Below are 56,619 nucleotides of genomic sequence, written 5' to 3' on the forward strand. Positions count from 1 at the left end.
GCGGCGTGACGGTCCTGCTGCTGGAGCGCGGCACCCCTCCGCGCTGACGGCGGCTACTGAGCGTAAAGGCGGCGGGTACCCACCATTCATCAGGGAGCTATGCGACAAATGGTGTGTTGTGACCGGCAGGTGATTCCCCACCGCTAGCCTCCCGCGCATGAGTTCCAGAACCGGCAGAGTCCTCGCCGCGGGCGCCACAGTGGCCGCGGTCCTCGGACTCCTCGCACCCCTCTCGGCCTCCGCCTCGACCGGCCACCCGTCGGCGAAGACGGTCAAGGTGACCGTGATGGCCACCTCAGACATCCACGCAACGCCCTTAACTGGGACTACTTCAAGAACGCCGAGTACGACGACAGCGCGCACAACGACGTGGGCCTCGCCAAGGTCTCCACGCTGGTGAACAAGATCCGCGCCGACCGCGGCGCCGACCACACCCTGCTGTTCGACTCGGGCGACACCATCCAGGGGACCCCGCTCGACTACTACTTCGCCAAGATCGAGCCGATCACCGAGACCAAGAAGACGCACCCGATGGCCAAGGCCATGAACGCCATCGGGTACGACGCGGTGACGCTGGGCAACCACGAGTTCAACTACGGGCTCCCCCTGCTCGCCACCTGGGTCAAGCAGATGAAGGCCCCCGTGCTCGGCGCCAACGCGGTGTCGGCGAAGACCGGGCTGCCCGCCTACCGGCCGTTCGTCATCAAGTCGATGCCCGTCAAGGGCGGCAGGCCCGTCAGGGTGGGCGTCCTCGGCCTCACCAACCCGGGCAGCGCCATCTGGGACAAGGCCAACGTAGACGGCAAGCTGAAGTTCCTCGACCTGGTCGACACCGCCAAGACGTGGGTGCCGGTCATCCGGAAGCTCGGCGCCGACGTCGTCCTCATCACCGCCCACGCCGGCGACAACGGCATGTCGTCCTACGGCTCGGACCTGCCGGTCGAGAACGCCTCCGCGATGGTCGCCGAGCAGGTGCCCGGCATCGACGCGGTGCTGTTCGGCCACGCCCACAACGACGTGCCGCAGCGGTTCGTCACCAACAAGGCGACCGGCAAGCAGGTGCTGCTGACCGAGCCGGGCCGCTGGGGCAACCGGCTGTCGGTGGTGGACTTCACGCTGACCAAGGAGCGCGGCTCGTGGGCCGTCACCTCCAAGGCGTCCACGACGCTCAACACCAACACGGTGGCCGAGGACCCGAAGATCGTCGCCCTGATGAAGGAGCAGCACGACAAGACGGTCGGGTACGTGAACCAGGTCATCGCGCAGTCCAAGGAGCAGTTGTCGGCCGCCGAGTCCCCCTACAAGGACACCGCGATCCTCGACTACATCCAGAAGGTGCAGACCGACCTGGTCACCAAGGCGATCGCGGGCACGCCCGACGCGTCGCTGCCGGTGCTGTCCATCGCCGCGCCGTTCAGCCGTACCGCCGTCTTCCCGGCGGGCCCGGTGAGCGTGCGCGACATGGCCGGGCTGTACGTGTACGACAACACGCTGCTCGCGGTGAAGCTGACCGGCGCCCAGCTTAAGGACTACCTGGAGTACTCGGCGAAGTACTTCGCGCAGGTGGCGCCGGGCGCGCCGGTCGACCTGCGCGCGCTGACCAACGCGGGCGGCACGCCGGACTACAACTACGACCAGCTCTCCGGCGTGACCTACGACATCGACATCTCCAAGCCGGCCGGGCAGCGCATCGTGGGCCTCTCCTACCAGGGCAAGCCGGTCGCCGCCGGCCAGTCTTTCGTCGTGGCGATCAACAACTACCGGCAGTCGGGCGGCGGCGGCTTCCCGCACGTCGCGACCGCGCGGGTGGTCTACACCGCGCAGGTGGAGATCCGCCAGGCCCTGATCGAGTACGCCACGGCCGCGGGCACGATCGACGCCTCGACCTTCGCCGACCCCAACTGGAAGCTGGTGCGCGAGGGCGTGCCGGTCTTCTGACCTTCCATTCCCCGCGTTTCCCTCCGGAGCCGGGGCGCCTCCTGCCGCGTGGGCGGGGCGCCCCGGCTCCGGGCGTTCAGGAGGCGTCCGGATCGGGGCCCGCGTCAGTCGAGTGCGCGGTCGATCTCGGCGAGGACCTCGGCCTGCCGGGGCACCAGGTAGAAGTGGTCGCCGGGCAGGAAGCGCACCGTGACCTCGCCGGTCGTCACCTCGCGCCAGCGCTCGACGTCCTCGGGGGTCACCTGAGCGTCCTCGTCGCCGGCGAGCACGGTGACGGGACAGGCCAGCGGCGGGCCGTCGCGGTGGACGTAGGACTCGATCAGGTCGAAGTCGTTGCGCACGTACGGGAACGTCAGCTCGCGGATCTGCGGGTCGTCCAGCACGTCGGCGTCGGTGCCGCCGAGGGCGCGCAGGCTGCGCATGAACGTCTCGTCGTCGGCGTGCGCGACCGGCTCCTCGCGCAGGGGGATCTGCGGCGGCCGCCTGCCGGAGACGAACAGGTGGACGGGCGGCGTGCCGAGCTCCCGCAGCGCGCGGGCGGTCTCGTAGGCGAGGACGGCGCCCATGCTGTGGCCGAACAGCGCGACCGGACGGTCGAGCAGCGCGCCCATCGCCTCGGTGACCAGGCTCACCATGCGCGCGTCGTCGGAGATCAGCGGCTCGGACATGCGGTCGGCCCGGCCCGGGTACTGCACGGCGCGGACCTCGATCGCCGGGGACAACCCGAGGTGCCACTGGTGGTAGACGGCGGCGGACCCACCCGCGTGGGGGAAGCAGAACAGGCGGAGCCGGGCGAACGGCCGCGACTTGGCGGCCGGGAACCAGGTGGCCCAGGACGAGCGGCCGGTGCGTAACGGCGCGGTCCTCTTGATCGGGCCCGAGGCGCTCCCGGCGCCGGGCCGGCCTGCCTGACCGGACTCACTGGACGGTCCGGGCCGGCTGCTCTGGACTGACACGTCTCCCCCACTCTGCTCGCTCGATCGGCGGGCGGGCCGCGGCCGTGGGCGTGTCCAACTCACGCCCATGGCCGCCCGCGCTCGGACCCTACCGGACTACCGGCCCCCGAGGCGCGTGCGGAAGGGGCCGGTACGGGTGAGGTCGCGAACAGGGATAGAGGGGACTCACCTCACCGGTAGACCCCGAACTCCCAGAGTGAGTACCCCCACGGTGTCCCGCGCTGGGAGAGCTCGACGCGGACGTAGCGGGCCGTGACGTTCAGGTCGATGTCGTCGAAGCCGCCGTCGCCGGTCGTGGTGGAGTGGGGGACGGTCCAGGTGGTCCCGTCCGTGGACGTCCTGATCTGGTAGGACTTGCCGTAGGCGGCCTCCCAGCCGAGCTGCACGTGCTTGACCGGCACGCTGCTCCCGAGGTCGACCTGGATCCACTGCGCGTCGCTCCACTCGCTGGCCCACCGCGTGGTGAAGCTGCCGTCGGTGGCCTTGGCGGGCAGGAACGGCGCGCCGCCGTCCCCGGTGGCCTGGTAGGTCGAGGCGGTGGTGGGCTTGCCGATCGCCACGTTGGTGCCGGGCACGGGGGGCGGCACGACGCGGAAGGACCGCTGCTCGATGCCCACATTGCCCTGCCCGTCGTAGGCGTAGACGTACACCTTCCACACGCCCATCTGCTGCGGCGCGGTGGCGGTGAACCGGCCGGGCGCGGTCTCGGTGAAGCGGACGTGCTTCAGGCCGGTTGCGCCGGTGATGTGCTTGTCGCTGTACATCAGGTTGTAGCGGATCGCGTCGCCGTCGGGGTCGGAGGCGGTGACGTCCACGGTGAACTGCCCGCCCGCCGGGACGCTCGTCTGGGTTCCGACGTTCATGGCGGTGATCTCCGGCGGGGTGTTGCCGGTGGGCTGCCCGGTGTAGGCCTGCTTGAGGGCGTGGTAGCCGAGGCGCTGCCACCCGCCGGTGAAGGTGTTGAGCCACACGCCGCCGAAGTCGTTCTCCAGCCCGTAGTGGAACTCGGTGGCGCCGAGCGCGACGCCCGGGTGCGCCTTGATCGCGTTCCAGCTCGCCGTGTAGCCGGCGCGCTTCTGCAGGTCGGTGGGCTCGGTGGGCACGCCGTTGACGTCGCCCGGCACTTCCCACTCGCCGGCCGGGCCGCCCTCGGTGAGGATGTACGGCTTGGTGTAACCGCCGTCGATCCACGCCTGCTTGACGCCGCCGATCGCGCCGTAGGAGTTCACGGCCAGCAGGTCGAGCGCGGGGGCGTACTGCTTGTAGTACGGCCACGCGCCGGTCCAGGCGTCGGTGGAGGTGACGGGGTGGTTGGGGTCGGCGACGTGGATCGCCACGGCGACCTCGTCGACGAATCTGGCGTAGGCGACGCGGCGGGCCTCGACCTCGGCGGCGGGCAGTCCGTGGTCCTGCATGGTGAGGATGACCTCGTTGCCGACGTCCCACATGAGCACGCCCTGCTTGTTCTTCAGCGCGTTGACCCGGGCGACGATCTCGTTCTTGACGTTGTTCTTGTAGGTGGTGTCGTTGACGTAGTCCGCGCCCTGGTTCAGCCAGTGCCCGACGATCACCCTGATGCCGTGCGCGGCGGCCCGGTCGAGCAGGCCGGGGGTCTGCGCGTCGTCCACGCCCCAGGTGCGGATGGTGTTGACGCCCATGGAGGCGAGGTCGCGCACGTACCCGTCGGCGGCGCCCTGCGGCGGTCCGTAGGTGAGGCCCTTGACGATGTAGGGCAGGCCGTTGCAGGTGAGCTGCCAGTTGCCCTGGGTCCCGGTCACCCGGACGGTGCTGGGCCCGGCGGGGACGGGCGGGTCGGTCATGGCCGGGGCCGCGGTACCGGCGCTCCTCTCGACCGCGATCGACTCGACGCTGAGGACGCCGCCGGAGGTCGTCGCGGCGGTGGGGGTGGTGACCCCGGCGAGGGCATTGGGCAGCGAGCCGCCCATGGCGAGGTCCAGGCGCAGGTAGAAGCCATGGTGGACGGCGGCCTGCCAGGCGGCGACGCCGACCTGGCTCTCGCGCACGACCCAGGTCTGCTTTCCGTCGAGGTAGAAACGGATCTCCTCGTCGGTCTTGGTCCGGTCGATGATCTGGGTGTAGTCGTGGTAGCCGGTCTGGCAGCCGGTGCAGGACGCGAAGCCGCTGGTGCGGCCGTCGTACTCGTTGCAGACCCCGCCCGGCGCGGTGCCGCAGTGCAGGGTGTTGGAGAGCTGGTCGCGGCCGTTGACGTCGGTCATGATGTCGGTCTCGCCGACGCCGGGCCAGTTGTTGTAGTTGCCCCGGTAGGCGGCGCCGGTCGCGCGGAAGCCCGGCCAGTAGCCGAGGGCGTTCGGGACGTCGGGCTGCTTGAGCCGCGCGGTGAACTTGAGCCGCTCACCGGGCTGGGGGGCGAAGTCGGTGCGCTGGGTCTCGATCCGGCCGGAGGTCCAGTTGCCCGCGCCGTCCTTGATGGCCTTGATCGACAGACGCCCGGCGCCGTCGAGGGAGACGTTGGCGGTGGAGGCGCTCATGGTCTCGACCTCGCCGGTCCCCCAGTTGGCGGCGCCGCCCGGGTACTGGGTGCCGGTGCGCAGGATCCAGTTCGCCGCCGAGGGGGAGGTGCCCGCCGGGCCGTCGAAGTCGTCGCGCCAGACGGGGGTCCACGTGCCGGGCGGCTCGGTGGTGCCGGTGCTGCCGTAGACCTCAAACTCCCACAGCGAGTAGCCGTAGCCGGTGCCCCGGGCGGTGCCGTACATGCGCACGTACCGGCCGCTGCCGGACACCGCCAGCGTCTGCGTGCCGCCCGTGCCGGTGGTCGTGGAGTAGGCGTCGGTCCAGGAGGTGCCGTCGGCGGAGAGCTGGATCTTGAACGCCCTGCCGTACGCGGTCTCCCAGCGCAGGACGACCTGGCTCACGGTCGCGGTCGCGCCGAGGTCCACCTGGAGCCACTGCGGGTCGCTGAAGACGCTCGCCCAGCGGGTGTCGAGGTCGCCGTCGACCGCCGCGGACGCGGCCCACGCGGCGCCCTCGGTGGAGGACGCGGTGGCGGGCCTGCCCTGGGAGAGCAGCGTGTCGGCGGCCGAGGCGGGAGCGGCCGCCGACACCAGGGCGGGGGCGAGCAGGGCGAGCGTGGTGAGCACAGCGATCAAGGCGAAGACGACTGTGCCCGGGCGGCGGTGGCCCGGACCTCGGGATGGATGCACGGTCTCTCCTGGGGGAAGGGGGTGGCGCCGCGAAGGGCGGGACAAGCTAGGGAGAGCGCTCTCCAAGGAGAGTGCACCTGCGCGCCGCCCCCGTCAAGACTCCCCCGCAATCCGGACGAAACGTCTTGCCCACCTCGGTGATAAGGGGCGGCCGCCGAAACGGACGCACCGTCGCCATTGACATCCCCGCGCGGCATGGTGAGTCTAGGCGGTGGAGGGAGAGCGCTCTCCAGACCTCGAGAGGATCAACAGAGTGACCGACGACCAGCTCGCCGACCTCGACGGCCGTGCCCGGCTCGACGCCCGCCCCGACGCCGACCTCGACGGCGTCGACGGCGCGGTGCGGACGCTGAGCCTGGAGCAGAAGGTGAGGTTGCTCACCGGGGCCACCGCGTGGCGCACCTACGATGAGCCGGCCATCGGCCTGCGCTCCATCGTGGTCTCCGACGGGCCGATCGGCGTGCGCGGCCAGGGGTGGGACGAGCGGAGCACTTCGCTGACCCTGCCCTCTCCCTCCGCGCTGGCCGCCACCTGGGACGAGGGCCTGGTCACCAGGCTCGGCGAGCTGCTCGCGGCCGAGGCGCGGCGCAAGGGCGTCGACGTGCTGCTGGCGCCGACGATCAACCTGCACCGCTCGGCCCTCGGCGGGCGCCACTTCGAGTGCTACGCCGAGGACCCGCTGCTCACGGCGAGGATCGGCGCGGCGTACATCAGGGGCGTACAGTCGCGCGGCGTCGCCGCCACCGCCAAGCACTACGTGGCCAACGACTCGGAGACCGAGCGGCTCACGCTGGACGCGCGCGTCGACGAGCGCACGCTGCGCGAGGTGTACATGCCGCCGTTCGAGGCCGCGGTCCGGGCCGGGGTGTGGGTGGTCATGTCCGCCTACAACGGCGTGAACGGCGCCACGATGAGCGAGAACCCGCTGCTGGACGAGCCGCTGAAGGGCGAGTGGGGCTTCGACGGCATGGTGGTGTCCGACTGGGGCGCGGTGCGCAGCACGGTGCCCGCCGGGCGCGCCGCGCAGGACCTCGCCATGCCCGGCCCGGACGGCCCGTGGGGCGACGCCCTGCTGGCGGCGGTCCGCGCGGGCGAGGTTCCCGAGGAGGCGATCGACGCGAAGGTCGGGCGGCTGCTGCGCCTGGCGGCCCGCGTCGGCGCGCTCGGCACGGGAGAGGCCCCGCCGCCCGGCCCCTTGGCCCCGGCCAACGACGCCCCCACCCGGGCGCTGCTGCGCGAGACCGTCGTGGCGAGCACCGTCCTGGCGCGCAACGAGCGGGCGCTGCTCCCCCTCGACCCCGCGCGGCTGCGCAGGGTCGCGCTGATCGGCCCGAGCGCCGCCGCGCCGCGCATCCAGGGCGGCGGCAGCGCGGGCGTCTACCCCGTGTCGTCGGTCTCCCCGCTGGAGGGCCTGAGCGACGCGCTCGCGGGCCGCGCCGAGGTCGTCCACGCCGCGGGCATCCACATCCCGGGACGTCCCACCCCGCTCGGCGTGGACGCCGCCCGCGACCCGCTGACCGGCGAGCCGGGGCTGCGCGTCCGGCTGCTGTCGGCCGCGGGCGAGGAGCTGCACAGCGAGCGGCGCTACACGGGCAACGTGCTGGAGACCGCGATCGTCGAGGGCGCGCACACCGTGGAGATCAGCGCGCGGCTGCGCCCCCCGGTCGGCGGCGTGTGGGACCTGGCCGTCGCGGGCTGGGGCCACCTCCGGCTGGACGCGGACGGCATGACGCTGATCGACGACGAGGTGGGCCGCGACACCGACGACCCGGCGACGGTCCACCTGCACCCGCCCTACCGGCACGCGGCGCTGGAGCTCACCGAGTGCCGCGAGGTCGAGCTGGTCGCCTGGCGGCGCCTCGACCCCGGCAGCGGGCTGGCCTCGGTGCTGGCCGCCGACCCGCCCGTGCGCGACGCCGGCGAGCTGCTCGCCGAGGCGGTGGAGCTCGCACGGGCCTCCGACGTCGCGATCCTGGTCGTCGGCACGACCGAGGAGACCGAGAGCGAGGGGTACGACCGCGTGGACCTGCGTCTGCCCGGCGGCCAGGACGAGCTGGTGCGCGCGGTGGCGGCGGCCAACCCCGACACCGTCGTGGTGGTCAACGCGGGCGGCCCGGTCGCCATGCCGTGGCGCGAGGAGGTGCCCGCCGTCCTGATTAGCTGGTTCCCCGGCCAGGAGTACGGGCACGGCCTGGCGGAGGTGCTGCTCGGCGCGGCCGAGCCCGGCGGCCGACTGCCCACCACGTGGGCGGACGAGGCGCTGGTCGGCACGACCCCCGTCGACGGCGTGCTGGAGTACGCCGAGGGGCTGCACATCGGCCACCGGGGGCGGCTGCGCGGGGGCGAGGCGCCTTCCTACTGGTTCGGGCACGGGCTGGGGTACACCACGTGGGCGTACGAGAGCGTCGTCGCGCCCGAGCGTGTGGAGCCGGGCCGGTCGTTCACCGTGCGGGTGCGGCTGCGCAACACCGGCGGGCGGGCGGGCGCGGAGCTCGTGCAGGTCTACCTGTCCCGGCCGGAGAGCGAGGTCGAACGTCCGGTACGCTGGCTCGCGGGCTTCGCGCGGGCACAGGCCGCGCCGGGCGCGAGCGTGGAGGTCGCGGTGGAGGTCCAGGCGCGCGCGCTGGAGCACTGGTCGCCCGCGCGCGGCGCGTGGGAGGCCGAGCCGGGGACGTTCACCGTGCACGCGGGCGCTAGCGCGGACGATCTTCCACTGGCCACCAAGACGTGGAGCGGCGACGGCCCGTCGGCGTGACGACGGCCGTCTGCGCGGCCGGATTGTGGAGAGCGCTCTCCCGTCATGCTATAAAAGCCACATGAGCGAAGGTCGCCCGCCCGTGACGGCAGCCCCCACCCTGGAGGACGTCGCTCGAGCGGCGGGCGTCTCGCGAGCGACGGTCTCCCGGGTGATCAACGGTATCCGCAACGTCGACCCGGCGATCCAGGAGACGGTCCGGCGGGCGATCGCCGACACCGGGTACGTCCCGAACCGGGCGGCCCGGTCCCTGGTCACCCGCCGCACCGGCGCGATCGCCCTGGTCGTCTCCGGCGCGGGCGAGGATGACGAGGCCAACCCCTTCCACAGCCAGGTCTTCGCCGACCCGTTCTTCGGGCGCGTGGCGAGCGGCGTGGTCGGCTTCCTGCGCCCGCGCGGCATCCACCCGATCCTGATGTTCGCCGAGACCGACGAGGCGCGCACCCAGATCATCTCGTTCCTGCGCCAGGGGTACGCCGACGGCGCCATCCTGGTCTCCACCCAGCCGCACGACCCGCTCCCCCGCCTGCTGAGCGAGGCCGCCCTGCCCTCGGTGCTGTTCGCCCGGCCCGGCGAGGCCATCCCCATCAGCTACGTCGACGTCGCGCACCGGACGGGCGCCAAACTCGCCGCCGACCGCCTGGTGGCGCGGGGATGCCGCCGGGTGGCGACCATCGCCGGTCCCCTCGACGTGCTCGCCGCCCAGGACCGGCTGGCCGGCTTCCGCGACGCGATGGCGGCGCACGGCCACCCGTACATCCCCTGCGTGGAGGGGCAGTTCACCTACGCCAGCGGCGAGGCCGCGATGGAGCGCCTGCTGAGCGAGCACCCCGGCCTCGACGGCGTCTTCGTCGCCAACGACCTGATGGCCCAGGGCGCGCTGCTGGTGCTGCGCCACCACGGGCGGCGCGTCCCCGAGGACGTCGCCGTGGTCGGCTTCGACGACAGCAGCGCCGCCACCGCGAGCCGTCCCATGCTCACCACGATCCGCCACCCCGTGGAGGACATGGCCGCCGAGATGGCGCGCCTGCTGCTGGAGCACGTGGACGAGCCCGGCAGGCCGATGACCTCAGTCATCTTCGAACCGTCCCTGGTGGTCCGGGAGTCCGCCTGACGATGTCCCCCGGACCTAGGGGGCCGGGCCCACTTCACCGCGCCCGCGGCTGAAACACCTGGTAGTCAGAGGGCCGAGGGCGGTTGACATCTACGCAACGCGGGCGTAACCCTCGTTGGAGAGCGCTCTCCTTTTCGCGATCCTTACCGGGACGGAGCCGTCCGGTTCCACCCGCCGGTCCGCCCGTCAACACCGTCCCCACCCCCGGGACGGCCTCGCGAAGGCAGGTGACCCTTGAGACACAGGCGAAGCCGGGCGCGCGTCCGGCGCCCGCGCGCGTACCTGGCGGGAACATGAGGGCCGACGGGCCCGCTCGCGCGTGGCGGGCCGTCCTCCTGACCGTCCCGCTCCTGGCCGCCCTGCTCTCGGCCGGATGCGGCGGCACGGGCACGGACCCCGCGGCGCCGCCCTCCCCGGCCGCCACCGCCCCCGGCTCCCCCGCGGCCTCCGCGCCGGCCCCCTCGCCCGCCGCCGCCGTGGCCACGATCCCGCCCGGTTTCAACGGCACCGACGTCGCCTGGCTCCAGCTCATGATCCCCATGGACGGACAGACGCTCGCCCTTCTCGACATGGCGCGGGCGCGCGGCACCGACACGGCGCTGAAACGGCTCGCCACGCGCATCAAGGACAGCCACACCGCCGAGCTCACCGGCCTGCGGCGGCTGCTGGCCCGCACCGGCCTGCCCTCCACGAACGTCCACGAGGGGCACAGCATGCCGGGCATGGTGAACGCGGACGATTTGGCCGAGCTCGGCCGGACCGCCGGCGCCGAGTTCGACCGCCGGTTCGCGCGGCGGCTGCGCGAGCACCTGGACCAGTCCGTCACGGTGGCCCGCGGCGAGCAGGCCTCGGGCCTGAACCGGGACACCAAGCGGCTCGCCGCCGCCATCGAGCGGCTGCGAGCCACCCAGCGCGCCGACCTCGACGGCGTCACCCGCCCCTGACCGGCGCCCCGGCGACGCGGGCCCGGCGGACGGGCGCCGCGGTGGCATGCGTCCTGGCGATGGGCTCAGTCGCCGTCCCTTCCTCCCTTCACCACCTCGGCGACGAACGCGGCGACCTCCTCCTGGAACCGGTGGGGCTGCTCGACGAAGGGCAGGTGCCCGGTGCGGGGGAAGATCACCGCGCGGCCCCTCGGGATCAGCTCGGCGAGCCGCTCGGCGGCGGCGACGCCCAGGATGAAATCGTCGTCGCCCGCCACCACCAGCACCGGGCAGCGGACACCGGCGAGCAGCACCGGGTCGTGGTCGGCCATCAGCGAGGCGGCCATTCCCGCCCTGATCGTCTCGGGGGTGTGGAGCGCGAGGAACGCCTGCTTGCGGCCGAGGAACCCGGTCGTGCCCGCCACCTCCGCGCCGTAATCGCCCGAGACCAGCGGGTAGAGCTGGTCGAACAGCGCCGGCAGCCCCTGGCCGTCCAGCGTCCTGATCCAGGAGGTGACGATCCGGCGGTGGCGGCGCCCGCCGAACGGGCTGAGCGCCGGGCCCGCGAGGATCAGGCCCCGGGTCCGCTTCGGATGCGCCAGGGCGAAGTCGCGGCACAGCAGGGCCGCGGACGAGGTGCCGAGCAGGAAGGCCTCCCTGACGCCGAGCGCGTCCAGCAGCGTGGCGAGGTCGGCGACGTGATCGGCCCAGACGGCGTCCGCGCGGGACGACTCTCCCTGGCCGCGCTGGTCGTAGCTCAGCAGGCGGCACTCGTTCTGCAGCCGGGAGGTGAAGGGCCGCCACGAGCTGCTCTCCATGAGGAAGTCGTTGACCAGGACGAGGTCGGGCCCGCCCCCGCGCCGCTCGTAGTGCAGTTCGACGCCGGGGCTCACCTCGACCCTGCCGGTCTCGATGGTGCCGTCGTCGGCGGTCAGGTCGATCATCGGTTCCCCTCCGCGGCGGGAATGGCGACGAGCAGGTGCGCGGCCGATCCGGGGACGGGCACCGGCTCGCCCGGCGTCGAGCCGCCCGCCTCACCGTAGTTTCAGGATCGCCTCGGCGGCCGCCCCGGCGCCGCCGAACCGCGCCGTCAGGACGTGGACCCAGCGCTCCAGGCCGAACGCGACGCAGCCGCTGCGCGCGGCCGTGCCGTCCGGGAGCCGGATGCCGCAGCGCTCGCCGAAGAAGTCGCCGTGGTGGTCGACCGAGCCGACGGTCACGCCGTCCACGACGAACTCCTCCTTGACGGGGAACAGGAGTTGCATGATGGCACGCGAGGCGGTCCTGTCGAAGAACGGATCGGTCGCGACCTCGGTCCTCATGTCCAGGCCCAGCCTCGCGCCGAGCGCGAGCACCCGCTCCTTGAAGCGGGCGACGTGCTCCCTGGCCCCCTCCGCCGTCCCCACGTGCACGATCTCGCGCATGGAGAACGCCAGCGGCCGGCGCGGGCCCCCGTGCCGCTCCTCGTTGCGAAAGCAGGTCGCGAGGGTGGTGTGCGCGGCGCCCTCGGCCGGCACGGTCCGCCCGGCGAGGCTCTGGAAGATCGCGTGGCAGGCGGCCGACGGCAGGACGTACCGCGCGTCGTCGAGCGCCTCGGCAGGCACCGACGCCAGCGGGCGTTCGGCGATCCGCAGCGACTTCAGCAGCCGCTCGGGATCGGCCGCCGGCACCGGCAGGCCGAGGTGCGGGAAGTCCTCGAAGTGGCCGAGGCCGTCGAGGAAGTCCGGCCGCAACAGGAAGGGGTACCGGCGTTCGAGGGCTCCGGCCTCCTCGGCCCAGGACAGGATCAGCGCGTCCAGCTCCCGCAGCAGCCGGAGCTCGCCGGGGCCGAGCACGTCGAGGCCGTCGTTCCCGCGGTCGTCCACCCGGTCGTACACGCCCTGGGTCGTCGTCATCGGGTCACCGTCCGTTCCGGGAATCGCGTGCCGGTCGTGCGCGGGACGCGGGCATCGGGGAGGTCCGGCGCGGGGTCGTCGTCATCGGCTGGTCCTTCGCTGGGTGGCCGGTCCACGCCGGCGGGACGAGGGTGCGGCGGGCCGGGGTCATCGGGCGGCGCGCAGCCATTCCAGGAGCCGGTCGGAGGTGGACACGCGGGCGCCGATGCCCGCGCACTCGTCCAGGCCCCGGGGGTAGATCCGGGAGATCGCGTCCGAGACGACCACGACGTGGAAGTCCCGCTCGCTCGCCTCGTAGATGGTGGTCCTCGGGCAGTTCGGGAAGTTGGTCCCGATGACGGCGACCGTGTCGACGTCGAGGCCGTGCAGGTGACCGGCGAGCCCGGTCTCGTAGAAGGCGCCCCACCGCGGCTTGTACATCACCCACTCGCGGGCGGCGACGGGCTGGGCCTTGCCTTCGAGGAGCGCCTCGTGGTCGAGCAGGAACCCGTCGGGCGGCTGCAGCTCGGACCGCACCTCGCTGCCCTCGGTCCCGGGCCGGACGACCGGCATGCCCGCGGCGATGAGCGAGCGCCGGGTGATCTCGGCGTTGGAGCCGTCCGCGTGGTAGAGGCGGACCATGTGGACGATCGGCAGTCTGAGCGCGCGGAAGCCGTCCACCACCGAGCCCATGACCGGGACGAGTTCGTCGGTGCCGGGCATGGCGTGCAGGGAGTCGTTGCGCGTGAAGTCGTTCTGCACGTTGATGGTGAGCAGCGCGCAGCGCCGCGGATCCAGAGTGTCAGACATTCTCGGTTCCTCCCGTCCCGGCGTGCGCCGCGCGGATGTCGGAGCGGACCACGACCCGGGCCGGGTCTCCCCCGCAGGCGTGCGCGGCGAGCGGCTCGTCCGCCAGGCCGTCGCAGAGCACGACGCGGTTGAACGCCGAGCCGACGCACAGGTCCTGGAACACCTGGGCGCCGGGCGAGAACCGGGCCGCGAGCTGCGGGGTGGTCACGTCCACGGCCTTCGGGCGGCCGTCGTCGTCGATCACCTCGACCCAGGCGTACGGCACCTCCGCGATCCCCGCGGGGGCGTCGCAGAACCAGCCTCGGCGCGCTTCCGCCTCGTACCCCTCGATGCGGAAGCGGTCCGCGAGATAGAGGCTGCCCGCGACGCAGCCGGTGGCGCCGAGGTCGTGCACCGCGTCGTAGTCGACCTGCAGGTCCTCCGGCAGCATCTGCCAGCGCAGGCCGCCTTCGAGGTACTCGTACGCGATCTTGCGCAGCAGCGGGGACACCAGCGGCGTCCTGGTCCCGCGCGTGACCACCGAGGCGGTGTAGGCGGCCTCGCGCTCCGAGGGGGCGGGGAGCAGGGCGCGGGACCTGCCGCCGCCGAACGATCCGCCCGTGGGCTCGTGCAGGGACCACGCGGCAGGGCCCCGGCAGTCACCGCACTCCAGGCGCAGCGTGAGACGCCACGCCCGGGGGACGGTCAGGCCGCCGGTCCCGCCGGCGGTGAAACGGAAAAGCGTGCCGAACGCCCGTTCCGGCAAGGTGCGCCCGGTGCCCGAATAGATGGCCAGGTTGTAAAGGTCGTCGGGGTCGAACAGGCGGTCGGCGCCGTCGTCGGCGTACGGAAGCCCCGCCTCGGCCAGCTCCGCCAGGTCGCCGTCGTCGCATCCAAGAATCTCGCGGGCGGTCCGGCGGTCCACCGACGGCCTGCCGAACCGGATCGGAACGAACGAAATGCGATTCGCGACCGCGGTCCAGTCGACCGAGCTCATGGCATCCCACCCTCCTTGTCTTTTTCTTGGGCCGCGCACGCGCGGAACACCGTCGCGTGCGAACAATGCAGGGCCCGTCCGCCGCCTGGGACGAAAGGCGGGCGCGGTGGATCGATTTCGGCGGGAGGGGCTCCGTGACGCAGCCACTGTGACATCCCGGGCCCGTGTTCGGGGGACGGCGACATGGACGGCGCGAACGCCGGGGAGGGAGAACGGCCGGGTTCACGGGGGCGGACCTGCGGACGGCGGGCTCGGGCGCAGGGCCGCGCGGGTTCGAACGAGGATTTTCCTCGGTTGGACGTCCCCGCCGCGGACCGGTTTCACGCCGTCCTTCGCCGTGTATTCGCACGCGTCCAGGACGACGTACCCTCGTCGCGGGCGTGCCATTACTCCGCCGGACGCCCGCGACGCCCGCATTCGCGTCACCGGACGGCCGTGTTAGCTTTTTCCGTCGACCCCGGCAAGGAAGGACCGATAAGGTTATGGAGAATTCGACGGGCGCCGGAATCCTCACCGGCGGCGCGGCGGGCATTCCCGTCCCCGGCGATGAGGAACTCGTGGCACGGGCCGCCGCCCTGCGCGAGCATTTATGGGCGGACGCCGCGGAATCCGACCGTTCCCGCCGTCTCACCGACGCCACCGTCGAGAAGATCACCCGCGCGGGCCTGACGCGGCTGATGACGCCGGCGCGGTTCGGCGGCCACGAATCCGGCATGCGCACGCTGCTCGGGGTCACCTCGGAGCTCGGCCGCGGCTGCTGCTCGGCCTCGTGGGTCACCGGGCTCTTCAACGCCGGCAACTTCGTCGTGTCCCTGTTCCCCGAGCGCACCCAGGACGAGGTGTTCGGGACGAACCCGGACGCGCGGACCGCCCTGGTGCTGGGCCTGCCGTCCCGGTCGGTGGAAGACGCCGGGGACGGGGTCGTCGTCAGCGGCCGGTGGGCCTACGCGTCCGGCTCCCTGCACGCCGACTGGATCGGCGTCCTGGTCGCGCTCCCGACCGAGGCGGGCAGGCCGTCCGTGCACATCGCGCTGCTGCGCCGCGACGAGGTCGAGGTCGAGGACACCTGGTTCTTCGTCGGCATGCGCGGCACCGGCAGCAACACGGTGGCCGCCGACCGCGTGACCGTTCCCCGGCACCGCCTGCTCCCCTACGCGCCGGTGCTCAACGGCGAGACCGACGGCCTGGTCGACGAGGGGCACCTGTACCGCAACAGCCTGACCGCCGTGTTCTCGCTCAGCGTGATCGGCTCGCTCGTCGGCGGCGCCGAGGCGGCGTTCGACTTCGTGCGCGAGCGGGCGCACGACCGTCCCGCCGCCGGATCCACCTACGCCCGGCAGGCCGAGTCGCCGACGCTGCAGCTCGACCTGAGCACGGCGGCCATGAAGATCGACACCGCGCGGCTGCACGCGCGGCGCGTCGCCGACACGATCGACGAGTTCGCGCGCGCCAAGGTGAACGCGGACCTGGAGACGCGTGCCCGCGTCCGCATGGAGGCGACCCACGTCGCCCAGCAGTGCCGCGAGGCGGTCGACGTCCTGGTCACCGCGTACGGCACCTCGGCGTTCGACGAGTCCAGCCCGCTCCAGCGCATCTGGCGCGACGTCAACGTCGGCGGCAGGCACGCGGGCTTCGGCATGGGGATCCCGCAGCAGGTCCACGGCCGGGCCCTGGTCGGACGGGACCCGCGCGAGATCAGCTTCCTCGTCTGACGCGCCCGGACGACCGCCGGCTCATCGGACGCGGCTGCTCATCTGGTGCGCGACCTGCCGCCAGACCTCCGCGCACTCCCGGGCGGCGTTCGCGACCAGCTCCCTGCAGTGCGGCGGCACGTTCTCGATGAGGCTGTTCCACTGGTCGGGGCTCAGCATGGTGTTGGCGTCCAGCAGGCGCAGCAGCAGGCGGCCCTGGTCGGTGTACCTGATGGAGGGGTCCCTCTTCAGGATCGGCAGGATGCGCGCCGCCCCGGGGAACCCGTCGGCCGCGGGCTCCTCCGGCGCCGGCTCCTCGCGCGGCCCGGCGGCCACGGGGACGCTCGGCCGTTCCCCGCGCTTCGGCAGCACGGGGCTCTCACCCCGGCGGACCCGGTTGCGCACGTCCCGCGCGGTCGCCAGCGAGACGCCCACGGCCTTGGCGATCTGCCGCAGCGTCGCGTCGGGGTTCTCCATGATGAACTTCGCCGCCAGCCTGCGGCCCTCCCCGCTGTCGACGGGCCGCATCCTGCCGTCGTGGCCGAGCCGGACGTCCATCCGGGGAAGCTCCTCGGTCAGCCGGCTGCGGATCCCGCCCACCGTCTTCGGCGACAACCCCGTGCTGCCCGCGATCATCCGGTCCGACCACTGCGGATGCGACCGGATGATCCGCTCCGCCGCGGCCGTCCGGTCCGCGTGCGTCAACGGCAGGCCGTGCTTGGTGTTGGCCCGGACGGCGAGCACGAAAACCTCATCTTCGTCGCCGTCGAAGAACCGCACGTCGATCTCACGCTGGTCTCTGAGCTCGGCCGCCTTCAGCCGGTGCATCCCGTCGATGACGCGCATGGTCTCCCGGTGCACGATGATCGGCGGCAGCACCTCGCCCGACTGCGCGAGCATCCGGGCGTGCTCGGCGCTCTCGCCGGCCAGCCGCGGCGAGTCCGCCGCGCGCACCGACGCGATCGGCACGCGCTCCACGGGCAGCCGGTCCACCAGAACGTCCCACAACTGCGCCGACGAACAACGATCGCCGACGGCCGGTTCCATCTCGACCATGGTCACTGCCTTCGTCCTCCCAAGTCCGTCCGGGGCCCGGCCTCCGGTTCACGAGAACCGGACGGCCGGCGTGTCCGATACGAGAATCAGCCGGCGCGGCGGCGGATCGCGGACGTCCGAGACCATGCCTCCGGCGCGGCACGCAGCCTCGTCCCCGGTACGAGCTGCGAGTGGAACAGCACCTGGCCGCCGGTGGTGCGGCGCCGTCGACCAGGCGACACGGTGGAAACTGGACCGCTCAACACCCGCCCCGCGGGAAATGTTCCGGGGCGTCCCCTGGGCGGCGATACGGCCCTGGCCGCGCGCGCTCGACCGGCCGGAGTTCGTCCGGCCCACCGGCTGAGAGCGCCCGGGGACGGGGCCTGCGCGAGGGAACCGCCGCCCCGTCCTGCTCGTTGCCTGTTCGGTCATTGTGATGTCCGACGACAGCAGGAGAGGAAACCGTGGTCTTCAAACGGATGCTGGGAGCCTTAGGTGTCGGGGGCCCTTCGGTCGACACGGTCCTGGCCACACCGCGCGTGCTGCCCGGCGGATCGCTGAGCGGAGAGGTGCGCGTCAAGGGCGGCGAGATCCCCTCCGACATCGAGTACGTCGCGCTCTCGCTGGTCACGCGGGTCGAGGTCGAGCACGGCGACTCCGAGCACACCGGCACCGCCGAGTTCTTCAGGGCGCAGGTCTCGGGGCCGCTCCACCTCTCCGAGGGCGGGTACCACACCATCCCGTTCCACCTTCCCGTCCCGTGGGAGACGCCGATCACCGAGACGCACGGCGGCGCGCTGTACGGCGCGACCGTCGGCGTGCGCACCGAGCTGTCGGTCGCCAGGGCCGTCGACAAGGGCGACCTCGACGCCGTCTCGGTCGCGCCGCTGCCCTCGCAGGAGCGGGTGCTGGACGGCTTCGCCCGGCTCGGCTTCCACCTCAAGAAGGCCGACATGGAGGCGGGCCGCATCCAGGGCGTGCACCAGCAGCTCCCGTTCTTCCAGGAGATCGAGTTCTACCCGCCCGCGCAGTGGGCCGGGCGCGTCAACGAGGTCGAGCTGACCTTCGTCGCCGACCCGCACGGGCTGGCCGTGATCCTCGAGGCCGACAAGCGCGGCGGGCTGTTCACCTCCGGGCACGACACCTACGGCCGTTTCCAGGTCGGCCACGAGCAGGCCGCGCAGATGGACTGGGCCGCCGAGATCGGCCGCTGGATGGACGGGCTGGCCCACCACCACGGCGGCGGCCACCCCATGATGGGCGGCCACGACCCGTACGGGCACGGCGGCCACCACGGCGGCCACTACGGCGAGCCCCACCACGGGCACTACGAGCACGACCGGCACCGCGGCGGGCCGGGCTGGGGCACGGTGGCCGCGGTCGGGGCGGCCGGACTCATCGGCGGCATCGTCGCGGCGGAGGTCGTCGACGAGATCGGCGACTTCTTCGAGGGCGACGAGGGGGACGGCGGCGGCTGGTAGGAGTCCCGCGGCTCACCGACGCGGGCGGCCTCCCGGCTGCTGCACACACGCCGGTCGACATGGAAGTCAAGACCGGCCCCACGGCCTGGTCCCAAACCAACCATCCGCGTCCTCCTCGGGCTTGGGGCTCGGCCGGCCGTTCCTCCTTAGTTCGGCCTCGGGCGCACGTGGTTCGCGATCGCCGCGTCGTCGTCCGCGCCGTACATTTCGTCGATCAGTGTCGCGAACGAGCTCACGACGGCATTTCGCTTGATCTTGCCGTTCGCGGTCCGCTCGCCTCGCTCGGGCGCCAAGGGCCGCGGCAGAACACGGAAGTCTTTCAGCTGCTCTACACGCGCAAGGTCTGCGTTGACCCGTTCGACCTCTGCTCGTAGGCGTTCGGCCAGCGTCGTCGCCGACTGCGCCTGTGCGGTCGCACTCGGCTCAAGCAGGACGGTGAGGTACTTGCGCGCGTCGCCGACGACGATCGCCTCGTTGATCAGCAAGCTCTCCTTCAACCGGGTTTCGATGGGCTGAGGATTGATCGTTTTGCCGCCCCGGGTGATGATCACATCCTTCTTCCGGCCGATGAGCCGGATGTCGCCGTGGGCTGTGCGCTCTATCAGGTCACCAGTGCGGAACCACCCGTCCTGCAGAACGGCCTCGGTCTCCGTGGGGTCACGCCAGTACCCGCTGAAGAGAAGTGGTGCGCGGACCAGCATTTCGCCATCGTCCGCGACTTTCACCTGAAAGCGTGGATCAGGGAATTCCCTGCCGATGAAACCCGGACGAGGGAACCGCTGGTCGAATTGCGCAACGGGGCTGCCGGCCGTCTCGGTGAGTCCATAGTTCTCGCGGAGATCGAGCCCCCAGATCTGCCACAGCGCCATGACGCTCTCCGGCATCGCGGCCGAAGCGGTCCATGCAACGCGGAGGCGATCCATTCCGACGCTTGCTCGCAGTGGCAGGAAGACACCATGGAGCGCGGCGGTGTAAGCGATTCGCAACAATACCGAGGGGTGGCTGCCGGACCAGCGCCGCTCGGCCATTCGGCGACCCGCCCACATCGCGCTTTTGTAGGCGTAGCGTCGAACTCTGGACCAAGAGCCGGTTCGTGCGATCAGCTCGCTTGCGATCTTCTCATAGAAGCGGGGCGGCCACAGTTGTGCCGTCGGTCGTACCGTGCGCAGCGCATCCTCGTACTCCTCGATGCGGCAGAAGGTCACCACGAGACGGGTGAGCAGCGGTGTGAAGATAAGGAGCAGCGCCGGTGCCACGTGCGCTAGCGGCAGGAAGCCGACGATGTCGTGCTGTCGGGTGGGGATCTCCGGGTAGAGGCCGACGACGGGCTGGATCGCGTGTTGAAGCGTCCGATGCGAGTGTGTGACGCCTTTCGGAACTCCCGTGGACCCCGACGTGTAGAAGAGCACGGCGGCGGCGTCGAGGGAACCGCCGGCGACCAACTCGGAGAGACGATCCGGGCCGTCGTCGGCGTACTGTGCTCCTTCTTCGCACAGTGCTTCCCACGTTGTCCTTTTGATCGCCTCGGGTAGCTCCGGCGGAGTGGCGTCGATTCCGACCACAAGCCGCAGCGTCGGTGTGTTCGCGGCGATCTTCGCTACCTTGGTGAGCTCCGTCGCCGTCTCGCCGATGAAGGCGACCGCCTCGCTGTGCGCGAGGAGTTGCTCGATCTCGGCGGGTGAGTTGGTCGGGTACACGCCGATCACGGCCCCGCCGACACTCTGCACGGCCAGTGCGGCGAAGACCCATTCCGGGCGTGCGCTGCTCATCACCGCGACGCGGTCGCCGTGCCGCACACCTTGCGCGACAAGGCCGAGCGCGAGATCGCGCACGCGGTCCACGTACGACCGCCACGTGATCGCCTGCACGACCCCATTGCGCGAATAGCGCAGCGCGACGGCGTTGGGTTCTCTGCTCGCGCGATCGAGCAGCAGCCCCGGAAGCGTCCGGGTCGGTGTGAAATTGATCAGATCCATGACACGGACTCTCTTCCAGAGCCGACAAGCCCAGGCCCGATGAAGTTCATGCGGCACTCTCCCCGAGCTGGAGGAAGCCGCCTCTGTACCACATCACCGGCTTGCCGCTGCCCGTCCGCGCGTCATGCACACGACCGATGAGGATCACGTGATCTCCGCCGGGTACGGCTTGCTCTAGTTCGCAACGAATGACTGCCGCTGCGTCGGGCAGTAGCGGATGACCCTCCTGATCGAACTCGAAGCTTCCGTACGCGAATTTGTTCTCACCTTTTGTCGCGAACTTCATCGCCAGCTCCGCGTGTGCGGGCGTCACGATGTTCACGACGAACCGCTCGGCCGCCATGAAGACGGGGAAGCAGTCCGCTACTCGGTTCAAGCACACCAGAACGAGCGGCGGATCGAGTGACAGCGCCGCGAAGGAACTCGCGGTGAACCCGTGCAGCGTACCTGCCTCGCTGCGCGTCGTCACGATCGTCACGCCTGAAGGGAAGCGGGCCAATGCCGAGCGGAAGGTGGCCGGGTCCAGCCCGTGAACTTGATCAGCCATTCCAAGCCTCACGGGCAGTGCGTGCGGCCGGGTCGTTGAAGACCGTGCGCGCGTCGGCAACCGTGACACGGAGTTGCTCTTCGGCCGGCCAGCTCGCAGCCGCGTCGTGAAGGGCCCGCTTCAGCGCTGCGAACACGGCAGGCGGTTTCGCCGCTGCCGCGCGCGCATCCGCCGTCGCGATCGCAAGCAGGTCATCCCGCTCGACCACCTGGTCGACGATGCCCATGGTCTCCGCTTCGAACGCGCCAACGGGCTTTCCGCCCAGCAGGAGACGCCGGGCCGCACGGTCACCCAGGACCCCGCGCACTCGCGCGATCCCCTTCACGGCGGGCAACATCCCGTGGTTGATCTCGGGGAAGACGAAACGCGCATCAGCCGACGCGTACACCACGTCAGCGAACAGCGCCATTTCGATGCCACCACCGACGCACCAGCCGTTGACCGCACACACCAGCGGCCGGGGATGGTTTTCCAGCGCGCGCAACAACGCGTGAAACGACGTCATCCGCGCGACCATCGACTCGGCGTCGTAGCCGATGGCCTCCTTGATGTCACCCCCCGCGCAGAAGAAGCGCTCGCCCGCGCCCGTCAAGACCACTGCGGGGGCGTCAGGGCCGCCGGCGAGGGCTTCCAGCGTCGCTGTCAGCTCGCTGACGAGCGAGTTGCTGAGCGCGTTCGCGGGCGGGTGGTTCAGGGTGAGGACAACCACGCCGTCCACTTCGTCGGACACGCCTACAGCGCTGAGCGCTGTGTCCTGCGAGGCTGCGGTCATGCTGAGCTCCGGTCAGTTCGCCGGTACGACGGCGTTGCGAGCGGACGGGAAGTCGACGGGGCGCTTCTCGCGGAAGGCCTGGCGCGCCTCGGCGTAGTCAGCGCCGGCGAAGTCGAGGATCTCCAGCGCCGCGGACAGCTCGTGCTGGGGCACCGCGCTGGTGAGCCAAACGTTGAGCGCGCGCTTGGTGAAGCGGATCGCCTGCTGGGAACCCCGCGCCAGATGGGACGCGACCTCCAGGGCGCGCGGCAGTACCTGCTCGCGCGGGACGGCCAGGCTCACGAGCCCGATCCGCTCGGCCTCGGCACCGGTCAGCTTCTCCGAGGTGAGCACGTAGTACTTGGTCTTGGCCATCCCCACAAGAAGCGGCCAGATGAGTGCGGCGTGGTCGCGCCGACCCTGGTGTGACCTTCGATCAGCACCGCGTCCTCCGCGGCGATGCTGATGTCGGCGAGCAGTGCGGTCGACAACCCGTAGCCGACTGCGGGGCCGTTGATCGCGGAGATGATCGGCTTCTCGATTCGCAGGACGGTCGCTACCCGCTTGCGTTCGGTCTCCAGCATCGCGAGCGCCTGCTCGGGCGTGGGATCGGGCTGGACGACGTCCATTCCGGTACAGAAGGCTTTGCCGGCTCCGGTGATGACGACGACCCGGGTCTCGTCGTCGCGCTCGACGTCGGCCCAGATCCGGTTCATCTCCTCGAACATCGGCATGGTGAGCGAGTTGTAGTGGTCGGGTCGGTTGATCGTGATCAGCAAAACGCCGTCGTCGTGGCGCTCGACGAGGACATCGCCCGTGCCGTGGTTGTAAAGGTCGCTCATCTAACTTCCTCCGCGGCGTTCTCGAGGTTGTGCTTGGACTGGAACCGGCGAAGCTCCTCTTCATGGGCAGGACGCGCGGCGCGGATGTCGGCCAGGACGTCGTCGGCCGAACGCACCACGTTGCGCGGGTGCTTGAAGTGAGGGATCACGTACTTGCCGAAGAGCTCGATCGAGCGCATGAGCTGGTCGTGGGGAAGGCTGTCGACACGCAGCACGAGCGCGTCGACGCCCATGTCCGCGTATCGCCGGACCTGCTCGATGCAGTGGTCCGGGTCGCCGACGATGAAGCCTTGCGAATGCTCGAACATGTACTCTTCGTCGTCGAAGTCGACGTCTTTGACGGCGCCCATGTAGGCGTAGTCCTTCGACAGCTTGGACAGGCGCTCGTAGGCGCCGGTCGAAAGCTTGACCATCTCGAACAGAGGCTTCGCCTCCCTGCGCGCCCGCGCCGTCGTCTCGGCGCAGTGCATGCCACCGCTGACCGCGACCATTTTGCGCGGCGTGATCGGGTACGGGTGGTCGGTGGCGGCGAGCCTCTCGTCGTAGAGCTTCACCATGTTCTCGACGAGGTCGAACCCGAGGAAGAGGCCGCCCATGATGGCGCCGATGCCCATCGCGGCGGCGGTCTCGACCGAGCTCGGGCTGCCGGCGGCAGCCGAAATGGGCGGATACGGCGCCTGCAGCGGCTTCGGAACCAGGCTGCGCGGCGGGATCTTGTAGTGCTCGCCCACGAACGAGAACGGATCCTCGAGGAACGCCCGACGGATCAGCTCGACGCCTTCTCGCCACTGGGACTTGTTGTCCGACGGGTCGACCTCGAACGCGCGCAGCGCGACGCCATCGCGAGCGGCATGCGTACGGCGGTTCTGCCACTGGGTGCAACCGAGCAGCACGGCGCGCACCTGCCGCTGTCGGTCGACAGCGATCACGCCGACCGGTTGGGTGTCCTCGTCGCCGAGCGGCTCGGCGACGCGCTCGTGCTGCCGACGGTGCGGATCGGCTGTTCCGCGCACCACCTCGGGTTCGCGGGAACGCTCTCGCTGCGGGCCGAGACACTCGAGGCGGTCTGTTTCGACTGCTGCGCAAGCCTCGCGGCGCACGGATTCCGTCGAGTCTTGATCTTCTCGGCGCACATCGGCAACTACCCCGTGCTCAGTGGCATCGAGCCGAAGCTCGCCGCGCGACTCCCCTCTGACCTGGACGTAATCGCCTTCGCAGACTCAGCGGCGATCATCGGCGCGTGGCGAGACGCTGCTCAACGCGTCGCCGGCCTCGCCGCCCACGTCGGCGGGCACGCCGACGTCGCCGAAAGTTCGATCATGCTAGCCGTTCGGCCGGATACCGTCAGAAGCGATCGCGCAACCGCAGGCTTCACCGGGTCCATGGACGAGGAACTGCTGGCTCGAATATTCACTGACGGCGTCAAGGCGGTCGCACCCAACGGGGTGCTCGGTGACCCACAAGGCATGTCGTCCGAGCTGGGATTCGCCTGCCTCAATGCCGTAGCAGACCTGCTCGCGGAGCACGCAACGGCTCGTTATCGGCCTCTCACTTAAGCTTCACACATGACGCGCTCACCTTCTCCTCGTACCGCATCTCCGCGCACCTCCCGCCGGCAGGTGCTGATCAAGGTTGCCGGCGAGTTGTTCCATGAACGCGCCTTCGACGCGGTCACCAATGAGATGATCGGCGCACGCGCCGGCGTGACCGGTCCCGCGCTCTATCGGCACTTCCCGAGCAAGCAGGCGTTGCTCATCGCCGTGCTCGAGGATCCGCTCAACGAACTGCTGGCTCACGCGCGCAAGACGGCAGCCGAGGTGACAGATCCACGCAAGGCACTCGAAGCGATGATCGACCACCATGTCACACGCAGTCTCCAGAACGTTCCGTCCACGCTCGTGTACCTGAAGAACGAACACAACATCCCCGAGGACGAACGCCATCGCATGCGGCGAATGATGCGTCTCTACGCCGAAGAGTGGAGCGTACTGGTCACGCGGCTTCGGCCCGATCTGTCAGACGCACAGACCCGCATCCTCACACACGCCGTCTTCTCGATGATCAACTCAATCCCTCAGTTCAACAGCGGCCTCGATCCCGAGAGCGTCGGGATGACGATCCGCACCGCCGCAATCAACGCGTTGCTCATCCCGGCGGACGCGATCTGACATGAATGGCGACTGGTCGACGCGCTCGGCGCGCAGGACACCCACCCGCGCTGGTCAACGTGCCGTGCTTCACGGCCCAGCCTGAACAGTTGCGCCGCCCCGGCCGCCGAACCCCGCTGCCTGGACGGCCTCGTCGTGCTGATCATCGGTGCCCGCTTGCGGCATTGGCGCCGCCGCCGCGACGGCCGCACCCGGCGGTGATATGGGGTCCACGCTTCGCAGACGGCATCCCGGGCGGTGACCTCGCGCCTGCTCCATTGTCGACGCCACGGGGGCAGCCTCGCACAGAGCGACGGGCGCTGTGTCCATCACGCAAATCCGCTGCGTCGAGGACATCTGCACGGCAGGAGGACATAGGCGCGTAGCGATCTACATCACATACAAATGTCAGACATTCGGTGTTAGGGTCACCTTATGAAGAATCTTCCGGCGCCGCGCCGCGTCGCGAGCTTGTCTGCGCAACTGGTGGACACTCTCCGTGAGCAGATCGCATCCGGCGCATGGCCTGTAGGGATGCGGATTCCGCCCGAACATGATCTGGTCAAGCAACTCGGTGTCGGGCGCACGACGGTGCGCGAGGCGCTCGGCGCGCTGGTGCATCTGGGCCTGTTGGAGGCTCGGAAGGGTGACGGGACGTACGTCCGGGCATCGAGCGAAATGCAGTCGGTACTGATGAGACGTGCCGAAACCTCCAGGGGAAGAGACGTGCTGGAACTGCGCGCAGTGCTGGAGGAGTACGCCTCGGGCCTCGCCGCGCTGCGGCGTACCGAAGATGACCTGATTCGCCTTCGGTACCTCCTCGACGAGGCCGAGGCGACCGCGGATTCCCAGGAGATGGCCGCCATGGCGGAGGTCGACACCCGCTTCCACCAGGCCGTGGTGAGTGCCGGCGGGAACACCCTGCTCACCGAGATGTACGACGTCCTCAGCATCGCGGTCACCGAGCAGATCTGCGGCACACTCTGGCCAAGCGCGACGGCCACAGAGCACACCCTTCTGCATAGGCGTCTTGTTGAGGCGATCGCTGCCCAAGACGAGGTCGGTGCACGCTACTGCGCCGCCGAGATCGTGAAGCTCACCGAGACCGCGACGGAACGACAGAAGTGACCAACTCAAGGACCTCCCACGTCGACCTCGCCGTGCCTACAGAGGCTGACCTGGCCGCAACCACTATGAGGCCGGTTACCACGCCTGCCCTTTCGGCCGGCCTCGTGATCGCGATTCTCTTGGTGGCGGCCAACCTACGCGCGACCTTGACGGGTGTGGGCACACTGCTGCCGGCCATCGAGCACGACACCGGGTTGACCGCGTCGGCGGGTGGCGTACTGAGCACCATGCCGCTGCTCATGTTCGCTGTGACTTCGCCATTTGTCGGGCGTGCCTCACACCGGGTCGGCACCACCCGTCTCCTCGTGGCCGCCCTCGCAGTTCTGACAGCGGGCACCGTGATCCGGTCCCTTCCTTCGATTGCCTGTTTGTTCGTCGGAACTGTGATCCTCTCGGTGGCGATCGCAGTCGGCAACGTTCTGCTGCCTACGGTGATTCGCACCCACGTGCCCGGCCCGCAGGTTCATACCGTTAGCGCCCTCTACGTCACCGCCATGGGATTGGTCGCTGCTCTGTCGTCCGGCATCTCCGTCCCGCTTGCCAAGGTCCTACCCGGAACCTGGCATTCCGCCCTGGCCTGGGGAGTGGTCGTCGCCCTCGCTGCTCTCGCCGGTTGGCTGCCCCGGCTACGCGGGGCCCGACCAGACGGCGGCGTGCGGTCTCGTGGGACCCACGCTCGGACCCCATGGAGATCCTGGCTGGCGTGGCAGGTGTCCTTCTTCATGGGCCTGCAATCCCTTGCCTTCTACACCGCCATCGCCTGGCTGCCCAGCATCCTCAGTAAGCAGGGCATGGGCACCGCAGCTGCCGGCTGGATGCTGTTCTACTACCAACTCGTCGCACTGATCACGAGCATGTTGCTGCCTTTGATCACCCGGGGCCGCCACGACCAGCGCTTCGCTGCTGCCGCGGCCTCAGCGATCATCGCCGCCGGCTTCGCGATTCTGCTCCTCCTTCCAACCCTTGCAGCCGTGGCGTGTACTCTTCTCGGGCTAGGCTCCGGTGTTTGTCTCGTGCTCGCCCTGAGCTTTCAAAGCCAACGCGCCACTGGCCCCAGCGAGACCACAGCCCTGGCCGGGATGGCTCAGTCCATCGGCTATCTCGTCGCTGCGGCGGGGCCCCTTCTTCTGGGCATCCTGCACGACACCACCGACAGCTGGACTGGTGCTCTCATCCTCCTCATCGCATTGAGCCTGGTCATGGCCGCTGCCGGTTACGGTGCTGGACGCGACCGCCACGTTCGCGCCCGTGATTGAACCTCGTCGAGCGCCGGGCCGATCCCGAGGACGGTCGCGCCGGCCTGCTCGCCGCGACTACCGCGGGCCGCCGGGTTCTTCATCGGGATGACGTCCGTCACCTCGTCCGCCCTGGTCCGGGGCCGGTGGCCGTTTTTGGGCGGGGCCTGGGGCGGGCTTTGCCCGGCGAGGACGAGGCTGGTGTGGGGAGGTAGGTGTGCGGGTCATCGGCGCGGGATTCGGGCGTACGGGAAGGCTGTCCCTGAAGGCCGCCCTGGAACGGCTGGGCTTCGCCGAGCCGTTCCCGAGGCGGGGCGGTCGCGAGGACTTCGGCCGTCACACCTGCCGGTACCTGCTGCGCGCCGCGCTGCGCCTGTCGCCCGCGCGCGGGCGCCGCCCTCCGGTCCTGCCGGTGGTTCCGGGAGGCCGCCCGCGCCGTTGAGCCGCGGGACTCCTACCAGCTGCCGCCGTCCCCTCGTCGCCCTCGAAGAAGTCGCCGATCTCGTCGACGACCTCCGCCGCGACGATGCCGCCGATGATGCGGTGGTGACCATGTTCTGCAAGCGGATGGCCGCAGCCCGGGGCGCCGTGCCGGGCCCGCCTGGGGCTTCGCGCGGTGCTGACAGTGCGTGAACCTGGCCCGATCTCGCACGAGCGTCACACCTCCTCCCGTATGCGCTCGGCCAGTGCTCGACATTACTGGCAACTAACACTTTTGCCTCCATGGCGAGCCTTGACCCGGCTTGATCCGCGCTCTACGTTATCGGCAAATAACATTTGGTGGAAGGCGCGGCATGGACGTCATCCTCATGACTGAGTGCGGCACCCCGGTCGGGCTCACACACGAGCACCGCTACCGGGAGAAGCGGCGGCGCCGAGGTGCGTGCCTGGCTGGACGATCACCCGACCTGGTGCGGCGAGCACCACGGGCTGATCAAGATCATCAAGCAGGCCGCGCCGCTCGATCCCGAGCTGCCGGAGCGCCGGGACCGCAACGTGGAGAACTACATCGGCTGGTTGATGGGGCTGCGACGGCCCGGGTCTCCGATGCCCGGCTGACCCCGACCGGCATCCCGACCTATGGAGAGGTGCGATGACCCGCGACCTGGACTCCTTGTCCTTCGAGCCGTTGACCCCGACGTCGTATCTGGATCGTGCCGCGGCAGCGCATGGGGATCGGGTCGGGATGGTGGATGGGCGGTCCCGATGGACGTATGCGGAGCTGCGTGATCGGTGTCAGCGGTTGGCGGGTGGGTTGGCGTCGTTGGCTGGGGGGCGTCCGGTTGCGGTGTTGGCGCCGAACACGCATGTGTCGTTGGAGGCGCATTTCGGGGTGCCGTGGGCGGGGGTGCCGCTGGTCGCGGTGAACACCCGGCTGTCGGTGGGCGAGGTCGCTTACATCCTGGAGCACTCCAAGGCCTCCGTGCTGGTCCACGACCCGTCGTTCGACGCGCTGGTGGACGAGGTCCTCGCCCGGCTGGACGCCCCGCCGCACCGGATCCGGGCGGGGCAGGAGTACGAGGACCTGCTGGGCGCGGCGGAGCCGCTGCACCTGACCCCGACCGACAAGCGGTCGCTGCTGTCGATCAACTACACCTCGGGGACCACGGGCCGCCCGAAGGGCGTGATGTACCACCACCGGGGCGCGTTCCTGCAGGCCGTGGCGATGGTGGGGCACACCGGGCTGACGCCGTCGAGCGTGCACCTGTGGACGCTGCCGATGTTCCACTGCAACGGATGGACGTTCCCGTGGGCGGTGACCGCGGCGGCCGCGACGCACGTCTGCCTGCCCAAGGTGGACCCGGCGGAGATCTGGCGACTGCTCCGGGAGGAGGGCGTCACGCACCTCAACGGGGCGCCGACGGTGCTGTCGATGATCGCCTACGCCAAAGAGGCCGCACCACTGGACCGCACGGTGCGGATCGCGACCGGTGGGGCGCCGCCGTCGCCGGCGATCCTGCGGCGGATGGCGGAGCTGGGGTTCGAGGTCACGCACCTGTACGGGCTGACCGAGACCTACGGCCCGGTGATGCTGTGCGACTGGCGCCCGGAGTGGAACGACCACGGCACCGAGGCGCAGGCGCGGCTCAAGGCGCGCCAGGGCGTCGGGAACATGATCTCGTGCGTGCCGCGGGTGATCGCGGACGACGGCACGGACGTCCCCGCGGACGGTGTCACCATGGGGCAGATCGCGTTGCGCGGCAACAACCTCATGCTCGGCTACCTCGACGACCCGGAGGCCACCCTGGCGGCGGTGCCGGACGGGTGGTTCCGAACCGGGGACATCGGCGTCGTGCACCCCGACGGATACGTGGAGCTGCGTGACCGCTCGAAGGACGTGATCATCTCGGGTGGGGAGAACATCGCGTCGGTCGAGGTGGAGCAGGCGATCATGGACCATTCGGCGGTGCTGGAGGTGGCGGTGATCGCGGTGCCGGACGAGCGCTGGGGCGAGGTCCCTGCCGCCTATGTGAGCCTGCGGGAAGGCGCCACAGCCACCGAGGAGGAGATCATCGAGCATGTGAAGGGCAGGTTGGCCCGGTTCAAGGCGCCGAAGACGGTCACGTTCACCGAGTTGCCGAAGACCTCCACCGGGAAGATCCAGAAGTTCGTGTTGCGGGACAATGCCTGGGCCGGGACTGAGAGCCGCATTCGGTGAACGACACGCGTACGGCGACTTCCTGCCGCCTATGCCGCCGCAGGACCTGGAACCGGCTGCGGCGGCTCGGTCAGACTCCCCGCCTCCCTGCTGCGCGCCTACGGGCCATGGCCACCTCGGCCGACACCGGCGCCGTCCGGGACCCGGCGGGCGCTCACCGGGGCCCGCCCACCGCACCCGGCGCGTCCCCGCCGGGCGGCGGTCCTCCCCGGCGACCGGGGATGAATACTTGACTCCCGGAGGTTTGCCGGTCCCACATCCTTGTAATCGCGTGTCGACCAGGAACAGACTGAGGGGCAGGTCCCCAGCCGTGGAGGTCACGACATGCCGTTGACGGTAAGTCGGGAGAACCGGCGCGAGTTCACCGTTATCGCCATCATCGGCGAGGTGGACCTCAACGGTGTGCCCCGGCTGGGCGAGAACATCGAGGAGGCGTTCCACCGCAAGGCCCCTCAACTGATCTTCGACCTGTCACGCATGAACTTCATCGACTCCTCCGGCCTGCGCGTCCTGGTCCGGGCCGGCGCCAAGGCCGCCAAATGCGGCGGCACCTGCGCGCTCTGCTGTCTGTGCCCCACCCCGAGACGCATCCTGAACCTCACCGGCATCGGCGCCGCCTTCGACATCTACCCCTCGGTGGACGCCGCGATGGCGGGCGGCCCCATGGAGAGCCGGGCATCCCTCAGCCTCTCCTGACCGGGCTCCGGACCGGCCCGTTCTCCTCACCGGTTTCCCGCCGGCCCTTGGGTCAGGCGACGGCCTCGGCGGCGTCGCGCTCGTCGAACTGGGTGCGGTACAACTCCTCGTAGCGACCGCCCGCGGCGAGCAGGTCCAGGTGGGTGCCGCGCTCGGCCACCCGCCCGTCCTCGATCACCAGGATGAGGTCGGCCGCGCGGATCGTGGACAGCCGGTGGGCGATCACCACGGCCGTCCGCCCGGCGAGGGCCTCGCCCAGCGCCTCCTGCACCGCGGCCTCCGAGGTCGAGTCCAGGTGGGCGGTGGCCTCGTCGAGGATCACGACGCGCGGGCGGGCGAGCAGCAGCCGGGCGATCGTCAGCCGCTGGCGCTCGCCGCCGGACAGCCGGTACCCCCGCTCACCGACGATCGTGTCCAGCCCGTCGGGCAGGGAGCGCACCAGGCCGTCGAGCCGGGCGCGGCGCAGGACCTCCCACAGCTCGTCCTCCCCCGCCTCCGGCCGGGCCAGCAGCATGTTGGCGCGGACGGACTCGTGGAACAGGTGCCCGTCCTGGGTGACCATGCCGAGCGTCGCGCGGATCGACTCGGCGGACAGATCGCGCAGGTCGACGCCCCCGAGCCGCACGGCGCCCGAGTCGACGTCGTACAGGCGGGCCAGGAGCTGGGCGATCGTGGACTTGCCCGCGCCCGATGACCCGACCAGCGCGACCATGCGCCCCGGCTCGACGGCGAACGACACGCCGTGCAGTACCTCGGCGCCGCCGCGGGTGTCGAGCGTGGCGACCTCTTCGAGCGAGGCGAGCGACACCTTGTCGGCCGAGGGGTAGGAGAACCGCACGTCGTCGAACTCGACCGAGACAGGGCCCTCGGGGACGGCGCGGGCGCCGGGCCTGTCGACGATGAGCGGCTTGAGGTCGAGCACCTCGAAGACCCGCTCGAAGCTCACCAGCGCGCTCATGACCTCGACGCGCGCGCTGGCCAGGGCGGTGAGCGGCGCGTACAGGCGGGTGAGCAGCAGCGCGAGGGCGACGACGTTGCCCGGTTCGAGCTGGCCGCGCAGGGAGTAGAAGCCGCCCAGGCCGTACACGATGGCGAGGGCCAGCGCGGAGACCAGCGTCAGGGCGGTGACGAACACCGTCTGGACCATCGCCGTGCGCACGCCGATGTCGCGGACGCGCCGCGCCCGGGCCGCGAACTCGGCCGACTCGCTCGCGGGCCTGCCGAACAGCTTGATCAGCGTCGCGCCCGGCGCGGAAAACCGCTCGGTCATCTGGGTGCTCATCTGCGCGTTGTGGTCGGCCGCCTCGCGCTCCAGGTGGGCCAGGCGCGTGCCCATGCGCCGCGCGGGCAGGACGAACACCGGCAGCAGCACCAGCGCGAGCAGCGTGACCTGCCAGGACAGGCCGATCATGACGACGAGCGTGAGCACGAGCGTCACGACGTTGCCGACCACGCCCGACAGGGTGTCGCTGAAGGCGCGCTGGGCGCCGATGACGTCGTTGTTGAGGCGGCTGACCAGCGCGCCCGTCCTGGTGCGGGTGAAGAACGCGACCGGCATGCGCTGGACGTGGTCGAACACGGCTCTGCGCAGGTCGAGGATCAGCCCCTCGCCGACGCCGGCCGACAACCAGCGTGTCAGCAGCCCGAGCCCGGCGTCGAGCAGCGCGATGACGGCGATCAGCACCGCCAGCGTCACCACCGTGCCGAGCGCCTCGCCGCGCACGATCGCGTCCACGACGCGGCCGGCGAGCACGGGCGAGGCGACCGCGAGCACCGCCCCCACCACGCTCAGCAGCAGGAACCAGGCCAGCATGCGGCGGTGCGGCCGCGCGAACGCGCCGATGCGCCGCAACGTGGCCTTCGAGAACGGCCGCCGGTCGTCGCTCGCGTGCATCGCGTGGTACAGCGAATGCCACGCGGTCACTTCCATGTCCATCGTCACAACACCCCGTGTTCAGGCGGGCCCGGCGCTTCGCCGGACCTCTCGGTCGTCCACCGGCCCTCGCGGCGGCCGTGATCACAGGGTGCGCTCCGCGGCCGGTGCGGCGAGCCCACAGAAAACCCTAGAACCTCAACAAACGTTGAGGTCAAGGAGCCTCCTCGGGGCGCCGCGGCCGCGGCAGGGCCGTCACTCCGGCGATTCGCCGTCGCGCAGCCCGCGCCGCTGAAGGTCGATCAGCCACGCCATGGACGGCGCGATCAGGAGCACACCCACCGCGATCACGACCATTGTGGCGACCAGCACCGACATTTCCGCGGCCGCCTGACGGTAGGTGAGGTTCGGCGGCAGCATGACGGGGTACTGCGCCAGCGGCCATCCCCACAGGATCGCGATCACGCCCAGCATCGCCGCGGCGCGCACCAGCGAGTAGACCCGCCACCACAGCAGCACGAGCGACGCCACGCCGAACACCGCGCTCGCCACCACCACGGGCAGGGCGCGCCCGGTGAGCCCGTCGTACAGCGGCCGGGCGTCCCAGCGCAGGGCGGCGAGGCCGCCGAGGGCGACGGCGCCGATGACGACCGCCGCGACCAGCGCGCGGGCGCGGAACCACTCGGCCACCTCTGGCTTCCCGCCCTCGACCGCGTCGTCGCTCAGATAGGCCCCGGCCAGGTACACGCAGACCAGGACGGCGAGCACGCCGCCGAGGATCGAGGTCGGGTTGAGCCAGCTCGTGACGATGTTCCCCCTGGCCAGGCCGGGCGGCACCCGGCCGGAGGCGATGCCGCCCGCGACCGTGCCGAGGAAGAAGGGGGTGAGGACCGAGGAGATCGCGAAGGCCCCGCCGAACAGCCGCCGCTGCCACAGCTCCCGTGCGGCCTTGCGGAACGCGAACGCCGTGCCCCGGGCGATGATCCCGAGCGCGGCGAGGGTCAGCGGGATGTAGAGGGTGGACATCACCGAGGCGAACACCCCGGGGAAGGCCGTCCACAGCACCACCAGGACGAAGATCAGCCACACGTGGTTGGCCTCCCAGACCGGCCCGATCGCCCGCTCGATGAGCTTGCGCCGTGGCATGCCGGGACGGCTGCGCCCGGCCATCAGGTCCCAGGCCCCGGCGCCGAAGTCCGCCCCGGCCAGCAGGGCGTACAAGGTCAGCCCCACCCACATCACCACGAGCACGACGCGCGCGACGTCCATCAGCGCGGCCCCGGCGCGGGCTCCGGCTCCTGCGGCGCGATCACCTGGCCGCCCCGGCGCAGCAGCCGCAGGACGTACAGGGTGACGACGGTGAGCACGAGGTAGACGAGCGTCACGACGACGAACCCATTCCACAGCCCCGGAGCGGGGTTCACCGCGTCGAATGTGCGCATGTGACCGTACACCGTCCACGGCTGCCTGCCGACCTCGGTGACCGTCCATCCGGCCTCGACGGCGATCACCGCCGCCACCCCGGACAGGGCGGCCAGCCGCAGGAACCACGGCGAGCGCGGCGTCCCGCGCCGCCGCCACCAGCTCCAGGCGAGCCAGGCCGACAGCGCGAGCAGCGCGAAGCCCATCGCGACCATCAGGTCGAAGGCCAGGTGGACGATGCCGACCGGCGCGCGGTCCGGCCTGGGGACGCGGTCGAGGCCCTGGACGACGGCGTCGAAACTGCCCTTCGCCAGGAAGGACAGCATCTTCGGCACCTCGATGGAGTAGTGCAGCCGGTCGCCGGAGACGATGCCGCCGATGCTCAGCGGCGCGCCCGCCCGCGTCTGGAAGAGCGCCTCGGCGGCGGCGAACTTGGCCGGCTGGAGCCGGGCGACCTCCCTCCCCGCCCAGTCGCCCACCACGACCTGGACGGGCGTGAGCGCGGCCGCGAGCGTGAAGGGGACCAGGAAGCCCAGCCTGTGGTAGCGGTCCGTACGTCCCCGCAGCATGCCCGCCGCGTACACGCCCGCGACGAGGAAGCCGGAGACCATGAACGCCGCCACGATCATGTGCAGGGTCTCGTGCGGCACGGCCGGGTTGAACATCGCCCGCCACGGGTTCACGTTCCGCACCACGGCGCCCGCGGGCGTGAAGCCCACCGGCGCGTTCATCCACGCGTTGGCGCAGACGACGAGGAAGGCCGACGCCGTCCCGGCGAGCAGCACGGGCAGCCCGGCGAGCAGGTGGGCCTTCGGCGTGAGGCGGTTCCAGGAGTAGAGGTAGATGCCGAGGAAGATGGCCTCCACGAAGAAGGCGACGCCCTCGGCGGCGAACGGCAGGCCGATCACCTGGCCGTAGACGCCCATCATGGCGGGCCACAGCAGGCCCAGCTCGAAGCTGAGGATCGTCCCCGACACCGCGCCCGCCGCGAACAGCACGCCGACCGCCGTGGCCCACTGGTGGGCCAGCCGCATGTACGCGTCGTCGCCCGTGCGGATCGCCCGCCATTCGGCCAGCAGGATCAGCGCGGGCATGCCGACGCCCAGGCAGGCGAGCACGATGTGCCAGCCGAGCGACAGCGCCATCTGCGTACGCGCCGCGAGGAGGTCCTGCGGGCTCGCCGGGCCGGCCGCGTTCCGGAGGACCTCCAGGACCCCCGCACCGGCCGTCGCCGCCATGCGCGCCGTTTCGGCGAGCAGGCCCAAGGCCGGCTGCCACGTCCCCATCCGCGCCTCCCCCGCGCCGCACCCGCGTGGCGCGCCAGTGGTCGGCACGCGTGTTTCTGCAGGTTAAGGGGTGGGTGCGCCCGCGACGAGGCTTCCGGCGGCGGCGCGTCGGCGGTTGCCCGAACCCATGCCGGTGGTTTGCCCGCAGCCGGGTGACCATGCCGCGACGGCGTGGTTAGGGTGAGTGCTGTACCGCGCCGTCTTGGCGTATCCCGGGAAGCCATAGCGACGTTCCGTCGGCCCAGGGGCGAGCTCCAGGGCCGCAGACGAGTCTGGTTACGGAGTTGATTCTCATGTTCAGACGACTCATCGCCACCGGCATCCTGCTCACCGTCGCCGTTCTCGCGATGACGGCGCCCGCCTCCGCCGCCCACGTGCGCGGCGGGGACGATGATGACGACGACTGGGACGACGAGGACGACGACTGGGACTGACGAGTGCCGGTGTCACCGGCGCGGCGCCCCGCGTGACCGCCTGAGGACGGCCGCGCGTCCCGCGCCCCGGCACGGCGCCGCCCTGCGAGAGGTCGTCGCGGGGCGACGCCCGTCCGGGCGCTCACGCGCGCGCGGCCGCCGCGGACCCCGGCGAGCCGACCGGCCTCGCCGGGCTCACGAGATGGACAGCGCGCCGGACGGGCAGACCTGCACGGCGCGCCGGACCGCCCCCTCCTTGTCGGCGGGGGGCTCGGGAAGCAGCACCACGACCGTGCCGTCCTCCTCGCTCTGGTCGAACACCTCGGCGGCGGTGAGCACGCACATGCCCGCGCCGATGCAGACGTCGGTGTCCGCTTTGATCCGCATGAGCAAACCTCCTACCAGGCGACCGGCAACCGGTGAACGCCGTAGATGGCCATGTTGGACCGCATCGCGACCTCCTCCTCCGGCGTCGCGAGGCGGAGCCCCGGGAAGCGACGCAGCAGCGCCGGGTATCCGATGCGCATCTCGATGCGGGCGAGCTGCTGCCCGAGACACTGGTGGACGCCGTGACCGAACGAGAGGTGCCCGGTGGCCTGCCGCGTGATGTCCAGCGTATCGGGGGATTCGAACCGCCCGGGATCACGGTTCGCGGCGCCGAGCGAGAGCGTCACGGACTCGCCGGCCTTGATGGTGTACCCCTCGATCTCGGCGTCCTCCAGCGCGGTCCTGATCGGGCCGATGTGGACGATCGTGAGGTACCTCAGCAGCTCCTCCACGGCGGAGTCGGCCAGTGAGGGGTCGTCGCGCAGCGCGGCGAGCTGGGCGGGGTTCTTCAGCAGGGTGTAGGTGCCGAGCGCGAGCATGTTCGCGGTGGTCTCGTGGCCGGCGATGAGCATGAGCACCGAGGCTCCGGCGATCTCGATGTCGGTGAGCTCCCCGGTCGCGATCAGACCGCCGATCAGGTCGTCGCCCGGCTCGGCGCGCTTGAGGGTGACCAGGCCGCGGATGTAGTCCACCAGGTTCTCCATCGCCCCCTTCGCCTGCTCGATGGACGACTCCAGGCTCAGCAGGGTGGTCGAGTCGCGCTGGAAGCGGTCGTGGTCGTCGTACGGGACGCCGAGCAGTTCGCAGATGACCAGGGACGGGATCGGCAGGGCGAACTCCCGCACGAGGTCGGCGGGCGCCCCCACCTGTTCCATGGCGTCGAGCCGGTCGGCGGTGATCTTCTCGATCCGCGGTTCGAGCTGCCGCATGCGGCGGACGGTGAACTGGCCGGTGAGCAGGCGGCGGAAGCGCGTGTGCTCGGGCGGGTCCTCGCGGATGAAGAACCCGGGCAGCTTGGCCAGGGTCTGCACCCGTGCGCGCTGGCTGATCGGCGGGTGCAGGCGCGGGGTCTCGGCGCTGAAGCGGGGGTCGGCGAGCACCGCGCGCACCGCGGAGTATCCGGTGGCGAGCCAGCCGACGTGGTCGTCGGCGTACAGCATCGGCCGGATCGGGCCCTCCTCGCGCCATCGCCCCAGGTCTCCGGGAGGATCGAACGGTTCCTCCCGGGACAGGGGAAGGGTGACCGGCTCGGGCATAACGTTGGCCATGAGACGCTCCTTGACTGGACGCTCTTACGGAACTTGACCAGATTTGCTCTCCCAAGAAAACAGTACCTCCTCCGAAGTTGCAATGGCTGAAAAAAAGCATCAGATGCAGTAAAATTCCGTCATGGGCGGCATCGGGCTGAGGGAACGCAAGAAGCAGCGCACGCGCCGTGCGCTGGTCGAGGCCGCCGTGCGCCTCTTCGAGGAGAAGGGCTTCGACGAGACGACCGTCGCCGAGATCGCCGCCGCCGTGGAGGTCGCGCCCCGCACGTTCTTCAGCTACTTCCCGAGCAAGGAGGACGTGCTGTTCTTCGACACCCGGTCGCGGTTCGAGCGCGCACTGGCGATCATCGCCGGCCGCCGGCCGGGCGAGCCCCTGGTGGACCTGCTGGTGCGCGTGGGCGACGCGGTGCTCGTCCACCTGGACGGCACGCTCCGCCAGGATGACCGCGACACCGGCGGGGTGGACGGCACGGAGGACGCCGAGGACGCCGACTCGGCCGAGCTCGCGGAGGACGCGCGGCTGGCCCTGAGGCTGGCCCCGGCGCGCTACGATCTGATCACGTCGGTCCCGGCGCTCCAGGCGCGGGCGCTGCACCTGCTGTTCGACGTCCAGCGCGAGCTGTCGGAGGCCCTGTGCCGGGCGTACAAGGGCGAGCTCGACCCCATCGAGGCCGCGGCGGTCGTGGGCGTCTTCGTCGGCGGGGCGAAGATGGCGGCGATGGCCAGCCGCGACCGCGGCGAGTCCCCGGAGATGATATGGGCGGCGGCGCGCCGGGGCGTCCAGATCGCCGTCCGCGGGCTGGGCTCGCTGGACGATCCGGGCCGGCGCGGCTGAGGCTCCGCACGGGCGGGCGTCCACATCTGGACGGCCGGGGCGGCGCCTCGCGATGATACGCCGCGAGCGACTACACGAAACCGCCACAAAAGCCTAACCGACCGCGGTACAGGGTGCACGATTTGGTCACAAAAGGTCTTATTGGGCTGATCGGCCCGCCACCAGCCTGTTTTACGACAAAATCATGCCCCGAGGGCGTGCGCATGGTGAGCCCTCGACCGTGAACACCCGGCTCCGCCGGAGTCCCGCGTCAAGTCCGTCACGGAATTGCATTGCGGCGCGGCTGTTCGTGGTGTTCCGTCGCGCTGTGGGGTACAGATATGAACGGTCCTGAGACGCTGCCATTCGGCGAGGGCACCCAGACGGCCCGCCCCGGCGGGACCCCCCTCGTCGGCCGACACGACGCTCTGCGCGAATTCACCCAGACGGTCGACGCCCTGTCTCCCGGCCACCCCGGCTCCTCCTCCGGGTACCCCCCGCGCACCGGGTCCAGCGGGTTCCGGTTCCTGGCCGTGGTCGGCGAGCCCGGCGCCGGCAAGACCCGGCTGCTGGCCGAGCTCGCCCACCTCACCACCGGCCGCGGCCTGACCACACTGTGGGGCAGAGCGGCCGAGTTCGAGCAGATCATGCCGTTCAGCGCGCTGGTCGACGCCCTGGACGACCACCTGGAGGCCCGCCGCGACGAGCTGTCGGGACGGCTCGCCCCCGGTCAGGCCCGCGGGCTCGCCAGCGTCTTCCCCGCGCTGGCCGCCAAGTTGCCGCCGGAGGCCGAGGACGCCGAGGCCCCCGAGAGCGACGACCAGAGCGGAATGGTCCGCTACCGGCTCTACCGCGCGCTGCGCCAGCTCGTCGACGAGCTGGCCGCGCCCAGCGGGCTGGCGCTCATCCTGGACGACCTGCACTGGGCCGACGACAGCTCGGCCGAGTTCCTGGACCACCTGGTACGCCATCCCCCGCGCGGCAAGGTGCTGGTCGCCATCGCCTACCGGCCCGCCCAGGTCACCCCGCGCCTGGCCGCCCTGGCGCTGAGCGCGGGCGCGCGCGGCCGGCAGGTCACGGTCGGCCCGCTCGACCAGGCCGAGGTCGAGGAGTTCCTCGGCCCGCGCGTCAACCGCACCCGCAGCCGCGCCCTGTACGAGGCGAGCGGCGGCAACCCGTTCTACCTGGAGGCGCTGGCGCGCATGAGCCAGCGCGAGGTCGGCGACCTGCCCCCGACCGTCCGGGCCGCGCTGCGCGTGGAGCTGGGCGACCTGTCCCCCGGCTCGCTGCTGATCGCCCAGGCGGCCGCCGTGACCGCCGACGAGTTCGTCCCCGCGCTGGCCGCCGTCACCGCGCAGGTGCCCGAGGCGACCGCCCTGGAGGGGCTCAACGAGCTGGTCGCCCGCGACATCGTCCGCCCCGCCGCCGCCGGGCGGTTCCGCTTCCGCCACCCGCTGGTCCGCCGCACCGCCTACGAGTCGGCCGCGGCCGGCTGGCAGCTCGCCGCGCACGCCCGCCTGGCCGCCCACCTGGCCGAGCTGGGCGCACCGGCCACCGTCCAGGCCCACCACGTGGAGCGGTCGGGATCCTTCGGCGACCAGCGCGCCGTCGCCACCCTGGTCGAGGCCGCCCGCACGGTGGCCACCCACGCCCCCGTCACCGCCGCCCACTGGCTGCGCAAGGCCCTCGACCTGACCCCCGAGGAGCCCGCCACGCTGGAGGACCGCCTGGAACTGCTGATGGAGCTCAGCCGCACCCAGGGGGTCAGCGGGCGCCTGGCCGAGGGCCGCGACACCGCCCGCGAGCTGCTGCGCCTGCTGCCCGTCGACGACCACGCCCGCCGCGCCCGCGCCGCGCGCATCTGCGCCCTGATGGAACGCCAGCTCGACCGTCCCGCCGAGGCGCGGGCCCTGCTGCTGGACGAGCTGCGCCGCATGCCCGACCCCCGGGCCGCCGCCGCGATCCCGCTGCGCATGCGGCTGGTCGCCGAGAGCATGATGCGCGTCGACTTCCGCGCCGCCCAGGCCGTGCTGGACCTCATGCCCGACTCCGGCGACGACTGGGAGCCCGACCTGGCCATGGCGGTGGCGGCCCTCCGCCCGATGCCCGCCTACGCCGCCGGGCGCATGGTCGAGGCGCTGCGCGCGGCCGATGCCGCCGACCGGCTCGTCAGCACCGCCCTGGACGACCACCTCGCCGAGTGGCTGGACGCCGTGGCCTGGCTGTGCTGGGCCGAGACCAACCTCGGCCGCTACTCGGTGGCGCTGCGCCACTTCGAGCGCGCCGTCGCCGTCGCCCGCTCCACCGGGCAGACCTACATCCTGACCAACCTGCTCGCGGGCAAGGCCAGGACGCTCACCGTGCTCGGCAGGCTCCCCGAGGCGCTCGCCACCGTCGAGGAGTCCGTCGAGGGCGCCCGGCTGCTGGAGTCCGGCCAGCAGCTCGTCTTCGCGCTCACCCAGTTCTGCGTCTCCTCGGCCCTGACCGGCGAGCACGAAGCCGCGTTGCGGGCCGTCGAGGAGGCCATCCGGGCGGGCGTGGGAGGCGGCGAGGTCTGGAGCGACATGGCGCGGCACGCCCGGGGCGTCGCGCTGGTGATGGCCGGGCGCATGGGCGAGGGCATCGAGGCGATCCTGGACGCGTGCGGCCGGTTCGACGACCCCCGCCTGGACCGCGGCACGCTGGTGGCGAGCTGTGAACTACTGGCCCTGGCCGAGGCCTCCCACGGCCGCGCCTCCGAGGCGGTGCGGTGGGCGGAGGTCGCCGCCGGCATCACCGACCCCGCGCTGCCGGTGTTCTCCGGGTTCATCCCGCTGGCCCGCGCCCACGCCCTGCGCGCGTCCGACCCCGCCCAGGCGGCGGCGCTGGCCCAGGAGGCGGCCAGGCTGCTCACCGCCGGCGAGCGCCGCATCGACGCCGGGCGCGCCCTGCTCGCGGCCGGGCAGGCGTACGGCGACGCGGGACGGCGGCCGGTGGCCATCGAGTGCCTGCGCGACGCCGCCGAGATCTTCCAGACCGCCGGCGCGCGCGCCCTCGCGGCCCAGGCCCTGCGCGAGCAGCGCCGGCTCGGCGTGCGCGTCTCCTCCACGGCCGCGGCCGGGCAGGGCGGCGGCGCGCACGGGCTCTCGCCGCGCGAGCTGGAGATCGCCGGGCTGGTCGCCGAGGGCCTGACCAACCAGCAGATCGCCGAGCAGCTCTTCCTCAGCGCGCGCACCGTCGAGACTCACCTCACCCGGGTCTTCGCCAAGCTCGGCGTCACCTCCCGCGTCGGCGTGGCCACCAAACTCAACCGAAAGTGAACCGAAACCCCTGATCCACTGTCTCACCTACGGGGACCCCTACCCGGTGTACGGGGTTCCGTGGCGGATGTACGGGGTTTCCACGATGCCGCCGGGGTCGGCCGGTTGGCATTGTTGGAGCGGGTCACCACAGGAGGACGGTCAGATGGAGCACCGCATACCGCGGTACACGCTGGAAGGCGTGCGGGGAGCCGAGATTTCGGTCCACCCCTTCTCCACCGAGGACGAGCTCGGGCTGTCGTTGACGCGGTTCCACGGGGACGACTGCGACGACGTCGTGCTCCTCGTCCACGGCCTCACCTCGTCCAGCGACATGTTCATCATGCCCGAGCACCACAACCTGGTGAGCTTCCTGCTGGACAGCGGGTTCGGCGACGTCTGGACGCTCGACTTCCGGATGAGCAACCGCTACCCGTACAACCTGGAGACCCGGCGCCAGTCCCTGGACGACATCGCCGCGTTCGACCACCCGGCCGCGATGGCCGAGCTCCGCCGTCACGTTGGGGCACGGCGGATCCACGTCATCGCGCACTGCCTGGGGTCGGTGTCGTTCCAGATGAGCCTGTTCGGCGGCGCTCTGGACGGCGTCACCAGCATGGTGGCCAACAGCGTGGGCCTGACCCCGCGGGTGCCCGCCTGGGCGCGGGTCAAGCTCACGCTCGGGCCGGCGATGCTGGAGTACGGCCTCGGTCTCTCCTACCTGGACCCGAGGTTCAGCGAGGCCCCGCCGTTCACGCGGCGGCGGCTGCTCTCGTGGCTGGTCTCGTCCTTCCATCCCGAGTGCCGGGAACCGGCCTGTCACATGCAGAGCTTCATGTGGGGCAGCGGCAGGCCGGCGATGTACCGGCACGGGAACCTGACGCCGCGGACGCACGTCCACGAGCGCCTCGCCGACCTGAACGGCGCGGCGGACGTCAACTACTACCGCCACATCGGCAAGATGGTGCGGGCCGGGCGCGCCGTGAAGTGCGAGCCGGGCAACCCGCTCCACGACCGCCTGCCCGACGACTACATGGCCGAGGCCGGGCAGGTCCCGACGCCGGTCCTGTTCATGACCGGTGACCACAACGACGTGTTCACCGATTCCAACATCGTCTGCCACAAGATCCTGTCGAAGCGGGCGCCCGGCCGGCACGAGCTCCAGGTGATTCCCGGCTACGGGCACATCGACCCGCTGATCGGCAAGAACGCCCACGTCGACGTGTTCCCGCGCATCCTCGACTTCCTCAAGCGGCACGCCGGCTGAACACAGTGAGACCAATGAACACAGAGCATGTGGACGCCGTCGTCGTCGGGTCCGGTTTCGGGGGCTCGGTCGCGGCGTACCGGTTGGCATCGGCGGGGCTGTCGGTGGTGGTGCTGGAGCGGGGCCGTGCCTACGCACCTGGCATGTTCCCGCGCAGCCCCGCCGAGATGAGCAAGGCGTTCTGGGACCCGGCCGCGGGCCACTACGGCATGTTCGACGTGTGGAGCTTCAGCGGCTGCGACTCGGTGGTGAGCAGCGGGCTCGGGGGCGGCTCGCTGATCTACGCCAACGTCATGCTCCGCAAGGACGAACGCTGGTTCGTGCACGAGGAGCCGCTGCCCTCCGGCGGGTACGAGTCGTGGCCGGTGACGCGCGCCGAGCTGGACCCGCACTACGACGCGGTCGAGAAGATGATCGGCGTCACGCCGTACCCGCTGGACCACCCGGTCTACTCCGACACGCCGAAGACCAGGGCCATGCAGGACGCGGCCGCCGAGCTCGGGCTCGACTGGCGCCTGCCGCCGCTGGCGATCAACTTCGCGCCGTTCCGCGGCGCCGAGCCGGGGATCGGGCTGCCGATCCCGGACCCCGAGTACGGCAACCTGCACGGCGTGACGCGCCGCACGTGCCGGCTCTGCGGCGAGTGCGACTTCGGCTGCAACGACGGCGCCAAGAACAGCCTGGACCACACCTATCTGTCCGCGGCGCGCCACCACGGCGCCGATCTGCGCACGCTGCGCGAGGCGCGGGCGATCCGGCCGCACCCGGACGGCGGCTACGAGGTCGACTACGTCCGCCACCACCCGGATTCGGGGCGGCGGACGATCCGGTGCGACCGCCTGGTGCTCGCGGCCGGCACGTACGGCACGACGCTGCTCCTGCTGCGCAGCCGCGGGAACCTTCCCGGGCTGAGCGACACGCTCGGCACCCGGTTCTCCGGCAACGGCGACCTGCTGACGTTCCTGCTGCGGGCCAAGGACCGCAGCCGCACCCGCACGATCAACTCCAGCCGGGGGCCGGTGATCACCAGCGCCATCCGCCTGGCCGACGAGATGGACGGCACCCGCGACACCGGCCGCGGCGCCTACATCCAGGACGGCGGGTATCCGGCCTTCATCGACTGGCTGGTCGAGGGCTCCGACGTGCGCAGCGAGTTCCGGCGCGCCGCCCGCTTCCTGGCCGACCGGCTGCGCGCGCTGCTCACCCGCGACACCAACATGTCGGCGGAGATCGCGGGCCTGATCGGCGACGGCGAGCTGTCGGGCAGCTCCCTTCCCCTGCTCGGCATGGGCAGGGACGTCCCGGACGGGCGGCTTCGGCTGCGCGACGGCAGGCTGGACGTGCAGTGGCACTCGCAGGGCAGCGAGGAGCACTTCGAGAGGATCCGCGCCACCATGCGCCGCGTGTCCGACGTGCTCGGGGCCGAGCACTCCGACATGCCGGCCTGGCTGGGCAAGCGGATCATCACCGTCCACCCGCTCGGCGGCGTGCCGATGGGACGTCACGCCGGAGAGGGCGCCTGTGACGCCTACGGCGAGATGTTCGGCCATCCCGGGTTGTACGTCGCCGACGGGTCGGCCCTGCCGGGTCCGGTGGGGGCCAACCCGTCGCTCACCATCGCGGCGCTGGCCGACCGCATGTGCACCCGCATGCTGGAGGGCCGGCCGCCCGCGGGCGGGAAAAGCGTGAACGGAGGTCGGCCGCGTATGGCCGTGGAGACCGAAATGGCCGTCGGCGGGTCGCCCGAGGAGGGCGTCCTGCTCACGGCGGGCGGGCCCGCCGTGCCCACGTCCCTGTCGTTCACCGAGGAGATGACGGGGTTCGTCTCGCTCGGGGTGGAGGACCCGCGGGCCCGTCACGTGAACGGCAGGTCGCACGGGGACCGCTTCTCGTTCCAGCTCACCATCGAGATCGACGACGTCGACGGCTTCCTGACCCGGCCCGCCCACCTGGCGCGGGCCGGGGGCTGGATCGAGGCGGAGTTCTGCGGTGGCCGCCGTACGGTGGAGCGCGGCTGGTTCAACCTGTTCGCGCCGGGCGCGACGCCGGACCGGCGTGAGATGCGCTACCGGCTGTGGTTCACCGACGGCGAGGGGCGGCCCCGCACGCTCGCCGGGTGGAAGGACGTTCATCACGGGCCCGCCACGCGGCTGTGGCTCGACACCTCGACCCTCTACACGTGCTTGCTGGAGGGTCACGTCCCGGAGGGCGAGGACGACGGGGCCGTGGTGGCCGGCGCGGGGACGCTGCGCATCCAGCCCATGGACCTCGCCGCGACGCTGAAGAGCTTCTCGACCGAGGGCCCGCACGGTCTGACCGCGCTGGCCAGATTCGGGAGGTTCTTCGTCGGACAGCTCTGGGACGTCTACGGACCGGGGTGAGGCGGAAACCCCGAGGCGGCCGATCGGTCGAGAGGGAGGTGGATCCCCCGCCGATCGGCCGCCGGCTCCGGGTTTTCGCGGCGCGGTCGCGGTTGGACGTGGTCGTCCCAGCGAGACGGATGACGCCGGCGCCTTCGTCCCCTATTTGGAGGGGTTAGGGGAGGGAGGCGGGGGCGTGGGCAGCGCCGCGAAGTCGACCTTGCCCGTGCTCTCCAGAAGCGTCATGTGTTTCATGACCACGTCCGCCGCGACCTGCGCGAACGCGCGGATCTCACCGCTGGTACCAGAACGTTACAGAATTTTCGTGATCTTGAATGACCGATCTGACTCGTGTAAACATCGGAGGATGTTCGGCGCACGAGCGGTCACACCAGGGCAAACAACCCGAAAATAAGTGGCTCCAGGCTCTGACCGGCTCTAACTTGGTCGACGTGGAGACTCTCAACCGCAGGACGGCCACCGACCAGGCCGGGCGCCCGGTGCTCAGCTACGTCGAGGGCACCCGCGCGGGACGCCCCTGCGCCGACCTCGCCGAGGAACTCGCCCCCGGGGCGGTCGAGGTGATCCTCCGTGACCTGCCGGGGTGGGTCGTGTCGGGCAGCGAGGACCTCGGCCGGCGCCTGCTCGCCGCCGGGGCGCGCCCGCTGCGGCACGCCCACGTCCACTCACGCGACCTGCGCGCCGCCCCCGCCCCCGCCGAGTGGGCCGAGACCGGCTACGGCGTGGTCTCCTCCGACGCCGTCCCCGCCGCCGAGGTGTTCCCCGCCTGGCACGCCGCCTACGGGCCCGGCCATCCCGACCACCGCGCGGTCGACGACGCCGAACTGCTCGAACGCGAACTGGAGCCGCTGCTCGACGGCCGGTCCCACGGCCCGCTGCTGCCCTGCGGCGGGCTCCTCCTGCGCGACGGGCGCGTCGTCGCCGGCGTGCTCGTCGGCGACCGCGGCGACCCGCCGCCCGTCGGCGGCCCGTGGGTCTACGACGTCTTCCGCGACCCGAGCCCGCAGTACGCCGGGCTCGGCGCCGTCATGCTGCGCCGGGCGCTGGCGCTGGCCACCCTGCACGGCCTGCCCGCGCTCGGCCTCGCCGTCACCGAGGGCAACCCGGTCCGCCGGCTCTACGAACGGCTCGGCTTCCGCCACCTGTTCTCGTCGGTCACCGTCATCATCCCGGACTGACGGCGTCGCCCCGGCTTCGGTGACGCCTCAGGAGCGCAGGTAGGCCAGCACCGCGAGCACCCGCCGGTGCTGGTCGCCGTCGTCGGCGTACAGGCCGAGCTTGTTGAAGATGCTCCTGACGTGCTTCTCGACCGCGCCGTCGGTGATCACGAGCTGCCGGCCGATCGCCGGGTTGGACCTGCCCTCGGCCATCAGCCCGAGGACCTCCCGTTCGCGCGGGGTCAGCGACCCCAGCGGGTCGTCGCGCCGCCGCCTCACCATCAACTGGGCCACCACCTGAGGGTCGAACACCGTTCCTCCGGAGGCCACGCGGCGCAGCCCCTCCAGGAACTCGTCCACGTCGGCCACGCGGTCCTTCAGCAGGTAGCCGACCGCGCCGCGCGCGTCGGCGAGCAGGTCGTCGGCGTAGGAGACCTCGACGTACTGCGAGAGGATCATGATCGGGGAGCCGGGCACCAGCCGCCGCGCCTCCACGGCCGCCCGCAGCCCCTCGTCGGTGAAGCTCGGCGGCATGCGGACGTCCACGACCGAGATGTCCGGGCGGTGGGCCGCGACCGACTTCACCAGCGCGCCGCCGTCGCCCACCGCGTCGACCACCTCGCAGCCGAACTCCTCCAGCAGCCTGATCAGGCCGGACCGGATGAGGACGGCGTCATCGGCCACGACTACCCGCACGGCACCTCCGCGACGATCAAGGTCGGCCCCCCGGCCGGCGACTGCACGACCAGCTCACCGTCGACCGCGCGAAGCCGGTCGGCCAGGCCCGCCAGGCCGTGCCCCTTGGCGACGTGCGCGCCGCCGACCCCATCATCGCCGATGCTGAGCACCAGCGTGTCCCCCAGGCGGGTCAGCAACAGCGTGCACAGCTGGGCGCGGCTGTGCTTGGCGATGTTGGTCAGCGTCTCGGCCGCCACGTAGTACACGGTGTTCTCCACCACGGCGGTGTACCTCTCGGCCGTCTGCACGTCCAGGTCGACCGGGACGGTGCAGCGGCCGGCGAGCGCCGCCAGCGCGGGGGCCAGGCCGCGGTCGCTGAGAATCGGCGGCGCGATGCCCCGCGACAGCGCACGCAGCTCGTCCAGCGTCTCGCGGGTCGCCGTGATCGCCTCCGCCAGCGTCACCTGCGCGGCCTCCGGGTCCTTCCGCATCTGGCGCTGGGCCCGGGACAGCTCCATCGCCAGGTACACCAGGCGCTGCTGCGGCCCGTCGTGGATGTCGCGCTCCAGCCTGCGCAGGGCGACCGCCTCGGCCGACACGGCGGCGGCGCGTCCCTCGGTGAGGTCGTCGATGCGCTCGCGCAGCTCGGCCACGCCGACCAGCAGCGCCCGCCCGAGCCCGGCCTGCAGCATCGCCGCGCCGCGCACGACGAACGGCAGGGTGAGGCCGAAGATCGCGCCGAGGCCGACGTGGAACAGCGAGTCCACGATGTAGCCGCTGCCGAGCCCGAGCAGCTCGGGAAGCTGCACGTTGCCCGGGATGCTGGAGGTGATCCACCCGTACAAGGGGTAGGTCAGGCCGGCCAGCGCCACGGCCCACCACGTCACGGTGACGACGAACGTGACGATCGCCACCGGGAAGGCCACGATGCCGTGCAGCAGGTCGAGCCACGACTGGCCGTCCAGCAGCGGCTGGATCGCCCGGCGCGGCCAGCGCGCCCCCGCGGGCGCCCGCTTGCGGCGCGGCAGGGTGACCGGGCGGCCGATGATCGCCGGCAAGCGGCTCCGCTCGATGTTCGCCATGCCCCGGGCCACCATGAGGGTGAGCGCGAGAACGGGGAGGCCGACCCACACCACCGTCGTGCCGATTCCGGCGGCGAGGCCCGGCAGCAGCAGGCAGAAGCTCAGGACGGCGAGGGGGAAGCCGAGCAAGGTGTACAGCGTGTCGGTGCCGAGTCGCTTGAAAAGGGAGGTCATGCCGTCAAAGGTACGAGTCCCTCCGACCTCGATCGAGCCGGTGCGCAGGTCGGCCGATGGTAGGGCCAGCCCTACCACGAGAGGTCAGGTGATCTTCGCCGAAGACACCCGTAGCCGTCAGTGCGCCGGCAGGGGTGGCGGCGAGAGGGTCGAGTCCATCGGGATCCCGCCAGAGCCGGGCTTCCCGGACCCTGGATCCCCTCACGACACGAGGTCCCCCCATGCCCGTGAACCTGGCCGATCCCCCACCCCCCACCACCGTCGCCCTGCCCGCTGTGACGTCCGGCGCCACCACCGCCTCCACCCATGACGCCGCCGGTGCCGGCCCGGTCGCCGAGGTGCGCGCGGGACGCGGCGGCCCGTCGTCCTCCCTCCCCCGCCAGGCCCGGCCGGGGCGCGACCTGTTCATCGACCTGTTGCGCCTGTTCGGCATCGGCATGGTGGTGCTGGAGCACTGGAGCATCCCCGTCCTGTCCTACACCGGCGGCCCGGACGGGCAGATCACCACGGGCAACGCGTTCGCCTCGCCGGGCGCGTTCGTCATCACCTGGATCACCCAGGTCATGCCCCTGGTCTTCTTCGCCGGCGGGGCCGCCAACGCGATCAGCCACCGGTCGCACGTCTCCCGCGGGGGCGGAGACGCGCGCTGGCCGGCCGGTCGCGTGCGCCGCCTCGCCTGGCCCGTGCTTCCCCTGGCCGCCGTGTGGATCCCGCTCCCCCACCTGCTCCTGGCGTTCGGCCTGCCGGAGCAGCCGGTGCAGACGGCCGCGCGCCTGGCCGGACAGCTCCTGTGGTTCCTCGCGATCTACCTGGTCGCGGTCGCGGCGACCCCGGCACTGCTGCGGCTCGGCGAGCGGTACGGATGGCGGGTGCCCGCGGCGATGGCCGTGGCCGCCGTGCTGACCGACATCGTCCGGTTCAACGGCTTCGAGGCGGCGGGATTCCTCAACGTCGCGTTCGTCTGGCCGGCCGTGCACCAGCTCGGCTTCCTGTACGCGAGCGGGCGCCTGGCCGGGTTCCGGCTCATGGTGGCCGGCGGGTTCGGCGCCGCCGCCGCGCTGGTCGCCTTCGGCCCGTACCCGGGGAGCATGATCGGGCTGCCCGGAGCGATCTCCAACATGGCCCCGCCGACCGTCGCGCTGCTCGGGGTGGCCTTCGGGCAGATCGGGCTGGCCATGCTGCTGCGCCCCCGTCTCGTGCGCCTGGCCGCCCGGCCGCGCGTGGCCCGAGTGATGGCGTGGGCGGGACCGCGCATGATGACCGTCTACCTCTGGCACATGAGCGCCCTGTTCGTGGTCGCCGGAGTCGCCGTCGTCGGCCTGGGCCTCGCCACCCCGGCGCCCGCGAGCGCGGCCTGGCTCGCCGGATGGCCCCTCTGGCTGGCCGCGCTCGTGCTGGCCGCCCGCCCGCTGATCCGGCTGTTCGCCCGCTTCGAGGAGCCCCCGTCCGCTTCCGGCGCGCGGCCCGGCGGCGTCCGGGTGGCCGTGGCGACGGCCCTGACGGGCGCGGGGCTGCTCACCCTCACCGTGACGGGCTTCACCACGGGCGTGGCGCCGATGCTCGGAGCCGCCGCCATGCTGACCGGCCTGGCGCTGATCACGCCGATGCGGCGGCCCGCGGCGTTCCGGACGTCCTGGGCCGCCCGCCGGTCCGGGCCCCGCCCCACCCGCGACGGGGCGGTCCCGGCCGCCGGTCAGCCGGTGAGCCAGACGTACCCGGCGAACCTGCCGGTCAGCCTCTCGCGCCGATGAGAGAACAGGTCGGCGGTCTCGATCGTGCAGCGGGCGTCGTGCCGGACGTCGCCCACCCCGGCCCGCGCGAGCTGGGCGGAGATCCCCGCCCGCAGGTCCAGGGCCGGGGCGCCCGCCGGAGTGGACGACCACGTCTCGGGAACCACGGCGGCGACCTCGTCGCGCAGCTCGTCCGACACCTCGTAACACGAACCGCAGGCCAGCGGGCCGACCATCGCGACCAGATCGTCCGCCCCGTGGGCGCGCATCGCCTCCACGAGCGCGGTCACCACGCCGGCCGCCGTGCCCACGCGGCCGGAGTGCGCGCCCCCCACCATCCCCTTGACGGGGTCGGCGAGCAGGACGGGCGCGCAGTCGGCGGCCAGCACGGCGAGGCCGAGCCCCGGCCTGTCGGTGAACACGCCGTCGAGCGAGGGCGGATCGGCCCCGAAGGGCTCGGTCACGTAACTCACGTCACGGCCGTGGACCTGCCGCATGAACACCACGCCGCCGGGGTCGAGCCCGAAGCCCCTGGCGGTCAGCGCCCGGTTCTCGGCGACGGCGGCGGGATCGTCCCCCACCGACCCGCCGAGGTTGCGCGTGCCGTACGGCCCCGCGCTGACTCCCCCGTGGCGATCCGTGAACGCCATCCGCACCTGATCGATCGCGAGCACCCCGCCAGTGTACTGATCCCCCCTCCCGGCGCCGCATGCTTCCTCCGTATTCCGGGCGCTCAGGGGTGCGTGCCGGGGGCCAGCGGTGAGACGTCCAGGCGGCCGTCGTCGCAGGGGGCGGCCGTGAAGGGGATCTCCAGGTGGGCGTTCACCTCGTCCGGCGGCAGGATGATCACCCGGGCCGACGCCGGGCAGGCGGCCTCGCGGCCGGACCGGACCTCGGTCCAGTGCACCTTCGTGTACGCCGAGGCCCGGGGGCGCAGCGTGACCTTGCGCGGCGTCGTGCCGTCCCTGCGGGTCCTGGTGCGCAGCACGTCGCCCCGGCCGTCGATCATGATCAGCCCGACATAGCCGTACACCCAGCAGGTCTTGGACGAGACGTTGGTGAGCACCAGCGGCGCGTACCGCTGCCCGGCCCCCGCGTCCACCCGCCCCGCCCGAGCGGCGAGCGCCGAGGTGTGACACCGCCCAGGCTGCGCCTGTGCCTGGGAAACGCCCGCCGCCGAAATCGGCACCATCGACACTCGTGACGCCGACGTCTTCGCCGTCGAAGCGCCCGCCGCCGTAACCCCCGATGCGCTCAGCACCACGGCCGCCACCCCGGCGGCCAGCGCGAGACGCGCCACGTTCTTGCTTCTCATACCTCGTTGGACGCGCCGACCGCCGGTTCTGTTGCCGCCACTCGTTTTCGAGGCTCGTGGAGGCGAACCAGCCCGGCCCGAGGGTCACACCAAGGACACGTACAGCTCCCGGGTGCGGGCGGCGATGGCCGGCCAGGAGAAGTGCTTCACGGCGCGGCGGCGGCCGGCCAGTCCCATCTCGGCGGCCTTGGCGGGGTCGGCGAGCAGGGTGTTCACCCGTTCGGCGATGGCGGCGGCGAACGCGTCCGTGTCGTGCGGCTCGCCGTCGGCTCCCTGGTCGATGGGGACGAGCAGGCCGGTCTCGCCGTCGGCCACGACCTCGGGGATTCCTCCGGTCGCGGTCGCCACGACGGCGGTCTCGCAGGCCATGGCCTCCAGGTTGACGATGCCCATCGGCTCGTACACCGACGGGCACACGAACACGCCCGCGTGGGTGAGGATCTGGATGACGTCGGGGCGCGGCAGCATCTCGGAGATCCAGACCACGCCCTCCCGGCTCGCCCGCAGCTCCTCGACCAGCGCGGTCACCTCGGCGGCGATCTCGGGGGTGTCGGGGGCGCCCGCGCACAGGACGATCTGCGCGGCCGGGTCGAAGGCGCGCGCGGCCCGCAGCAGGTGGGCCAGGCCCTTCTGGCGGGTGATGCGGCCGACGAACACGACGTACGGGCGCGCGAGGTCGATGCCATGCCGGACCAGGACGTCCGTACCGGGATCGGGCGCGTACTGGCCCGTGTCGATGCCGTTGTGGATCACCGTGACGCGCTCGGGCGCGATCTCGGGGTAGCAGGCGAGCACGTCGCGCCGCATGCCCTCCGAGACGGCGATCACCGCGTCGGCGGCGAGCAGCGCGGTGCGCTCGGCCCAGGAGGACAGGGTGTAACCACCGCCGAGCTGCTCGGCCTTCCAGGGGCGCAGGGGCTCCAGGCTGTGTGTGGTCGCCACGTGCGGGATCCCGTACAGCATCTTGGCGACGTGACCGGCGAAGTTGGCGTACCAGGTGTGGCTGTGGACGAGGTCGGCGCCCGCGCAGGCCGCCGCGATCTCCAGGTCGACGCCGAGCACCTGCAGCGCCGCGTTGGCCCCGGCCAGCCCCTCGGGAACGGAGTAGGCGTCCACCCCCGCCTCCTGGCGCGGCGCCCCGAAGCACCGCACCCGCACGTCGATCAGGCTCCGCAGTTCCCTGGCGAGGTACTCCACATGGACTCCGGCCCCACCGTAGACCTCGGGCGGATACTCACGACTCAGGAGATCGACGCGCATGCGTAGACCATAGCGCCCACCGCTCTCCCAACACCTTCCGGGAAGACCCACCGACAATGCGCAGTCAGCTTCTTGGTCGTGAACGACCGAGCTTGCAGCTCCTCGCCGTCGATGGCTTCGACGGTCTGGTCCGCGTCAGGCAGCGTGACTCACTGCCCAGCCCGCCACACCGCGTGAGGCGATGTTGCGGGCTGCGTTGACATCGGCGTGCTCAGCGAAGCCGCACGAGGTACAGCGGAACGTTTCCCGGTCCGGCCGGTTCTTCTTGTCCACGTGCCCGCAGGACGAGCACTGCTGGGAGCTGTAGGCCGGATCCACATGGATCACCGCGACTCCCCGGCGGGCCGCCTTGTAGGCGATGAAGCCCCCCAGCTGGTGGAAGCTCCACGAGTGCAGCGTGACCCGCTGGGGCTTGCGAAGCCGTACCCTCTCGCGGATGCCCTGGAGGTCTTCCAGGGCGACGCCACGACAGGTGCGTTCTGCCTCGGTCACGATCTTCTTGGCGATCACATGGTTGACGTTCGCGGCGAACCGGGCCTCTTTGCGGGCCCGGCGTTTGAGCAGCCGCTTGGCGGACTTGGTCCGCTTGGCCTGCAACCGGCGGCGCAGCCGGCGATGCCGGTGGCGGACCGCGTTCAGGCCCTTACCGCTATGGCGCACCGCGTCGCTGGTGGTGGCGATGTCGGCGATGCCCAGATCCACGCCCAGGAAGCCATCCGGGGCGGTCACCGGGACGTCGGGCAGCACGCAGGTGGCGATCAGGTACCAGGAGCCGTCGCGGCAGACCAGGTCCGACTCACCACGCCGGTGAGCGGCCAGCATCGCCACCTGACCGGCCGAGCCGGCGAAGGCGACCCCGCGCAGCCGCCCGGCCACGGTCCAGATCGACACCGTACGAGCCTGGAGCTGCCAGGACAGGCACCGGTCATCGAAGGGCTGAGCCGCACCAGCGCGGAAGGTGATCGGTTTGCTCCCGGCCTTGACCCACCGCGCCGATCCCGGCTTGCCCAGGTTACCGGCGGCCAGATTGGCGTGCAGGGTGCGGTAGGCGTCGGCGACCTTCTTGATCACGTGCTGGGCGGCCTGGGCGGCCAGCCCGAACTCGGCCTTGATCCGATCGTAGGCGTGCCTGCGCAGGTCGAAGTTACGAAAGCAGCGCTGGGTGAACGCGATCCGTGATACCAGATCAGCGGCCCGGTTGGCCGCATCCAGGGTCGCCTCCATCGCCGCCGCCTGCTCGGGCGTCGGCAGGAGTTTCACCTGCACCACCAGCCTCACAGCGAACACGCTACCGTTCGCCCCATGTCACCTCGATGAGAACCAGGAAAACCGAACCCCGACATCCGCCGAGGCCGCAGTGTGGTCTACAGCCCGCATGCCCGCTTGGTGTTCACACCCGCGTACCGGCGAAGGGCGACACCTCGGCGGCGGCGTCCGCGGGCGTGTTCACCGACGAGATCCTGCGCCGCTGCGAAGCCGTCATGATCAAGATTCGCGACAGCTTCGAGGCCACGCCGGTCGAGTTCAACGGCGAGCACGACCACGTCCATCCCCTCGCCCACTACCCGCCCAAGGTCGCGCTGTCCACCCTGGCTAACTCCCTTAAGGGCGTCACGGGCCCGGCTGTTGCGCAAGGAGTACCCGGCCCACATCCGCAAATATCTGTGGGGTGGCCACTTCTGGTCCCCCTCCTATTTCGTCGCCTCCTGTGGCGGAGCCCCCTTGTCGATCATCAAGGAGTACATCGAGAACCAGAAGCGTCCGGACCAACGTCCGAACAGAAACCCAAGTCAGGGAAGCGATTCCTCCCGGGCGTAAACGCCCGGGAGTTCCTCGCTAGATGAGGCTGAACATTTCAGTCGGCGGCTACTCGACGCGACATCTCCGGGCGCAGTTCCGGCGGGTGTGCGGCGGGAACAACGGCACCGAGGGCGGAGAGGCGTGCGTCGAGGTCGCGCCCATCCCCGGCGTGGCCGACGCCTTCGCCCTGCGCGTCAGCAAGAACCCGGATGCCGCGCCGCTTCGCTTCAGCGGTGACGAGTTGCGCGCCGCCGGGATGACGGTCAGCCAGCGCGCGGCACGACAAGAAGACGGTCCCCGCCCGCTCGAGACAGGCGGGGATCGTCCTGAATGCACGGGGGACGATCATGCATTTCCACTGCTATGCGTGGGTGGGCGCCGGGGAGGATCTGTGCCGGGAGGGGGAGCGGCGTCCGGGACATCCAGGGTTCGCGACGTCCCCGTTGCCGCCGATGCGGACGTGTGACTGGCTGTTGAAGCGTCGGAGCAGGATCAGTGCCTCGCCCGCCACGGTGGCGGACGCCCTGAGCTGGCTCGCCACGCGGTACAAGGAGGTGGAGCCGACGTTCTCGCACCCCGAGGAGGAGGGCAGGATCGGTCTCGGTTTCCGTTTGGAGGTGGCGGAGGTGGCACTGGCCGGTGGGGTGGACGTGCAGTGGGGGTTCTGGCTGCACGGAGGACGGTTCGCCTCGGCAGGCGTCGTCTGCTGCTCCCCCAACCGCCACGCACCCGCCCACGCCTGCCCCGCCCGCTGACTCGTCCACATCGGCAATGATCAACGGCGGCGCGGGAAGTTCGAGAGGTGTCCCTCGGTCGGGGGCGAAGGGGGCCCACCCCCTTGGGAACACAGCCCGAACGCAAGCGAGGATCCTAGCAGTGACCCGTGCGGCCACTCCTGTTACGGGTGTGGTCGGAGAGGTAAACGCCTGGGTGGGCGTGGCGTTGGCAAATGATGGCTTCAGCAGGGAAATGACGGGTAACGTCGGACCTATGAAGACGAGAATCCTCGCGATCGTGCTGGCCGGTGGCGAGGGCAAGCGCCTGATGCCGCTGACCGCCGACCGCGCCAAGCCCGCGGTGCCCTTCGGCGGGATCTACCGCCTGGTCGACTTCGTCCTGTCGAACCTGGCCAACGGCGGTTACCTCAGGATGGTCGTCCTCACCCAGTACAAGAGCCACAGCCTCGACCGGCACGTCTCGCGGACGTGGCGGATGTCGACCATGCTCGGCAACTACGTCACGCCGGTGCCCGCCCAGCAGCGGCTCGGCCCGCGCTGGTTCGCCGGGTCCGCCGACGCGCTGTTCCAGAACCTGAACCTGATCTACGACGAACTGCCCGAGCACTGCATCGTCTTCGGCGCCGACCACATCTACCGCATGGACCCGCGCCAGATGGTGGAGCAGCACATCGACTCCGGCGCGGACGTGACGGTCGCCGCCATCCGCCAGCCGCTGTCGCTCGCCGACCAGTTCGGGGTGATCGAGACCGACCCGGCCGGGCGCCGGATCGTCGCGTTCCGCGAGAAGCCCACCGACGCCGTGGGCCTGCCGGACGCGCCGGACCAGGTGTACGCCTCGATGGGGAACTACGTCTTCAAGACGCAGGCCATGATCGACGCGCTGCGCGAGGACGCGCTGGACCCGGGCAGCAAGCACGACCTGGGCGGCAATATCATCCCGACGTTCGTGAAGTCGGGTGGCGCGGAGGTGTACGACTTCGCGCACAACGTCGTCCCCGGTTCCACCGACCGCGACCGCGGCTACTGGCGCGACGTCGGGACGCTGGACGCCTACTACGACGCGCACATGGACCTGGTGTCGGTGCACCCGGTGTTCAACCTGTACAACGACCGCTGGCCGATCTACACCGGCCACGACCCGCACCCGCCGGCCAAGTTCGTGCACAACGACGGCGACCGGGTCGGGCGCGCCCTCGAGTCGCTGGTGTCCCCCGGCGTGATCGTCTCCGGCGCCACGGCGTCCCGGTCGATCCTGTCGCCGGGGGTCGTGCTGCACTCCCACTCCCAGGTGGAGGACTCGGTGCTCATGGGCGGGGTCAAGATCGGCCGGGGGGCCATCGTCCGGCGCGCGATCATCGACAAGAACGTGGTCATCCCGGACGGCGCCCGCATCGGCCTGGACGTCGAGTACGACCGCTCGCGCTTCGCCGTGACCCGCGGCGGCGTGGTGGTGATCGGCAAGAACGAGATCGTCGAGCGGTAGCGTGGCCGGCTCCGCCCAGGATCTAGCAGGCATTGCCCGATGACAGGGCTGCGGATGGACAATAAATGACCGATCGGGGGTAGGGCCTTCACTATGACCGGTACGACACGCGGGCCCGACGACATGGGTGATGACGAACAGTTGACCCAGATCGA

The 56,619-nt window shown here is 71.3% G+C and carries 51 protein-coding genes and 1 pseudogene (2 of these 52 only partly in view); 28 read left to right on the top strand and 24 right to left on the bottom strand.

Annotation, left to right across the window (positions count from 1 at the left end; all coding sequences use genetic code 11):
- Positions 1-47: the 3' portion of a glycosyltransferase family 39 protein gene (locus AB0M95_RS03395; RefSeq protein WP_363758776.1), read on the top strand. 1,423 nt of this gene lie to the left of the window's left edge; 47 of the gene's 1,470 nt are visible here — the last part of the coding sequence; its start codon lies beyond the left edge, outside the window; its stop codon occupies positions 45-47.
- A gap of 322 nt (positions 48-369) precedes the next feature.
- Complete coding sequence (locus AB0M95_RS03400; RefSeq protein ID WP_363758779.1) at positions 370-1,938, top strand: 5'-nucleotidase C-terminal domain-containing protein; 1,569 nt, start codon at positions 370-372, stop codon at positions 1,936-1,938.
- A 104-nt stretch (positions 1,939-2,042) separates the two neighbouring features.
- Here AB0M95_RS03400 and AB0M95_RS03405 read toward each other — a convergent pair whose 3' ends face one another.
- Together AB0M95_RS03405 and AB0M95_RS03410 are read right to left on the bottom strand one after the other, a co-directional pair.
- The gene (locus tag AB0M95_RS03405; RefSeq protein ID WP_363758782.1) at positions 2,043-2,894 is read right to left on the bottom strand and encodes an alpha/beta fold hydrolase; all 852 of its coding nucleotides are present in this window, start codon (positions 2,892-2,894) and stop codon (positions 2,043-2,045) included.
- A 170-nt stretch (positions 2,895-3,064) separates the two neighbouring features.
- A complete protein-coding gene (locus AB0M95_RS03410) occupies positions 3,065-6,076 on the bottom strand; it encodes a discoidin domain-containing protein (protein WP_363758785.1) in 3,012 nt (1,003 codons plus the stop codon).
- A gap of 253 nt (positions 6,077-6,329) precedes the next feature.
- Between AB0M95_RS03410 and AB0M95_RS03415 the strand changes: the two genes are divergently transcribed.
- From AB0M95_RS03415 to AB0M95_RS03425, 3 genes are all read left to right on the top strand, one after another.
- Positions 6,330-8,831, top strand: a complete 2,502-nt coding sequence (locus AB0M95_RS03415; protein ID WP_363758788.1) for a glycoside hydrolase family 3 C-terminal domain-containing protein — start codon at positions 6,330-6,332, stop codon at positions 8,829-8,831.
- 61 nt (positions 8,832-8,892) lie between these two features.
- Positions 8,893-9,945: a LacI family DNA-binding transcriptional regulator gene (locus AB0M95_RS03420; RefSeq protein WP_363758791.1), complete on the top strand. Its 1,053-nt coding sequence runs from the start codon at positions 8,893-8,895 to the stop codon at positions 9,943-9,945.
- Between the two features lie 293 nt (positions 9,946-10,238).
- Positions 10,239-10,889: a DUF305 domain-containing protein gene (locus AB0M95_RS03425; RefSeq protein WP_363758794.1), complete on the top strand. Its 651-nt coding sequence runs from the start codon at positions 10,239-10,241 to the stop codon at positions 10,887-10,889.
- Positions 10,890-10,954: 65 nt separating this feature from the next.
- On the opposite strand, the gene AB0M95_RS03430 is transcribed toward AB0M95_RS03425, so the two are convergent.
- The 4 genes from AB0M95_RS03430 to AB0M95_RS03445 all read right to left on the bottom strand — a co-directional run bounded on the left by AB0M95_RS03430 (position 10,955) and on the right by AB0M95_RS03445 (position 14,528).
- Entirely contained in the window at positions 10,955-11,812 is an 858-nt protein-coding gene (locus AB0M95_RS03430; RefSeq protein ID WP_363758797.1) for an alpha/beta hydrolase, read from the bottom strand.
- Between the two features lie 90 nt (positions 11,813-11,902).
- Complete coding sequence (locus tag AB0M95_RS03435) at positions 11,903-12,763, bottom strand: hypothetical protein (RefSeq protein ID WP_363758800.1); 861 nt, start codon at positions 12,761-12,763, stop codon at positions 11,903-11,905.
- A gap of 147 nt (positions 12,764-12,910) precedes the next feature.
- Positions 12,911-13,552 (bottom strand): isochorismatase family cysteine hydrolase, encoded by a 642-nt coding sequence (locus tag AB0M95_RS03440; protein ID WP_363758803.1) that lies wholly within the window; start codon positions 13,550-13,552, stop codon positions 12,911-12,913.
- Positions 13,545-14,528, bottom strand: coding sequence for a hypothetical protein (locus AB0M95_RS03445; protein WP_363758806.1), 984 nt, complete (start codon positions 14,526-14,528; stop codon positions 13,545-13,547). Before AB0M95_RS03445 ends, AB0M95_RS03440 begins: the two co-directional genes overlap by 8 nt.
- A 482-nt stretch (positions 14,529-15,010) precedes the next feature.
- Between AB0M95_RS03445 and AB0M95_RS03450 the strand changes: the two genes are divergently transcribed.
- A complete protein-coding gene (locus AB0M95_RS03450; protein ID WP_363758809.1) occupies positions 15,011-16,240 on the top strand; it encodes an acyl-CoA dehydrogenase family protein in 1,230 nt (409 codons plus the stop codon).
- 21 nt (positions 16,241-16,261) lie between these two features.
- Here AB0M95_RS03450 and AB0M95_RS03455 read toward each other — a convergent pair whose 3' ends face one another.
- The gene (locus tag AB0M95_RS03455) at positions 16,262-17,275 is read right to left on the bottom strand and encodes a ParB N-terminal domain-containing protein (RefSeq protein WP_363759135.1); all 1,014 of its coding nucleotides are present in this window, start codon (positions 17,273-17,275) and stop codon (positions 16,262-16,264) included.
- A gap of 443 nt (positions 17,276-17,718) precedes the next feature.
- Between AB0M95_RS03455 and AB0M95_RS03460 the strand changes: the two genes are divergently transcribed.
- On the top strand, positions 17,719-18,735 hold the full coding sequence (locus tag AB0M95_RS03460; protein ID WP_363758812.1) for a sporulation protein: 1,017 nt from the start codon (positions 17,719-17,721) through the stop codon (positions 18,733-18,735).
- A gap of 146 nt (positions 18,736-18,881) precedes the next feature.
- Here the strand turns inward: AB0M95_RS03460 and AB0M95_RS03465 are convergent, their stop codons facing one another.
- From AB0M95_RS03465 to AB0M95_RS03490, 6 genes are read right to left on the bottom strand one after another with little or no spacing between them, the layout of a single operon-like run.
- Positions 18,882-20,711 (bottom strand): AMP-binding protein, encoded by a 1,830-nt coding sequence (locus AB0M95_RS03465; protein ID WP_363758815.1) that lies wholly within the window; start codon positions 20,709-20,711, stop codon positions 18,882-18,884.
- Positions 20,712-20,757: 46 nt separating this feature from the next.
- Positions 20,758-21,258 (bottom strand): flavin reductase family protein, encoded by a 501-nt coding sequence (locus tag AB0M95_RS03470; RefSeq protein WP_363758818.1) that lies wholly within the window; start codon positions 21,256-21,258, stop codon positions 20,758-20,760.
- Positions 21,251-22,030 carry an enoyl-CoA hydratase/isomerase family protein gene (locus tag AB0M95_RS03475; protein ID WP_363758821.1) on the bottom strand — a complete coding sequence of 260 codons (780 nt, stop codon included), beginning with the start codon at positions 22,028-22,030 and terminating at the stop codon, positions 21,251-21,253. The genes AB0M95_RS03470 and AB0M95_RS03475 overlap by 8 nt, the downstream gene beginning before the upstream one ends.
- A 12-nt stretch (positions 22,031-22,042) precedes the next feature.
- Complete coding sequence (locus AB0M95_RS03480; RefSeq protein ID WP_363758824.1) at positions 22,043-22,384, bottom strand: enoyl-CoA hydratase-related protein; 342 nt, start codon at positions 22,382-22,384, stop codon at positions 22,043-22,045.
- Entirely contained in the window at positions 22,342-22,851 is a 510-nt protein-coding gene (locus AB0M95_RS03485; RefSeq protein WP_363758827.1) for an enoyl-CoA hydratase/isomerase family protein, read from the bottom strand. The genes AB0M95_RS03480 and AB0M95_RS03485 overlap by 43 nt, the downstream gene beginning before the upstream one ends.
- Entirely contained in the window at positions 22,848-23,753 is a 906-nt protein-coding gene (locus AB0M95_RS03490; protein WP_363758830.1) for an LLM class flavin-dependent oxidoreductase, read from the bottom strand. The genes AB0M95_RS03485 and AB0M95_RS03490 overlap by 4 nt, the downstream gene beginning before the upstream one ends.
- Here AB0M95_RS03490 and AB0M95_RS03495 point away from each other — a divergent pair.
- From AB0M95_RS03495 to AB0M95_RS03530, 8 genes are all read left to right on the top strand, one after another.
- Positions 23,703-24,407: a creatininase family protein gene (locus AB0M95_RS03495; RefSeq protein WP_363758833.1), complete on the top strand. Its 705-nt coding sequence runs from the start codon at positions 23,703-23,705 to the stop codon at positions 24,405-24,407. The genes AB0M95_RS03490 and AB0M95_RS03495 overlap by 51 nt on opposite strands.
- 9 nt (positions 24,408-24,416) lie before the next feature.
- The gene (locus AB0M95_RS03500; RefSeq protein ID WP_363758836.1) at positions 24,417-25,019 is read left to right on the top strand and encodes a TetR/AcrR family transcriptional regulator; all 603 of its coding nucleotides are present in this window, start codon (positions 24,417-24,419) and stop codon (positions 25,017-25,019) included.
- 414 nt (positions 25,020-25,433) lie between these two features.
- Positions 25,434-26,126 carry a FadR/GntR family transcriptional regulator gene (locus AB0M95_RS03505; protein ID WP_363758839.1) on the top strand — a complete coding sequence of 231 codons (693 nt, stop codon included), beginning with the start codon at positions 25,434-25,436 and terminating at the stop codon, positions 26,124-26,126.
- 104 nt (positions 26,127-26,230) lie between these two features.
- On the top strand, positions 26,231-27,382 hold the full coding sequence (locus AB0M95_RS03510) for an MFS transporter (protein WP_363758842.1): 1,152 nt from the start codon (positions 26,231-26,233) through the stop codon (positions 27,380-27,382).
- A 196-nt stretch (positions 27,383-27,578) separates the two neighbouring features.
- Positions 27,579-27,803, top strand: a complete 225-nt coding sequence (locus tag AB0M95_RS03515) for a sulfotransferase (protein ID WP_363758845.1) — start codon at positions 27,579-27,581, stop codon at positions 27,801-27,803.
- Between the two features lie 437 nt (positions 27,804-28,240).
- Positions 28,241-28,420, top strand: a complete 180-nt coding sequence (locus AB0M95_RS03520) for a hypothetical protein (RefSeq protein ID WP_363758848.1) — start codon at positions 28,241-28,243, stop codon at positions 28,418-28,420.
- A 34-nt stretch (positions 28,421-28,454) separates the two neighbouring features.
- The gene (locus tag AB0M95_RS03525; protein ID WP_363758851.1) at positions 28,455-30,020 is read left to right on the top strand and encodes an AMP-binding protein; all 1,566 of its coding nucleotides are present in this window, start codon (positions 28,455-28,457) and stop codon (positions 30,018-30,020) included.
- Between the two features lie 324 nt (positions 30,021-30,344).
- A complete protein-coding gene (locus AB0M95_RS03530; protein WP_363758854.1) occupies positions 30,345-30,716 on the top strand; it encodes an STAS domain-containing protein in 372 nt (123 codons plus the stop codon).
- A 52-nt stretch (positions 30,717-30,768) separates the two neighbouring features.
- Here AB0M95_RS03530 and AB0M95_RS03535 read toward each other — a convergent pair whose 3' ends face one another.
- The 3 genes from AB0M95_RS03535 to AB0M95_RS03545 form a co-directional block, all read right to left on the bottom strand.
- Positions 30,769-32,652, bottom strand: a complete 1,884-nt coding sequence (locus AB0M95_RS03535) for an ABC transporter ATP-binding protein (RefSeq protein ID WP_363758857.1) — start codon at positions 32,650-32,652, stop codon at positions 30,769-30,771.
- 192 nt (positions 32,653-32,844) lie between these two features.
- Positions 32,845-33,858: a cytochrome d ubiquinol oxidase subunit II gene (locus AB0M95_RS03540; RefSeq protein WP_363758859.1), complete on the bottom strand. Its 1,014-nt coding sequence runs from the start codon at positions 33,856-33,858 to the stop codon at positions 32,845-32,847.
- Positions 33,858-35,297: a cytochrome ubiquinol oxidase subunit I gene (locus AB0M95_RS03545; protein WP_363758862.1), complete on the bottom strand. Its 1,440-nt coding sequence runs from the start codon at positions 35,295-35,297 to the stop codon at positions 33,858-33,860. Before AB0M95_RS03545 ends, AB0M95_RS03540 begins: the two co-directional genes overlap by 1 nt.
- A 293-nt stretch (positions 35,298-35,590) precedes the next feature.
- On the opposite strand from AB0M95_RS03545, the gene AB0M95_RS03550 reads away from it, so the two are divergent.
- The gene (locus AB0M95_RS03550) at positions 35,591-35,731 is read left to right on the top strand and encodes a hypothetical protein (protein ID WP_363758864.1); all 141 of its coding nucleotides are present in this window, start codon (positions 35,591-35,593) and stop codon (positions 35,729-35,731) included.
- A gap of 174 nt (positions 35,732-35,905) precedes the next feature.
- On the opposite strand, the gene AB0M95_RS03555 is transcribed toward AB0M95_RS03550, so the two are convergent.
- Together AB0M95_RS03555 and AB0M95_RS03560 are read right to left on the bottom strand one after the other, a co-directional pair.
- The gene (locus AB0M95_RS03555; protein WP_363758867.1) at positions 35,906-36,097 is read right to left on the bottom strand and encodes a (4Fe-4S)-binding protein; all 192 of its coding nucleotides are present in this window, start codon (positions 36,095-36,097) and stop codon (positions 35,906-35,908) included.
- An 11-nt stretch (positions 36,098-36,108) separates the two neighbouring features.
- Positions 36,109-37,305 (bottom strand): cytochrome P450, encoded by a 1,197-nt coding sequence (locus AB0M95_RS03560; RefSeq protein WP_363758870.1) that lies wholly within the window; start codon positions 37,303-37,305, stop codon positions 36,109-36,111.
- A gap of 121 nt (positions 37,306-37,426) precedes the next feature.
- On the opposite strand from AB0M95_RS03560, the gene AB0M95_RS03565 reads away from it, so the two are divergent.
- The 5 genes from AB0M95_RS03565 (at position 37,427) to AB0M95_RS03585 (ending at position 46,223) form a co-directional block, all read left to right on the top strand.
- Positions 37,427-38,140, top strand: a complete 714-nt coding sequence (locus tag AB0M95_RS03565; RefSeq protein WP_363758873.1) for a TetR family transcriptional regulator — start codon at positions 37,427-37,429, stop codon at positions 38,138-38,140.
- Between the two features lie 320 nt (positions 38,141-38,460).
- Positions 38,461-41,418: an AAA family ATPase gene (locus tag AB0M95_RS03570; RefSeq protein ID WP_363758876.1), complete on the top strand. Its 2,958-nt coding sequence runs from the start codon at positions 38,461-38,463 to the stop codon at positions 41,416-41,418.
- Positions 41,419-41,563: 145 nt separating this feature from the next.
- A complete protein-coding gene (locus AB0M95_RS03575; protein ID WP_363758879.1) occupies positions 41,564-42,664 on the top strand; it encodes an alpha/beta fold hydrolase in 1,101 nt (366 codons plus the stop codon).
- A 14-nt stretch (positions 42,665-42,678) separates the two neighbouring features.
- A complete protein-coding gene (locus AB0M95_RS03580) occupies positions 42,679-45,045 on the top strand; it encodes a GMC family oxidoreductase (protein WP_363758882.1) in 2,367 nt (788 codons plus the stop codon).
- 431 nt (positions 45,046-45,476) lie between these two features.
- Positions 45,477-46,223 carry a GNAT family N-acetyltransferase gene (locus AB0M95_RS03585; protein ID WP_363758885.1) on the top strand — a complete coding sequence of 249 codons (747 nt, stop codon included), beginning with the start codon at positions 45,477-45,479 and terminating at the stop codon, positions 46,221-46,223.
- A gap of 27 nt (positions 46,224-46,250) precedes the next feature.
- Here the strand turns inward: AB0M95_RS03585 and AB0M95_RS03590 are convergent, their stop codons facing one another.
- Both AB0M95_RS03590 and AB0M95_RS03595 read right to left on the bottom strand, forming a co-directional pair.
- Entirely contained in the window at positions 46,251-46,898 is a 648-nt protein-coding gene (locus tag AB0M95_RS03590) for a response regulator transcription factor (protein WP_358522202.1), read from the bottom strand.
- The gene (locus AB0M95_RS03595; RefSeq protein ID WP_363758888.1) at positions 46,889-48,136 is read right to left on the bottom strand and encodes a sensor domain-containing protein; all 1,248 of its coding nucleotides are present in this window, start codon (positions 48,134-48,136) and stop codon (positions 46,889-46,891) included. The genes AB0M95_RS03590 and AB0M95_RS03595 overlap by 10 nt, the downstream gene beginning before the upstream one ends.
- A 221-nt stretch (positions 48,137-48,357) precedes the next feature.
- Here AB0M95_RS03595 and AB0M95_RS03600 point away from each other — a divergent pair, with 221 nt between their 5' ends.
- Complete coding sequence (locus AB0M95_RS03600; RefSeq protein WP_363758891.1) at positions 48,358-49,887, top strand: acyltransferase; 1,530 nt, start codon at positions 48,358-48,360, stop codon at positions 49,885-49,887.
- Here AB0M95_RS03600 and pgeF read toward each other — a convergent pair.
- From pgeF to AB0M95_RS03620, 4 genes are all read right to left on the bottom strand, one after another.
- Complete coding sequence (pgeF, locus tag AB0M95_RS03605; protein WP_363759138.1) at positions 49,830-50,516, bottom strand: peptidoglycan editing factor PgeF; 687 nt, start codon at positions 50,514-50,516, stop codon at positions 49,830-49,832. The genes AB0M95_RS03600 and pgeF overlap by 58 nt on opposite strands.
- Before the next feature lie 83 nt (positions 50,517-50,599).
- Positions 50,600-51,181, bottom strand: a complete 582-nt coding sequence (locus tag AB0M95_RS03610; RefSeq protein ID WP_363758894.1) for a DUF4232 domain-containing protein — start codon at positions 51,179-51,181, stop codon at positions 50,600-50,602.
- Between the two features lie 84 nt (positions 51,182-51,265).
- Complete coding sequence (glgA, locus tag AB0M95_RS03615) at positions 51,266-52,441, bottom strand: glycogen synthase (protein WP_363758897.1); 1,176 nt, start codon at positions 52,439-52,441, stop codon at positions 51,266-51,268.
- A gap of 135 nt (positions 52,442-52,576) precedes the next feature.
- Positions 52,577-53,719 carry a transposase gene (locus tag AB0M95_RS03620; protein ID WP_363758900.1) on the bottom strand — a complete coding sequence of 381 codons (1,143 nt, stop codon included), beginning with the start codon at positions 53,717-53,719 and terminating at the stop codon, positions 52,577-52,579.
- A 203-nt stretch (positions 53,720-53,922) separates the two neighbouring features.
- Here AB0M95_RS03620 and AB0M95_RS03625 point away from each other — a divergent pair.
- The 6 genes and pseudogenes from AB0M95_RS03625 to AB0M95_RS03650 all read left to right on the top strand — a co-directional run.
- Positions 53,923-53,982: pseudogene (locus tag AB0M95_RS03625) on the top strand (hypothetical protein); the annotation flags it as partial.
- Positions 53,983-53,989: 7 nt separating this feature from the next.
- Complete coding sequence (locus AB0M95_RS03630) at positions 53,990-54,259, top strand: transposase (RefSeq protein WP_363759141.1); 270 nt, start codon at positions 53,990-53,992, stop codon at positions 54,257-54,259.
- Positions 54,260-54,281: 22 nt separating this feature from the next.
- The gene (locus AB0M95_RS03635; RefSeq protein ID WP_363758903.1) at positions 54,282-54,707 is read left to right on the top strand and encodes a DUF397 domain-containing protein; all 426 of its coding nucleotides are present in this window, start codon (positions 54,282-54,284) and stop codon (positions 54,705-54,707) included.
- A gap of 7 nt (positions 54,708-54,714) precedes the next feature.
- Entirely contained in the window at positions 54,715-54,996 is a 282-nt protein-coding gene (locus AB0M95_RS03640) for a hypothetical protein (protein ID WP_363758906.1), read from the top strand.
- Between the two features lie 235 nt (positions 54,997-55,231).
- A complete protein-coding gene (glgC, locus tag AB0M95_RS03645; RefSeq protein ID WP_358522188.1) occupies positions 55,232-56,464 on the top strand; it encodes a glucose-1-phosphate adenylyltransferase in 1,233 nt (410 codons plus the stop codon).
- A gap of 93 nt (positions 56,465-56,557) precedes the next feature.
- On the top strand, positions 56,558-56,619 hold the start of the coding sequence (locus AB0M95_RS03650) for a DUF5709 domain-containing protein (protein ID WP_358522185.1). 250 nt of this gene lie beyond the right edge of the window; only the first 62 of its 312 coding nucleotides appear in the window; its start codon is at positions 56,558-56,560; its stop codon lies off the right edge, out of view.

Origin of the sequence: Sphaerisporangium sp. NPDC051017 (assembly GCF_040683095.1) — a bacterium.
In the GTDB taxonomy this organism is placed as follows: domain Bacteria; phylum Actinomycetota; class Actinomycetes; order Streptosporangiales; family Streptosporangiaceae; genus Sphaerisporangium.

What these genes read in the sequence shown, in the direction of transcription:
- AB0M95_RS03420 (WP_363758791.1), top strand. Translation starts at nt 8,893, where the DNA reads ATGAGCGAAGGTCGCCCGCCCGTGACGGCAGCCCCCACCCTGGAGGAC.
- AB0M95_RS03425 (WP_363758794.1), top strand. Translation starts at nt 10,239, where the DNA reads ATGAGGGCCGACGGGCCCGCTCGCGCGTGGCGGGCCGTCCTCCTGACC.
- AB0M95_RS03430 (WP_363758797.1), bottom strand. Translation starts at nt 11,812, where the DNA reads ATGATCGACCTGACCGCCGACGACGGCACCATCGAGACCGGCAGGGTC.
- AB0M95_RS03435 (WP_363758800.1), bottom strand. Translation starts at nt 12,763, where the DNA reads ATGACGACGACCCAGGGCGTGTACGACCGGGTGGACGACCGCGGGAAC.
- AB0M95_RS03440 (WP_363758803.1), bottom strand. Translation starts at nt 13,552, where the DNA reads ATGTCTGACACTCTGGATCCGCGGCGCTGCGCGCTGCTCACCATCAAC.
- AB0M95_RS03445 (WP_363758806.1), bottom strand. Translation starts at nt 14,528, where the DNA reads ATGAGCTCGGTCGACTGGACCGCGGTCGCGAATCGCATTTCGTTCGTT.
- AB0M95_RS03450 (WP_363758809.1), top strand. Translation starts at nt 15,011, where the DNA reads ATGGAGAATTCGACGGGCGCCGGAATCCTCACCGGCGGCGCGGCGGGC.
- AB0M95_RS03455 (WP_363759135.1), bottom strand. Translation starts at nt 17,275, where the DNA reads ATGGTCGAGATGGAACCGGCCGTCGGCGATCGTTGTTCGTCGGCGCAG.
- AB0M95_RS03465 (WP_363758815.1), bottom strand. Translation starts at nt 20,711, where the DNA reads ATGGATCTGATCAATTTCACACCGACCCGGACGCTTCCGGGGCTGCTG.
- AB0M95_RS03470 (WP_363758818.1), bottom strand. Translation starts at nt 21,258, where the DNA reads ATGGCTGATCAAGTTCACGGGCTGGACCCGGCCACCTTCCGCTCGGCA.
- AB0M95_RS03475 (WP_363758821.1), bottom strand. Translation starts at nt 22,030, where the DNA reads ATGACCGCAGCCTCGCAGGACACAGCGCTCAGCGCTGTAGGCGTGTCC.
- AB0M95_RS03480 (WP_363758824.1), bottom strand. Translation starts at nt 22,384, where the DNA reads ATGGCCAAGACCAAGTACTACGTGCTCACCTCGGAGAAGCTGACCGGT.
- AB0M95_RS03485 (WP_363758827.1), bottom strand. Translation starts at nt 22,851, where the DNA reads ATGAGCGACCTTTACAACCACGGCACGGGCGATGTCCTCGTCGAGCGC.
- AB0M95_RS03495 (WP_363758833.1), top strand. Translation starts at nt 23,703, where the DNA reads ATGCGTACGGCGGTTCTGCCACTGGGTGCAACCGAGCAGCACGGCGCG.
- AB0M95_RS03500 (WP_363758836.1), top strand. Translation starts at nt 24,417, where the DNA reads ATGACGCGCTCACCTTCTCCTCGTACCGCATCTCCGCGCACCTCCCGC.
- AB0M95_RS03505 (WP_363758839.1), top strand. Translation starts at nt 25,434, where the DNA reads ATGAAGAATCTTCCGGCGCCGCGCCGCGTCGCGAGCTTGTCTGCGCAA.
- AB0M95_RS03525 (WP_363758851.1), top strand. Translation starts at nt 28,455, where the DNA reads ATGACCCGCGACCTGGACTCCTTGTCCTTCGAGCCGTTGACCCCGACG.
- AB0M95_RS03530 (WP_363758854.1), top strand. Translation starts at nt 30,345, where the DNA reads ATGCCGTTGACGGTAAGTCGGGAGAACCGGCGCGAGTTCACCGTTATC.
- AB0M95_RS03535 (WP_363758857.1), bottom strand. Translation starts at nt 32,652, where the DNA reads ATGGACATGGAAGTGACCGCGTGGCATTCGCTGTACCACGCGATGCAC.
- AB0M95_RS03540 (WP_363758859.1), bottom strand. Translation starts at nt 33,858, where the DNA reads ATGGACGTCGCGCGCGTCGTGCTCGTGGTGATGTGGGTGGGGCTGACC.
- AB0M95_RS03545 (WP_363758862.1), bottom strand. Translation starts at nt 35,297, where the DNA reads ATGGGGACGTGGCAGCCGGCCTTGGGCCTGCTCGCCGAAACGGCGCGC.
- AB0M95_RS03550 (WP_363758864.1), top strand. Translation starts at nt 35,591, where the DNA reads ATGTTCAGACGACTCATCGCCACCGGCATCCTGCTCACCGTCGCCGTT.
- AB0M95_RS03555 (WP_363758867.1), bottom strand. Translation starts at nt 36,097, where the DNA reads ATGCGGATCAAAGCGGACACCGACGTCTGCATCGGCGCGGGCATGTGC.
- AB0M95_RS03560 (WP_363758870.1), bottom strand. Translation starts at nt 37,305, where the DNA reads ATGGCCAACGTTATGCCCGAGCCGGTCACCCTTCCCCTGTCCCGGGAG.
- AB0M95_RS03565 (WP_363758873.1), top strand. Translation starts at nt 37,427, where the DNA reads ATGGGCGGCATCGGGCTGAGGGAACGCAAGAAGCAGCGCACGCGCCGT.
- AB0M95_RS03570 (WP_363758876.1), top strand. Translation starts at nt 38,461, where the DNA reads ATGAACGGTCCTGAGACGCTGCCATTCGGCGAGGGCACCCAGACGGCC.
- AB0M95_RS03575 (WP_363758879.1), top strand. Translation starts at nt 41,564, where the DNA reads ATGGAGCACCGCATACCGCGGTACACGCTGGAAGGCGTGCGGGGAGCC.
- AB0M95_RS03580 (WP_363758882.1), top strand. Translation starts at nt 42,679, where the DNA reads ATGAACACAGAGCATGTGGACGCCGTCGTCGTCGGGTCCGGTTTCGGG.
- AB0M95_RS03595 (WP_363758888.1), bottom strand. Translation starts at nt 48,136, where the DNA reads ATGACCTCCCTTTTCAAGCGACTCGGCACCGACACGCTGTACACCTTG.
- AB0M95_RS03600 (WP_363758891.1), top strand. Translation starts at nt 48,358, where the DNA reads ATGCCCGTGAACCTGGCCGATCCCCCACCCCCCACCACCGTCGCCCTG.
- pgeF (WP_363759138.1), bottom strand. Translation starts at nt 50,516, where the DNA reads ATGGCGTTCACGGATCGCCACGGGGGAGTCAGCGCGGGGCCGTACGGC.
- AB0M95_RS03610 (WP_363758894.1), bottom strand. Translation starts at nt 51,181, where the DNA reads ATGAGAAGCAAGAACGTGGCGCGTCTCGCGCTGGCCGCCGGGGTGGCG.
- glgA (WP_363758897.1), bottom strand. Translation starts at nt 52,441, where the DNA reads ATGCGCGTCGATCTCCTGAGTCGTGAGTATCCGCCCGAGGTCTACGGT.
- AB0M95_RS03635 (WP_363758903.1), top strand. Translation starts at nt 54,282, where the DNA reads ATGAGGCTGAACATTTCAGTCGGCGGCTACTCGACGCGACATCTCCGG.
- glgC (WP_358522188.1), top strand. Translation starts at nt 55,232, where the DNA reads ATGAAGACGAGAATCCTCGCGATCGTGCTGGCCGGTGGCGAGGGCAAG.